The sequence below is a fragment of the Clostridium sp. MCC353 genome (assembly GCF_018785315.1).
GTDB lineage: Bacteria > Bacillota > Clostridia > Lachnospirales > Lachnospiraceae > CHH4-2.
The window spans coordinates 1-57,671 of sequence record NZ_WQPN01000036.1 but is presented as its reverse complement, the minus strand read 5'-3'; the positions used below and the strand labels follow the sequence as shown (position 1 = coordinate 57,671).

The following is a 57,671-nucleotide window of genomic DNA, read 5'->3' as shown; positions in this document are numbered from 1 at the left end:
TTCCATTAACGCGGTCTGCTCTACCGTATTGTCCCTGCGAAATTTGCGGAACGCGCAGGCCATCCTTGATTTGAACAGCGGTTTTGTTATAAAGGCATCCGCGCCTGCCTGCAGAAACTCCTCCTCAATATCAGAGTAATCATATGCTGATATGATGATAATAGGCACGTCAATGCCCAGCTTCTTTCGGATTGCCCTGACTGTATCCAGCCCATCCATGTCCGGCATCTGCCAGTCCAGAATTACAAAATAATAATCTTCTCCTCTATCGCGTGCATCTGCAATCCGGGCTACTGCCTCTCCCCCGGATAATACCCAGTCCCCACGCATCCCAAGATCTTTTAATAACTCGGAAGCGCTTTCGCACACCACCTGATCGTCGTCAACCACCAACACGGGAAGACCAGCCAGCTCATGCCCGCATAAAGATTCATCCTCACATACTTCAAATGAAACCGCAAGGATAAACGTACTTCCCTGTCCCAGGCTGCTCTTCACTTCTATGGTCCCATTCATCATACGAACGATATTCTCTGTTATAGTCATCCCCAAACCTGTGCCCTGTATTTTACTGATACGGGAATCCTCTGCCCGTGTAAATGGCTCAAAAATATGCCGTACAAAATCCTCAGTCATCCCAATCCCATTGTCCGCAACAATGAATTCAAATTGTCCCCTTCCTGGAATAATGGATGGCAGCTCCCTAAGCCGCAGACTAATGGTTCCTTCATCCGGAGTATATTTTACGGCGTTGGACAGCAGATTCATCAGTACCTGCTGCAGGCGGCCGGAATCCGTCACCACTTTTTCATGGCGAACACGGTCTGCGCTGATAAAAAGCTGCTGGCATTTCTGGATGGACAGAGGCCGGCATATTCCAATGACTTCTTCCACCAAATCCGGCAGCGAGACCACTTCATAAGAGAGATCTATCTTTCCGCTCTCAATTCTGGACATATCCAGCACTTCATTAATCAGACCCAAAAGATGTCTGCTGGAGGATCCTATCTTGTTCAGACAGTCTGCCAGTTTCTCCGGATTGCCAAGGTTGGCCTGGGCTATGACTGCCATACCCATAATTGCGTTCATGGGGGTGCGGATATCGTGAGACATGGAGGAAAGAAAGTTTGTCTTGGCGTCATTAGCTATCCGGGCCGCCTGATAGGCATCCTCCAGAGCCTGGCTCTGGCGCGCCTGTTCCTCCCTTTCTCTGGTAATATCAATTCCGGCACTGTAGAAGGAGGCAATGCCGTCCCAGCTGTCCTCTGCGCTGACATAAGTATAGGTCATGGTCAGAATTTTTACAGCCCCGTCTCTGGTAATAATCCGTCCCTCAACCACGGTTTTTTTTCCGGATTCCCGGGAGCTTTCCATAATTTTAGTTGCCCGTTCAATATCATCTGGATGTACATAAGTACATTGGCTGTGCAGTTCCCTCTCAAATTCTTCTTTTGTATATCCAATCATATCCAGGAAACCGCCTCCATACCAGAGAACCGTGCTCATGTCCCTTGCGTCTACCCGCGCGAAGCCACCTGGAATCGCCTGGATAATGGCGTTTTTTTCCTGGTCCTTTTTAGCCAGCTTAAATTCCGTACTCTGTGCGTCATGGGAAAGTTCAATACGTGCCCGGTGGCCGTTCCATTCAATCATCCGGTTTTTTATCATAAAGGTTTTCTGCAAAAGCGGATTGTCAAACTCCCAGTCATAGTCCTCGTCTTCCTTCAGCTTATCATTGGTACAAAAGGGGCAGGGGGTGTTTCTCCCCTGAATCACCTCATAGCATTTACCTCCAAGCAGCTGGCCCGCAGGCCTCCCCAGGGTTTCACAGGAGTTCTGGTTTAAATACAACAGCTCATAGGTATCCATATCGCTGATATACACATTTCCAATGTATGTATCTATCATCCAGTTAAAATACTGCTGTTTCTGCCGGCAAAGCCTCCCCAACTCCTCCTTTTCGGTTACCAGCGCGTCCACGTTTGTGAATTCACACTGAACCACCCGGCATCCTTCCACGCGTTCCTTCATAACTGAACCCAAAAGTCTGGACCAGAAAAAGCCTCCTCCTTTCATAGGCAGCCTCACTGTCATATCAATTTGGATCATTTCCTCTTTTTCCGGCTGTGAAAAGGCCTGACAAATCCTCTGGAAGTCCTCGGGATATCCGGCATAATACTGCCCTAAGTTCTCATAGAGCCCACAATACTCTTCCATAGAATAATGAATTCCACTAAAAAAACTGGTATTTCCCCATAAAAAGGTCAGCCCTTCATCCAACAGGCAGCTGATTACGCCGGTATGAAGCGTATTGATCGCCGCCGGACATGAGAGCACGGTGCTCTCAGACTGTATCCATCCTCTAAATTCCGTTTCCATAATATAACACATCTCCTAATTTCTTTTTCGTGGAACTATATCATCTTTGCTCTCAACGCCTGATACAAGAGCTTCATATCAATGGGCTTCGCGATATGGGAATCCATCCCTGCATTCTTAGCCTCAATTACATCTTCAGCAAAGACATTTGCCGTCATTGCGATAATCGGGATACTTTCGGCCTGTGGATGGCCGCATGCCCGAATCGCCCTGGCGGCTTCATAACCATTCATGACCGGCATCTGGATGTCCATTAATATCGCATCATAATAACCGGATATAGAGGCAGCAAATTTTTCAAGCGCTTCTTTTCCATCGTCAGACGTATGTATTTCGGCACCATATGCGCTCAGTAATTCCACAGCAATTTCCCGGTTCAGCGCATTGTCCTCTGCTAACAAAAACCGTCTTCCAGCAAAGGAGGCTTCATCCATAACAATATCATCAGAGACAGAACCTTCTAAAACCCTGCCTTCTGACAGAGGAAGCTCTAAATATACCGTAAAAGTAGAACCACAGCCCAATGAACTTTTAAGTGTGAGCTGACCGCCCATAACAGCAATCAGGTTTTTTGTGATGGCCAGTCCCAGACCGGTTCCTTCAATCTGGTGAACCTCAGTATTTGATACACGTTCGAAAGGTGTAAATATAGTTTTTTGTGCTTCCCGGGCGATTCCAATTCCACTGTCTGTTACTTTAAAACAGAGGTTTAAAGAATTTGCATTACATTCCTGTTCTAAAGCCGTGAAAGAAACTGCGCCTCCTTCCGGCGTGAATTTTATGGCATTTGACAGAAGATTCATAAAAATTTGGTTTAAGCGCAGTGTATCACCCATCAGCTTCGGATGACTTATATTGGAAGTAAATGTCAGTGTCTGCCGCTTCGATTCGCACTGGGGCCGGAGAATCGCTTCCAGCCCCTGAAGCAATTCCACAAGATCAAAGGGCTCATTGGCCAGTGCCAGTTTACCGCTCTCGATTTTGCTCATGTCCAGCACATCGTTAATCAGGTTAAGCAGATGTCTGGATGAGATGTCAATTTTATTGAGACAGTCCAGCACCCGCTCCCGGTCATCCAGGCTTCGTTTAGCAATGGCCGTCATGCCTACAATGCCGTTCATTGGCGTGCGCATGTCGTGGGACATATTTGAGAAGAAACTACTTTTGGCCGCATTGGCCTGTTCAGCGACGACAACTGCTGCAGCAATTCTCTCCTTATCGTTGTACTCCTGAGTCACATCTGTAATTGCATAAATGCACTTTGCCTCACCGCCCAGGTAAAAAGGACAAACCAGCACCTTCAGCCACATATCGCGCTGCAGACGGTCATTATATGTATGGAGTTCCTTCTGACAGCCTTCCCGGGGCCATGGCTCCTTCAAAAGCGACTGCAGACTGCCCATAAATGTATTCGGCTCCTCTTTATCCCCATTTTCCAAAAACTCTCCTGCCGGGATACCAAGCAGCCTTTTGCTGTTTTCAAATACATAGTCCGGTATGGAACATTTATCATTGAGAATAAAAATCACCGTATCCGTATTTTCAGAAATTGCCTGATAGATATTCAGAAGGAAACGGTCATTCTCCTGCTGTTTGCGCTGCATTGACCAATAAAAATACGAACCAGCGGCCAAAGCCGCAAGGACAACTCCTATGATTACCGCCGCCATAACCATTGCTGTTTTGATTATCTGGGTCCCTTCCTTTTCAATCATATTTAAAGGGACTACGGTAACAAACTGCCACCCCAGCTCCTCACGTACCGGTTCAAAACAAAAAAGCTGTTCCTGATCATCAATATAAAAAACTACAGAACCTGTTTTCCCCGCATCCAGAGCGTCAATAAAGCTCTCAATTTTGTCAGAGGTATTTTTGGTATTGTCCAAAAGATTTCTTATGTTCTCATAAACCTGTTCATATCGGTAGCGGACCGGTGGTATTACAATCTTACCATCCTTTCCCAGTATGTAGCTGTAGCCTTCTCCTAGGTACGTAGTTTCACCACAGGCCGTCTGCATGGAATCGGCAGGCAGGCTGGCATAGAGGAGCCGGCCGCCGGCAAGCACAGTCCCAAAAAGGATTCTCCTGTCACCATCCAAACCAATCAGGGGATCCGACATGGTAAAACCATTTTCCAGTGTCTTCTGGGCGAAACCATCAGGAACACCTTTTAATAAACAGACATCACCTGCGCCATAGACCACATGGCCTTTTTCGTCAATGATTGTCACTCCTCCAAGCGTGTGGTTCGTCTCAAAATGTTCTAACAAAGTGTTAAGAGCCGCTTTATCCCTTACTGCGTCCAGAGAGGTGGCAAGACCGCGTAAATCCAGCTCTGATTCTTCGAGAATTGATGTGAGAATCTGGCTTTTACTGTTTGTAATTTCCCTGATTACCTGAATCGTAGCAATACGGACATTAGAACGGATACTCTGAATAGCTGTAATCCCAATTAGAAAAGCGCCTAAAGAAGAAAACACAATTCCCACAATGAGTATGGTGCCCCAGTGTTTATGTTTAATCCTCTGTTTTTCTTTCAACACGAAACACCTCCTTCTTCCATTACTGCGATCTGGCCGCAACCGCTTCAAGCTGGATTCGGTCGTACTCCGCTGCCGCTTCCTCCGGTGAGGCCCCTCCAATGATGCTCAGGCATAATTTCCGGATCGTTCCCCAATAGTCAAAGCAGAGTGTCATATCCTCAATCGGAATTTGTCCAGGGGAACTGGCATCATCATATACCAGCTTCATCTTGGGATTCAAATCAAATTCTTCATTTGTAAAAACAGGCATAAGACCGTTTTCTCCCTGATTCAGTTCATTTTTTTTATGCGTAGTCAAATACTCCAACACCTCCAGAGCCTCTTCCACATGAGCGCCTTTGGCATTAACACAGATTCGGCTGCTGATAGAGGGAAGACTCACCGTACCTTCAGGGAGAGCCGGAATCCCCTGCATGATAAACTCCATATCCGGAGCCTCCATCTCTATCTCCGAAGCCTTTTCTGCCGGAAATACGACGAAGGCTGCTCTTTTGTCCCTGAAAGCTTCCCAATCCGTAGTGTTTGCCTTGATAGAATCCACCTCTTCTACCGTAAGATTGTCCCCATAGTATCCGTTATCGACCAATTCATTGAAAAAGCGGAAGCCGTCCAGCATGTATTCGCTGATTTTTATACTGCCATCATTCAGTCCCGCAATGATCTCATCCGTATTTTCTGCCTGGTAAATTGGGTAAAGACCTCTGGCCATCGCAAACACTGTCATTGAATACCAACGGTTCAAGCCGATTGGGGTTATGCCGTTTTCCTTGAGGACTTTGCAGCAGTGCAGGAACTCGCCGGCATTTTGGGGCGGTTTAAGTCCATATTCCCTTAAAAGGCCGACATTAACATAAAGGCCGTATGCTGTCATCTTCGTCGGCAGGCAGTAGGCCGTCCCGTTCACCATGGCCTGCTGTCTGGCAGATTCGTTCAGCTCCTGATAAACCGGCTGCTCCGAAAGATCATAAAAGTATCCCTCTGCGTTAAGCGATTTCACACTGTCCGCATTGACAATAAACAGATCCACATCTTTTCCGATATCCAGACGGTTTTTCAACGCTTCATTATAGCCATCTGCGGTTGACAGCCCGCTGACGCGGATTTCAATGGCATCGGCCTGTTTATTATAATCAGCAATCAAATTCCGATAAATACTGGAACTTGATGAATTCCCCAATTCAATGGAGGTAAAAAAATTAATAATCGCCTTATCCCGTCCTTCTTCAGCGGTCTGCAATTCATTCGTTTTTTCCGCACGCCCGCAGCCGAATAACAAAAGCCCTGCCAATAAAATCATAATAAGCGAACTCCTACCGTTCTTTTTCATGTCCTCTCCTATTTCATTTACTTTATTCCTAATTTGCCAGAGCTTCCCTCTATCCCTTCCTCTGGATGATTCGCAGTTTGTGAACCGCCAATCTTAAACCGGCTCACAAGTTCTTTCAGCATACGCGCCTGCCCGCTTAGTTCCTCGCTTGCTGCTGCCGATTCTTCCGAGACCGCCGTGTTATTCTGAACGACTTCGGAAATCTGATCGATTCCCTGTGTGACTTGAGCAATAAAATCAGCCTGATATTGAGCAGCCGCATCAATATTATCTACCGTGTTCAGGACTTCATTTGTACTTTCTACAACATCATGCAGGGATTTTGCTGTGGTATCAGCGATTTTCCTCCCTTTTTCCACGACCTGAACTGTGACGTCAATAAGGGGCAATGTATGTTTGGCTGCTTCTTTTGATTTTCCAGCCAGTCTACGGATCTCATCCGCAACTATGGCAAAGCCTTTTCCGTCTTCACCGGTGCGCGCTGCCTCCACAGCAGCATTGAGAGCCAAAATATTGGTCTGAAACGCAATCTCTTCAACTGTATTATTAATGGCCCTGATTTGTTCCGTTTTCTCGCTGATTTCCCCCATAGCCAGAAGCATCTCTTCCATCTGCAGGTTACTAACCTCCACCTGTTGCCCTGCTTTGCTAGTCAAATGGCGCGCTGCTTCCGTATTGGCAGCTGTCTTCCGTACCTGGAATGATATCTCGTTTATGGAAGCCGCAAGTTCCTCAATGGAACCAGCCTGCTGGGCCGCTCCCTGTGAAAGTGTCTGGGCGGTATCAGATACCTGGGCAGAGCTGCTGAATACCTGATCGGCAGACAGGTTAATCTCATTTATCGTATTTGACAGGCTTTTTTCGATATTTATGAGCGCATTTTTTATAGATATATAATCGCCCGTATATTCTGCCTGAGGGGTAACGGTAAAATCTCCATGGCTCATCGCTCCCAATTGTTGGTCGATATCTTTAATAACCGCATTCATGCTGCTGCTCATCTCCCGGAACGACTCAGCCAAAATCCCCACTTCATCTTTTGAATAATAAGTAATTTCAGTATTTAATATTCCCGCAGCAAGTTTTTTTGCCGCCTCGGTTATCTGTGAAATTGGACTGCAGATGGCTCTGGACAAAGCGGTGGTAATTCCCATGCACAGGACCACCATAACCACCAACAGAACAATCAGCATCATCGTCGCATTTTCTAACGTTGCACCTGCGTCCTCATTAAATTCCAAAGCTTTGTTTAATGCGGTATCCACAATTTCTTGGGAAATTTCTATGCCTGATTTCATAACCGGTCGGAAATCGATATCCGCGCTGCGCTTGGCTTCTTCTATTTTTCCACCGGCAACAAGCTGGTTAATTTCCTCCCCCATCGCCTCTATTTCATCCAAGTTTTGATACATATCCAAAATCAGCTGCTGGTCACCAAGGAACCATTTCTCCACAAGGGCAAGATTGGCTTTGGCCCTTTTACTGGAGGTCAATACAGAATCCAGATAGGAGGGATCTTCGTACAGTACCATTCCGCGTATTTCCCGTCCCATATTTTGTATTTCTTTTTGAAGCATAATACTCTGAGTTGAAACGGTAAAAGGGCTTTGATAAAGCTTGTTAACAAGTCCGCCAATATTATACAGGTTTATAATCGCAGTTAACATCATAGTGGCAGATGCTGCCACCATAATTCCTAATCCCAGGATTAATTTTCCCGACAATTTAAGATTTTTCAGCATGTACCCCGCCCTCCCCTGAACCATTTCATTTTTTTCTAAATCACATCGAACAACATCACGCTTTCTTTGTTCATATACCAATTTATCCAATCAAGTATATCAAAAACCGACAAAGATATCAATCATTTCAGACAATTCATTCCAGCTTTTATTACCACTCGCTTTATTCAAGCTGATACGGGTGGCGTGCGGCATCAACGCGCTGCTGAATATGCATTTGGCTTATCAGGTAAAGGGGATGAAGAGCAGATTGGCAGCCGAATCTGGCTGAAAGATGGAAATCCTGTTAAGATTTTAAAAGATCTGGAACTTGCCGAAAAAAGGCTGACACAAATAAAAGAAATGAGGTTTCCCTTAAATAAGTAAAAAGGGGCTGAAATCAGTGATTTACAGCCCCTTTATGTCTGTTTCCCGCATTTAGATATACAGGAACAGAACGCCAACAATAAACAGATAAATACAATATACAGTCGTATAATACATAGATTTTAAAGGATCAACTTTTTTCTGCAAAATGGAAGCGACCAGTCCCGCGATGATAAACGTATTGAGGTCCGCGGGAGGCAGGCCCTGCCCGGCCGCCGCCAGATGGGCGCTGGCCACCGCCGCATGAACCGGTGTCACCCCGGCTGCGATCCAGGACGGCCCGATGATCGGCGTCAGAAGGGTCTGGGACGTGCTCTGAGATCCCATGATCATGCCTGCCAGCACCAGGGAAAAGCTGCCTCCCATCTTGAGCAGGGTGGCGTTTAAATTACCTGCCCAGGCCGCGATCACCTGAAGCTGTCCGCCAATGCTGAATGCGCCCAGGAAAAATCCCGCCGCAATCTGGATCATAACGCTGCTCTGCACATTTCTGAATGATTTAGACAGCTTGGTAAACGCGTTAACACGGAGCTTCGGATACATCAGATAAGAGATGCCGATTGCGATCAGAAGGGACAGCACAATGTTGTTGGTCAGCGTGCCGAATATCTTCACTTTTTTAAATGCCTGGTAAAAATTTGCCTCTCCAAACGGAATCTGTTTAAGCAGCCAGCCTGGAAGGTCGAAAGCGATGGATGGAATGCTGTTTAACATAATGATCACAATCAACACAGCCAGTGGAATCAAAGTCTTCCATTCCCTCTTGAATATGGTCCCTGCGGATTCCTGGGGAATCAGATGGGCCGGCATGGAATATCTCTTGCCGATATACACTTTGCAGAAGAAAAGGCTGATCAGCACCAGGCCGATTCCCACCGTCACATAACTGATCTGGATGATGGGCATTGGATCGATTCCGATGATTCCGGCCGCCACGTTAACCGCGTTGGAGATAGGCGGCATGATGGCTCCCATGGAACCTCCTGTCACTATGGTCGCGCAGATGAGTTCCGGCGAAAGCCCCATGTCATCCAGGGCGGGAACGATCAGCATACCGACTACGGCGCCCACGGCCGCCACAGTTCCCAGCATAGAACCGCCCATATAGAGGGCCAGCAATACAGCCAGCACCAGCCCCTGGGGAGTATGGCCGAACATGGCTCTCAGAACGTTGAGCACAGTCTGCATGGCGCCCGTTTCGATCTGCAGCATGGAAAAGAAAGAACCGAATATGACGATCCAGATGATAAATGCCACCCTGTTGATACCGTCGATCCATGGATTAATCCACTGGACCGGATTATACACTCCGCCCAAAAGCATGGCTAAGATGCCCGCCCCAAAAAATGCGGCCAGAAGCCGCCCCCCGATCAGGGGGATCTTCTTACATACACTGACTACAATTAAAAATAAAACCGGTATTAATACTATATACATACTCATCCACCTCTTTTGTCTTATCCTCTGTTCACAAACACAGGAGAAGACCATGCGGCATTGCCGTTATCCTGTGTGACCTTAACCCAGTAAGCGTGTTCTCCTGATACCTCTTCCAGTTCGAATTCCAGGGAAACCGATCTCTTATCCGTCTCTTCCTCCCTGGAAGCAATCTCCCGGTTCGCCTTCTCGAATTCCACCAGCAGATTCTCTCCTCCCATGGAAAAGCTCTTCTTTCCTTCATAGATCTCCTTTAAGGATACGCTGAAGCTTCCGCGTTCCGTACAGAAATCCAGGGTTGTGCTCTCATCTCCGTCTATTGTCAGATAGAGGCCGTCGTAATCTCCCGATGTGGAAGAAACCCATTTTACAAATTTGTCCGAACACTGCTTGATACCCTGGTCGTTCCGGTCAAAGGCGTATTCTTCTGCACCTGTGAGACGGCCGTTTCTCACATAGATATCTCCGTTCCAGGAAGCAGATTTATTGCGGCCGCGTCTCATAACGCCGCTCCAGCGCACGCGGATCTTCTTCTCGTCCTTTTCCTGCATGTCCAGATCGGCCACCAGGCGGTCCCAGTCATAGATCTTCACATTGTCAACCGGATAGGTGCCGGATGCATTTAACCGGAGCTTCAGCGCTTCCGTGGTGTCAAATTCCTCTCCCATCCTGTGTCCGTTTACCGATACGTCCATATAAACCCGGTCAAAGGAGGATGCATAGCACCGTCTGGCCCGGATGGCCTCCCATACGCTCTCTTTGGTCAGATCCTTGGCGAATACGCCGGTAAAGCCGGATGCCACATCAAAGGCGCTGGATGCTGATTTGCCGTTTCCGCTCAGGGGATAGGAAAGTCCCGGACGGCAGGTGTGATCATCGCTGGTGGCAATAAATCCCACCTTCAGCCTGCGCTTCATGGCCTCCATGGCGAACCACTCAAAAGTTCCGTGATGGGAATGGATCTCGATCACGCTGGAAAACTCCGGATTGAAGAAATCCAGGTTTCCGTATCTGCCTCCAATATGGGGAATCAGCATCACGTCGTCTCTTCCTTTAAAGATATCCCAGAGTTCGGATACCGGGCTGGCGTTCCTCTCCGGGTCCACATTTTTCATAGCCGTCCAGTTGCTGCTGGGATAGAAATGCTCATTGTCTCCCTTGAAAAAGACATTGTAATCCCCGCCCAGAGGCGTGATGCCGGACCATTCATAACCTAAAAATACCAGGAACTTATTCTCTTCGTTGTACTCCTTCGTTTTCTCACGGACAGAATCCCATTTGATATCGTCCACTTCGAAATCATTTCCCTGCCATCCGGTGAAATCCAGGGCCGCTTTCTGCCTGGCAAAGGAATAATAATCATCCAGGCTGCCTGTTCCTACCGTATAGCTGGTCTGGGCGTGCATGTCCCCCCAATAGAGGCGGTATTCCGGTTCCCGGACCGCACAGGACGCATTGCTGACCGCTGTGTAAACGCCGTCTTCCGTGCTGATTTCCACATGGAAACAGCCTTCCTCATATACTTCCAGTCCGGAGACCCGGATGCTTCCTCCGCATTCACCCGTAAGGCGCACTTCCTCGGGCAGTCTGCTCCCCTTGAACTCAGGTATGCTCAGATATACCCTGCTCTCCAGCAGCGGAGTGGGGTTGCCAAACTCGTCTAAGCTTCTCACCACACAGTCAAAGGGCTCCCCGGTCCGAACAGTACCCGGAATGACCGCCTGGATCTCGTGGGCTCTTCCTGCCACGATTCTCACCACGGGACGTCCCGGAAGTTCCTCATAACGCCCGGTTCCGCAGGGATCGATGAGGAAACGGAACTCGTGCTCCCTTTCACAGAAGGACTGCGCCCTCATGCCGGGTCCGCCCTTGCTTCTGTCGCCTAAAACGATGGTAACCTGATCGCCTTCTTTTAAAAAGCCGTTTCTCACCTGAAACAGGATGCTGTTGCCAAAAGGACGGATATAAGAAGCGTAACTGCAGAATATATCCGCCTCCCCGTCCGTCACCGCCGTCGTATAGGCAAATCCTTTTGGGTTGTCAAACTGAGGCGCTTCCCAGTCGCTGACGCTGCGCCATGCGATCCGGAACGTGCCCCCTTCATCAATTCCGTACTTGCCAGCTGTAAAAGTAAAGGTCCAGCTGGACACTTCTCCGGCCGTAACATCGGTGTCGGGGCTCATCACAACCCGCCCCATAAATTCTTCATTCAGTCTCATATTAATCCTCCATGCCGGAGCGTTTTAATGCGCATATTCTGCGCTGCACATATTCCGCGTTGTGCATATTCCGCGTTGTGCATATTCCGCGTTGTGCATATTCTGCGCTGTGCAGGCACGCACTGAGAATTTCAGATTCCCAGCTGCGATTCAAATTTGTGGCTCCGGCACAAATTTGGGTGTGAAAATAAGCCATCAGGTTTATTTTTCACACTCTCCTGCTGCTGATCTTGTAATTTCTCCGCTTATCCTTTAAAATAAAGTCAATTGACAGAACAGGAGGTTATGACATGGACATTCATACCCTGGAATATTTTAAAGTGGTTGCGGAATTAGAACATATAACAGAAGCTTCTCGGAAGCTTCAGATCGCCCAGCCGGCGCTGACCCGGTCCATCCGCCGTCTGGAAGACGAGCTGGGATATCCCCTTTTTGACCATAGCAAAAACCGGATCATCTTAAATGATAACGGCAAATTATTTCTGCGCGCTGTGGACCAAATCTTAAACCTTCTTCAGAATACAAAAAAGGAGATGGAAGAGATAAACAGGCAGGCGGCGGCACGCATCACAATTGCTATCCGCTCCGCCTCCACCCTTCTCACCCGGCCGGTGGCCGAGTTTAAAAAGAGCCATCCTGACATCAACTTCAATCTGATGAATGAAAATACAGGATCCTTTCCAGCAAACGCTGATTTTCTCCTCTATTCCTCGTTCCGGCCTGACACCGGAAACACCGGGAACCTGCTCACCAGCGAGCAGCTCTATGTAGTCGTCAATGAACAGCATCCTCTGTCCCGCCAGAAGGGTGTTGCCTTAGCCGAGCTGAGCCTCGAGGACTTCATCCTTCTGGACAACCATAACGATTTCTATGATATCGCTGTTGAATGCTGCTCCAGCGCCGGTTTCCGGCCCAGGATCGCCGCCCAGACGGAAAAGTCCACTGTGCTGCAGAATCTCTTGTTTGAAAATGCAGGCATATCCATTCTGCCTCATTTAAACTGGTTTACCAGCCCTGAGCACCCCATGCATTTTCTGGAAATCACGGATGTGCCATGCCGCCGCTATATCTATCTCGTTCCCAACCCAGACCGGTACCAGACCGCTGTAATAAAGGAATTCCACAAGTATATCACCGGCTTTTACCACCAAGACTCCTGACAGCCGTCAGGAAGCAGAAAATGCCCTGACAGCGGGATGCCTGAAAGTCCTCATGCTCAGAGCATAGGGTATTTACGGCAACTCCGCCACCAAGGCATTTTGAATCCGCTCAGCATGCTGCATGCTCTTCGGCACTTTATCAAATTGACTTGTTAAAAGTATATATGAAATTATGCATCAAGTAAAATACCTAAAATCGCATAGTGCGATAACAGTTTTGTTATCGTTAATGCCATTTCAGATAATCATATGGCAAAACATTTTTGGGCCCTTCTAATGTCCGTAAGCTAATCCCCCACATCTAATAATGCAGGACCTTCGGACCAGGCACCTAGATCCATACCAATTGGAACAGTTCTGGCTCTGAACCGAAGTCACTTCTATGTAACTGATCAATCAACAAGTCTCAATACTGAGCCGCCTTGAGATTTATACATTTATTTAAAGATGTCCTCTATAAAATCTACGACGATTTTATGGATTGTCGGTTGCCGTAAACCAAGGGAACCATGCCCTTCACCCTCAACTTCATAGAAATCAGCACGAACGCCTGCCGAAATTAATCGTTCATAAAAAGCTTTGCTGCCGTCAATAGAAATCATCTCATCACATTCTCCATGGATCATCAGAATCGGAGCAGTATCTTTACTTAAATAATTTGCTGCAGATGCCACCCTTTTTTTCTCCGGATGCTTCTCTAGATCACATCCCATTAACAAATCCAATGGGTTGATTTCCCTTCCAGGTACCTGTGTCTCAACATTTTCCAAAAACATATCACCACCTGATATACTGACCGCTCCATTAACAGTACTTGAACAGCCGTTCCATTCAGCTGTCTCAAAAAGTCCGGTGCCGCCTGTCACTGCTGCCATAATGGCCAGATATGCGCCAGCAGAGTGTCCGGCAATTATCACCTTGTCAGGGTCAATCCCATATGTTTCATGATGATATTTTAAAAATCGGATTGCAGTTTTAATGTCCTCAAGAGGAGCCGGAAACACCGATTCGCTACTTGTCCGGTAGCGGATGCACGCTACGACAAACCCTTGTTTTGCATATTCTGTCATTTCAGGGATGTTTCTCATAGGGGTTGAATTTCTGAATGCACCACCAGACATCCAGATTAGAAGCGGACGTTTTTCCCAGCTCCTCAATTGATAAAAAGGACGTATGATATTTACTTCCAGCGGAATAGTGGTTTGTAAAAAATCATTAAATTTGTTACTATATACAATATTGGAATATAGAATCATATCCGGCTGTGTTATTTCTGATTTAATTTTCTTATACATAATATTATCTCCCTGAGTAATTGTAAATCACATAGCGTTTAGTTTTTAAATCATCGCTTAGAAGAACTCCCGAATCTTTTGAATCTGTGATTGATTCACAACAATATTTCGTTTCCTTATTTTTATCAGCCCATCTTCTTTCAGATCATTTAATGCGCGATATAGTGTTCTGACACAAATCCCCATATCTTCCGCGATGTAATCATTCTTTAACTGAACTACACATTCCTGGCTCCCGTCATAATGGTTGTTCCAGTAGATAAGAATATAAAAAATCAGATGTTCTTTCGCATTATGGAATACCATCCTGTCTGATTTCCGCGATATTAATGATAGTTTGTTTAACAGATTTTTAATAATATAAATGGAAAAATCACTGCTCTCTCTGATACATTGGATAAAATATTCACTTTTTATATCCAGAACAATACATTCCTCCAATGTCAGATTATCCGTGGGATTTGCAGTTTCCGGAGTTAGGATTCTGTCAATACCAATCCAATCAGGTTTATCCCTTATTGACAGCAGATTTATCTTCCCTTCTTTTGAACCTCTGTAATGAAAGTATCTCCCTTGAACGACATAATGGACATAACCTTCAAAATCGTCCTGCCTGCAAAGTGTTCTTCCAGAAGGAACTGTTCTGGCTCTCATATAGTCATGTGTATATGTTTTTAACCAATTTGCCGTTACTTTTTCTTTCCAGCCAATTTCATTGGTAATTCGGACTATTTGGTATAAATCAGAACAGTTATAATTTCCCATGATACTTCTCCCCTGTCTATATTTTACTTATCCCACGTGTCTAATAATTGTTCAATCCACATACACAGCTTATCACTTGACTGTTCTGCAATTGCGACTACCTCCTGATGACTGTGATGTCCGGTACGAAGTCCAGTTGCCATATTGGTAATACATGCAATTCCAAGTGTCCGGATTCCCATATGGTTTGCTGCAATGGTCTCGGGTACAGTAGACATTCCAATCGCGTCGCTTCCTGCTGTCTTGAATCTACGGATTTCAGCTGCGGTTTCGTAATAAGGTCCCTGAAAAAATGTATAAACACCATGCTTCGGGTTAATTCCCAATTCATATGCTGTTTTTTCTGCTTTTTCTCTCAGAATTGTATTGTAGGGCTCTGACATATCAGGGAAACGCGGACCAAATCTCTCATCATTTTCTCCGATCAACGGATTCACATCCAGTGAATTAATAAAATCATCAATAATCATCAAATCTCCTGGCGCAAATGTTTCATTAATTCCACCACAGGCATTTGTAACAATCATATTCCTGATTCCAAGAAGCTTCATAACATATACCGGATAGGCTACTTCCTTCATTGTAAAGCCTTCATAATAATGAAATCTTCCCTGAAATGTAATGAGCTTTGTCTCTCCGATTTTACCAAATACCAGATTTCCCGCATGCCCTGATACTGTACTTTGAGGAAAATTCGGTATATCCTGATAGGGTATTATCACTTTTTCTTTCATGGTATCCACAATTTTTCCAAGGCCACTTCCTAATATAACCGCTACGTCTACAGGCATATTGATTCTAGAGAGAATATATTCTGCACTTTCTTTTACTTTATCATAAAACACGTATTTTTTCCCCATCTTTCCACTAAATTTTTCTGACTGCTAAAACAGACTGCGTTCTAATTCCAGACCAATCCTGATATACTGTTCTTCTGGAGCATCATTTTCCATCATTAGCTGAACCATATTGATTTTCATACGCTTTTCTACTTCTTCATCTTTGATTGGATGTTCCTGCATCGGATCTTCTTCCAAATCATAAAGCAATGTGCCAAATTCTAATAGCTTTTTTGGTGGGAATCCCATTGTTTTGATTCCATATCCTCCCTTCATCTTCCATACCGGCATTCCTTTTGTAAAATTAAATCCGGCAAATGCTTCTACAGAATTCATCTCTTCCACACCAATTCCACCTGGATAACTATTGGGCATGATTACATAATTAAACAACTCATTTTCTTTCCCTTTAACAGGTGCTCTCATATATACATATCTTCCATCCGTAATATTTACATGTACCCCATGTTGTCCAAACAAAGCATAATCTCTTATTTTGCTGTCATCCTTCATAACCTTCAAAAGAGCTTTTCCCTGCATATTTTCAGGAATCTCCAGGCCAAAAAAATCAAGGATGGTCGGTGCAAGGTCAATGGTCTGTACCAGTGCCTGCCTTCTTTCTCCTGCTGCTTTTGCACGTGGATCCCATATAAACAGTGGTGTATGGGCAATTTCATTAAAATAAGGCATCATAACTTTTCCCCACCAGTTGTGTTCGCCTAAAAGGAATCCGTGATCGGTATTGACAATTAGCAACGTATCATCCCACATATCATACTGATCCATTAAATCCAGCACTTTTCCAAGATAATAATCGCACATTGTAACAAGTGCCTTGTATTCGTTAATACAATGCTCTACCTGCTCCTGAGTTTCCGTTATTTCATGATACCCAGGCCAATCAAACATCACTCCGTTATAATTATCCTTATAATATTCTTTGTATTTCTGAGGCGTAAAGAATGGTTCATGGGGATCAAAATTTTCCAGTTGTAAAAACCAATGAGTCTCCCCATGATTATTTTCGATGAATTCCAGGCCATTGGCAAAATTTACGGCAATCGACTGATTCTCTTCTGCTTTCATATAATAGCGGTTGATGTATTCTTGCCTTCCACAAGCATCCTTCCGGCCTCCGATATGCGGCGGAACCTCCCACTTCAAGCGTCCCTTCCAACAGTCTCCTTCCTCCCAATAATGCCAATGATCCGTTGTAAGATGCGTGTAAATTCCGTTTCTTTTCAAAATTTCCGGCATGGAATCATCGTACGGTTCTAATGGACCCCAGCTTCTATGTAAAAAATTATACCTGCCTGTATGCAATTCCCTTCTTGCCGGCATACAAGGTAAACTTCCTGCGTAACAGTGATCAAAAGTTATCGTTTTTTTCGCAAGCCGTTGAAAGTTTGGCGCAACAATATCCTTATATCCATACGGTGGAAGCATGTGCCGGTTTAAAGAGTCAAACATAACCATAATTGCCTTCATATGCATGCCTCAATTCTCATTTTATTCATCGTTCTATCTCCTTATGGTACCAAATCAATTTTGATTCAATTCTTTTCTTATTTCCGCACATTTTGCATCTGTCAATTCGTAAGACCACATGGATAGCAAAGAAGCGATGTATCCCAGGATTGGAACCCCAAACCTCAAGACAACAATTGCGGTCAATACTACCGGCGCCTGCTCCTGGTTGGCAACAAAACCGGTTATACTTAATAAAAAGCTGGTTAAAAATCCACCAATAGCACCAGCACACTTTGTCATAAATGAAAATGTAGCAGAAACTACAGCATTTCCTCTCGTACCGGTGATATGCTGCGCATAATCTACACAATCAGGAAGCATCGCCCAAGACAATCCGTTTGTCAAAGTTGAAATTAAGCCAAATACAGTAATTAATATGACTAAAATAGTAGCCGGCATAACTGGTTTTAGAAGCAAAGCAGCTAAAGGAATCATGCAACAAGCCGTTGAAACTAAGTATAACTGTTTTTTACCGAACTTTGCATTTAATAATGGCAGTGCAAGGTTTGAAATAATTCCAGTAGCAGTAAGGGCAAATGCAGTAATTGGAACAAGATCCATTCTGTCCATAACATATTTGAAGTAATAAATATTAATAGCCAGGATAACTGTATTCGCAATTGTATCCGTACCATATGCAATCATAAGGCGAATGAGAGGTGTATTTTTTGTGACTAGCTGGAATTCTGATTTCAAATTTACCTTCTGTTTCTTTGCAGCACAGTCCACTATATCATATTTTTTTGCCCCCCATGCTGCACACCAGTAACACATAGTAACACCAACTCCGACAACCGCTCCAAACCTGCCCCATCCTTCTGTACCGCCGCCCATAATTTCAACAAGCGGCAGAGCGAATGTTGTAATAATCATTCTCCCGATCTGAACAGATACATTTTTCCAGGAAACAAGGATCGAACGCGCTATGGTGTCTTTTCCAATGATTGGGACAAGTGCCTGATGAGGAATTGTCACCATGGTAAAAGCCAATGAATATGCGATATAAACAATATAAAGAAATATCACCTTCTGATTAGCAGTCAGATTCGGTGCACTAAACAGCAGATATACGATTACACCTAAAATTGGTGCACCGACAATCAGGTAAGGCCGATATTTCCCCCATCTTGTTTTCGTATGATCTGCAATTAATCCCATAATTGGATCAGTGATTGCATCAATAATCCGAGATACCAGCAGAAGACCCGCAACTGCAATTGGGCTTACGCCAAAAATATCTGTGCAAAAAAATGTAAGGTACGCGTTAACCATTACATTAGCCAGAGTAAATCCGGTTCCTCCGATTGCAAATTTTGCATAGTTAAAGTAATCTAGCCTGCCCCCTTTGGGTTTTAACATCCCCATGTTTTCAGTACTCATTTTTACCTCCTCCTTTGTTTTTATTAAACATCATATACAATGTATTTGATAAAATCATTATATTTGATAATAGTATAATACAACATGACATTTGTCATGTTTCTATCGTTTTATATATATTTTTTTGAAAAATAACAACATACGCAACGTCTCAATTAAAAGGCATCAGGTGTCAAGAATCACACAAGAGCCTTTATTGGCTCTGTAACCCCCTAAAGAATAACTAGTGTGAAATCCCCCTAGTTTTAAATATTTCACGCAGTGACAGGAATGGCATGAAATACTTTTCAGACATGTCTGGAAAATTAGTTAGAACGCTCCTTACACAAACATTATCTAAGTAAGCTGCTAAAGGAAAGCACTGGACTTTCATTTTCCAAATATCTCCAAAGTGTTCGGATGGAAAACGCCAAAAAACTCTTAGAGGGTAATAATCTGACAGTCGCAGTAGTGGCCCAACTTACCGGCTATAGTTCAGAGTCACATTTTGTGCAGTGTTATAAGAAATACTATGGGTATACTCCTGGAAAAACAGAAAAAAGAAATCATTAATTAATTTTAAGAAATGTCATACTCACTTTCAAAAAAGCAGAGGAAAATGGAAGATAACTCCCAGATACTTCTGGAAGCTATCTTCCATCCTTTTTAATACATTATTCTTGGGTAATTCCCAAAACACAATCAAGTATAATCAGCATTAATGTAAATCGTCCTCATACCTGAGATCAACATTCAGGTATCCATGAATTGTTACCAGATCAAAAATCCCTTTCCCAAAAGCTTTAGGACTGCTTCCATCAGAAAATAATCACCATAAATAATCGGTACATGTCTGTCATACTCCGTCATATAGGAACCCGATCCCATCTGAACAATAGAATCATATTGATCGTCCCAGTTGCAGAATTTCCTATCAGTAGCCTTTAAAATGCGCATTGCACCATTCACATAGAATGATCTTTCCAAATCCTGCACATGGGAAGCGATCTCCAACATGCCGCATGCCGCGCAAACACCCGCTGTAGAATCCCAGTAAACCGGTTCTGCAGGAGCCCTGAAATCAAGCAGCGCCACGCCTTCCGTTGCATCTGTCTGAGCCATAAAATAATGAGCCACCTTCTTTGCCGTGGCCAAATACTCTGGTCTTTCCGTGTGGCGATAACTTAAAGCAAATCCATAAATCGCCCACGCCTGACCTCTTGACCAAGCGGAACCGCACCCATAGCCCTGGCCGCCTGGAGTATCCAGAAGTTCACCATTTTCCGGATTCAAAACAATAATATGATTACAGGAACCATCACCACGGACTGTATATTGCATTACCGTATCGGCATGATCCATAGCAATGTAACGAAACCGTGGATCTCCTGTCACCTCTGCCGCCCAATAGAGTAACGGAATATTCATCATACTGTCCACAATTACCCAACCCGGCCGATCCTTATTCCATGATCGCAAAAATTTACCTCGTGGATTATAACGACCAGCCAGCAAATGCGCAGCATGAAGCCCTCTGGCCAAAGAACGTTCACTCCCAGTCAAACGGTAATCCGCTACTGCCGAATGGAGCCACATAAATCCAACATCATGATGCAAACCCGTATATACATCAAAAGCCTGATCCAGTTTTTTCTCAACCTCTTCTGCTGCCTCTCGATATTGCTCATCCCCTGCAGCGTGATACATCTGCCACATCATACCTGCCCAAAATCCGTTGGTCCACCAAGTGATATCCGTTTCTGATTTATCTTCTTGATAAATACCATTTTTTGCTATATATGGAATTTTACCGCCAATCCGATTACATTCCGCCTTCAGTTTTATGACCAGTTTCTGATATATTTCTTCTGCCCACTTCTGATCCGCTTCACTCATCCACTCTTTCATTTCGCTCTCCTGCTCTTTTAAAAGAAATCCTCTTTGTCCCCTGTTTTCATTTCCAGTACCACCCTGTGATTCATCGAAACAGTCTGGGCAATCGCGTCATCAATCGCCTCATCACTCAAAGCCCCCGGCGACAGTAAAAGTGCTATCACAAGTCCCATATTCATTCCCGCAACCAACTTCATATTCGGATAACCGGTCAGCATTGTCATGCCATTGCAGACACTGCCTCCCAGCAAATCAGCCACTACAAGATATTGTGTATCCGGATGATTGATTAATTCCTGTTCAATTGTATCAACCATTGGCTGGTAATGTTCTCCCGGCAGCATCCCCATAGCGGATAAATCACTGTTCTCCCCAACAATCATCTGCACCGAATGCAGCATTCCCTCTGCCAGCTTTCCATGCGACACTAGTATCATTTTCTTCTTGTCCATATCTAATAATCTCCTTCTTATCACAATACCCACTTATAAAGTCCGTTGGCAACGCCGTTTTCTTCGTTACTCGAAGTAATACGATCCGCCAGCGCTTTTAGTTTCTCAGTTCCATTGCTCATGACAATACCAAGACCGCTGTGTTTTATCATTTCATAATCATTTTCATTGTCACCAAACGCAACACAATCGGCAGCCTTAATGTTTAAATGCCGAAGCAGCGCCTCAATCCCGGTCCATTTTGATTGTTGTTTACCATAGACATCCAAATAATCCACATCAGATTTTGCAATCGATGCCTCCAGGCCAGACAAACAGCTGCGTATCATCTCCAGCCTTTCCCCATCGCTTTCCTGAATGCTGACTTTAATGATTCCTGTTTGTTCAGATTCCAACCAGTGAATCAACTCCTCGTCCGATAAAAATTCCATTGGCTGCGGGTTCGATCCCTTCCACTTTTGAGAACCATTTACTACGATTGTCCGGCTGCCATCATTAAAATATCCACATGCCCCTGTTGCCAAAATAATCCGGGCCGCTGCCCGGACTACTTCTGCCGCCATCGTCTCACGTAGAATTTCCACGTCTCTGTGTACCACCTGGCCTCCATTTAAAGCCACAACACTCCCCTCAATTCCCATTTCCTTTAAATAGGCAGAGGCTGCCCCATACGTTCTTCCGGAAGCAATACAAATTTCCATACCACGTTCATAGGCAAGTCTGACTGCCTGCCGATTTTCCTCCGTTAACTCTTTTTTACAATTTAGAAGAGTACCATCCAGGTCCACGCACAGCAACTTTTTCATTCTTACCACCTCGCTCCTATCATGGTATACGTATCCGGCCGCCGATCCCCCATCCGGAGTTCTTTATACTTTTTCGTTTCCCTTAATTCAATATCGCAAATGATAACTGCATCACCATCAGCGGGGCCTGTAGCCAGAATCCGGCCATCCGGCCCAATGACCTGGCTGGGGGTCCGCACTCCATCAATCGGTTTTTTATACGGAACGCCCATTGCAGCGGCAACAAATATTCCATTTTCATAGGCTCTGGCAGTGGAATAAAGCGATTCCCAGCCCCATGTTGGAACTATGATTAAGTCCGCCCCTCTCAATGCCAGTTCCCTTGCCGTTTCCGGGAACTGAATATCCCAGCAAATGCAGATTCCCACATTACCCTCTGGCATGGCAAACACAAGATAGTGATCTCCACTTTCAATCCCCTCATCCCTGCCAGTGTGAATCTTATCATAGACGGATACAATTTTTCCCTCTGCATCAAAGATTACCGCACTGTTATAGCAGCCATATGTTCCGTCCATTTTCTGACGCTTCAAAAACGCTCCGGCCGCTAGCCAAAAGCTCCCCTTTTTGGCCAGACTACCAAGACGTTCCCATAGCACATCTGACATATCGGGAACCAGATCTTCCAGATCCCCGCCATGAAATCGCTTTAAACCCGGAAAATTAATTGCCTCTGGTGTCACCACCAGATCGCAGCCCTTTTTCCCTGCTGCTTCCACCATAGCAATTGTTTTTTCTACCATTGCGCTTTGGTTTTTCCGGGCTTCTTCCACTGTTTCAAAACAACCCTTTTGGTGAAAGTCATAGTTCTGATTTTGCTTTGTCTGAATCAATCCAATCCTCATCGCTATGCAATCCCAAAGAAAGAAAATACAAATGACACTGCCAGAATTCCGATAATAATATAAATTGGATTCACTTTCTTTTTCAGCATATGATAGCACCCCAGAACACAACTGATGGGAATTAAGCCCAACAAAATCTGATCCAGATAGCCTTGAAGGTTCAAGACCTGACCGCCGATTTGTGGTTCTATTGCAAAGGAAAAATTAACTGATTGAGCAGATAATACACCAATCATAATCAACCCCATAATTGCCGCAGATTTTGTAATCGATATAATCAGCCCGGACTGTGTTGCTTTCGTTATGTAAGAACCTCCTAGCTTATATCCAAGAATACCGCCAAACCACCGGAATGCCATGGCCGGAATATTAAACGCCAGCATAAACAGAATCGGCCCCAGAAAACTCCCCTGCTGACAGAGCCCCAAAGAAAGGCCGGTTGCGATGATACGGAACGTACCAACAAAGAAAGAATCACCAATTCCGGCAAATGGCCCCATCAATCCCACTTTGATACCATTAATGGACTCTACATCAAACCCTTCCGGATTCTTTACATTTTCTTCTTCCATCGAAACAGCCAGCCCCAGAATAAAGGGAGCCATCTGCGGTGTTGTGTTGAAAAATACTGAGTGGCGTTTTAATGCGGCGTAATACTGGTCATCATCTTTATATATTTTCCGCAAAATCGGTTCCAGTACCCATGCTACCACAATGCCTTGCATCCTTACCCAGTTAATGCCAACCAACAGCCACATACTTCGCCAGAACAATGTACTGATCGTCTTCTTTTCCCCTTTTTCTAATTGAAAAATGCCTGTCTTTGTCCCACTCATTGAAAAAAATCCTCCCTTTCATCCGTAATCTGTTCCTTTTGGCTGCCCTGGCCCGCCGCCATACTCTTTCGCCGCTCACTATCCTGGAAAAAGAAAAACACAGCAATACAGCCTGCCAGAATCGCCATAGGCATCGTCATGGAAGAAGCCGAAAAACCAGCTCCGCCTTCTCCAACACTTATATTCATAAATAAGGTAAAATACTTAACTGTAAAAAAGCCAAAAAAGAAAAAGCAGATAATCGTTTTATCCCATAGCATTTTCAACAGCATGGCAAAACCAAGCGCTGGCAGGATACCTGAAGCGACGGCAAAACCATTCATGACCCAAACTGGTAATCCATTGATAAACGACTGGATTCCTTCCGTGCCAAATGCAATCGCCAAAAAAGTGATCAGGCAGTACGGAATTGGATGAATCAAGGCCTCTGTATAATGTAGTATCGCATATTTTTTATAATTCTTCTCTTCCAGAAACCGGTCAAATACGGGTACAAGAGCAGTCCAAACAATCGTTTCCAATTGGAACAGCATTGTTGCAGCCAGAGAAATAGGAACTGCCAGTGTAACTGCAACACTGGAATCCTGGCCCAGCAGGATGGAAAAAGCTGATCCCAAAATTGCTCCTGATATAAAATCCTGCGGTACCGAACCACCAATTTGAATTGCACCGATAAATACCAGTTCCAGACTCGCTCCCAGAATCACACCTTCCACCGGATGTCCCAGCACCAGCCCGACCAAAGCGCTTAACACAAGCGGCCGCACCCCCAGTTGTCCAACCCAATCCGTAAATTTAGCAAAATACATTACCAGTGCAACAAATAATGCCTGTACTATCATAATCTTTCCCCTCTCCTATTTCAGCAAATCCTGCAGCGGTTCCGCCGGTTTTGTTGGAACCAGCTGATAAACCGATTTAACACCTGTGCCGATAACTGCTTTTAAGTTTTCCACGTCCTTTTCATCCACATAAAAGGTATCTCCCAGTTTTCTTTTTGCGGATACATTCTCTCCAATCAGTCCATAATTTCCCACATTGAATACCTCAATCCCCTTAATCCGTTCGGCAATTGTTCTGGCATCTGCAGTATTATTTACCAACATGAGAATTTTAAAATTCTCTGCTCTCTGGTCAGTTGCCACACTAACCGCGTCTTCAACCGAAAGGATACTGCACTTAACACTGGCCGGGGCCGCCATCTTTAGGGAAGCTTTCTGAATGTCATTTTGAGCCACCTTATCATTTGCGACCAGGATATGCGTGACATCAAGTTGTTTCGTCCAAAGAACAGCAATTTGCCCATGAACCATACGGTCATCAATTCGCAACATTTTTATCATGGTTTTTCCTCCTGCTATATTGATTATTTTTCTGCCTCAACATAACATGCATTCCGGAAAGCAGCAATAAAAAATGAGGTGCTGCCAAATTTTGCACCTCATTTTCTAAATTTATCCCTGTTTTTATAATTTTCTATTCTTGTACTGCCGGGGGGACATCTGATATAATTCCCTGAATTTCTCCCGGAACTGCTTGTCATCTTTGTAGCCCACAGCCTCCGCCAGTTCATATGCTTTCATATCTGTACTGTTCATCAAACGGATTGCTTCTTTCATACGCACCTCTGTCAGATAGCTTTTAAAATTCTGACCGGTTTCTTTTTTAAAAAAGACACTCATATAACTGGCATTCATTCCTACCAAACCAGCCACATCCTCAAGCGTGATATTGTTTCGGAAATGTTCCTGAATATATTGCTTGATTTTCTTTATTTCCAAAGATTCCCGCTGCCGATACATCAGACGGATTTTCAAAAACAACTGACTATAATAATCATTGACAGCACTCTTCAAATCACGAAACGAAATCCGCTGTCTGATCCCATTTAGAAATTCCTCTTCACCCGTCCGGTACTCTTCATTCACCAGTCCACATTCGGTAAGTGCACCAAAGACCTCTCCCGCCATCAGGATAACTGCATTAACGACAGAATCACGATTGCCATAATAAATATTGCCAAGCAGATCAACGCATTCTATTATACGCTCTAAAATATGTTCAAAATCATATGTTTTAAGCAATTCCTTTTTCAGATCATCCAAACTGGCCTGATACTCCTCCAGCGAATGAGTATAATCTTTTTGTACTTCCTCATAACAGATATATTTTTTCTCCGTAAAATAATATAGTTCCGATGTGAATCTGGCAGTGGTATATAAATATCTGACATTAGCAATGTCCTTTTGCCATCCCCCTGTTCCAATCGTAACAATCACGCTGTACCGGCTCTGAATCTCATCTACCAGTTCTAAAAGTATCTTTTTTATCTGATTCGGATTTTCCGGCGCCATTAAAAGAAAAAAGCAAGACGTGGAATCTTTTTTTAAAATAATGCCTACATGGTCCTTTTCCAGAGAATGTTCCAGCCAACTATATATTTCAAATTTTAGCAAGCTGAAGTTCTCTTCCTGTTTGTCACTGGTTCTTTTACGAAATAGGCGTAAAAAAACACCATAATAGCCTTCCCCGCTATATCCCCGTTCTTTTAGCGCAACTGCCAGTGCTTCCGGTTCTGCCTTCATCGACAAGATTTTCTGAAACAAAAGTTCTTCCGGACCATCTTCACGCCTTAGCATGTGACATGACTGCTCCTGTCTGATTTGATCAGCCGCTTTCTCCAATGCCCGGATCAACTCCTCACCGGTTACCGGCTTTAATAAATAATCCAGTGCTCCATAGACCAATGCATCCCGAGCATAAGAAAACTCCTGGTATCCACTTAAAAAAATGGTTCTGACCGTCATCCCCCATTCTCTTAGCTGCCTTAACATTTCCAGTCCATCCAGATTCGGCATAGCAATATCAGAGATAACAATATCCGGTTGCTCCCGCTGGATTACCAATAGCGCTTCTTTCCCATCGACAGCCTCACCAACAATGGAAAACCCCAGTTCTTCCCATGGGATCAAGCGGCGCAGCCCCTTTAAAATCAATGTTTCATCATCAATCAGTACTACCCGGTACATTGGTCACTCCTCCTTCCGGAAAGAACAGGCAGGGGAAGCGCAAAATAACAATCGTCCCGGTCTGCTCTGTACTCTTTATTTCAATACCATACTGTGGCCCAAAATTCTTTCTGATTCGTTCCTGAACATTACAAATTCCAACTCCACCAGAAGCCTTTGAGAGCTCGGCTGTACCTTCTACACAATCTATCTGCGACTGAAGTTTGGCAAGCTTTTCCGGCTGAATTCCAACACCATCATCCATAACCGTAAGTTCCAGTATATCTTCATTTTGCCTGGCTGATATCCATACCATGCCTTGCCCCGTCTTAAATTTAAGGCCATGGGCAACTGCATTCTCCACAAAAGGTTGAATCGATAGTTTTAAAATCATCGCCTTCTGCAGTCGTTCCGGAACCGATAGTTTTAAATCAAACCGTTCCTCATAACGAATTTTAATCATAGTGAAATAATTTTTTATATTCTGCAGTTCTTCCTCCAGACACACTTTATCGCTGCTGCTGCCAATTAAGTAGCGCAATTGGCCCGCCAGACTTTCAATCATCCGGGCTGTCTGCATATCCTCATTGGTCAAAGCAGTCATTCTGATGATATCCAGTGTATTATAAAGATAATGTGGTTTGATCTGGGTCTTTAGCGCGTTCAGTTCCGCCTCCCGCTGACGAAGCTCTGCGCCATATACCTGCTCAATATAGGTTTCCAATTGGGCTGCCATCTCATTGAGACCCTCGCCAAGAAGTCCGATTTCATCATTCCTGCCGATCTTTATCCGAGTGTCCAGGTAACCCTTTTGAATTTGTTCCATTCCATCCTTCAGCTTTTGGATCGGAATCGTAATCCATTTGGAAAATCCCACATAGATCAGGACTAAAATCAGGCAGCTGGCTGAAAGCGTAATCATAATATACTGCTTTGTCATCTTGACGCGGTTTAGAACATCTTCTTTATGAACGGAAACCACACTGATCCATCCGCTGTCGCCATGTTTCTGGTAATGGTAATATGATTCCTGATTCTGAAGTGTTCCATATTCTGCATCCGAATAGCCAGCGATCAATGAACTCACCTCCGGGCTCAAAGATTCCACTCGTTTGTTGTGATAGATTTCTTCGCCTGCCTCATTCATAATATAAAATCCACTTTTGTCGCCAATATCAATACTATCCATAATCTGATTGATCGATTCCTGACTAACATCAATGTAAAGTGTGCCCAGACACTGATCTACATTTTTTATACTCCTGACATCATAAAAATTCCGCTCTATCGTAATGACCTGATCCTCAACTGTTTTGAAATACGAATCCGTATGTGCCGGTAGCAAGCGTATTGTTTTTTCCATCCGTCGGCCGCTAAGTTCCTGCTGCTTCCAAACTACTGCTGCCTCAGAATCCAGAATTTTCCCCGGTTTATTGCTGACATAGTAAAGATTACCATTCCTTTCTAGAAAACGAACACTGGTAATCTGGCTATCAGAAGCCATATCCAACAGAAATCGTCGCATTGCCACCGATTTTTCTGATGGCTGGATCGACTCATCCGTCAACACGTCAATCAGATACCCTCGCTCCGCAATGGGCCTTGTGTACATAGAAACCGTTAATTCTCCCCACTTTTCCAGCCAGTCATCAACAAAACTCCCTGCATATTCCAACGTTGTTTTGCCATTCTTTATGGTTTCGGTCTCCATATTGTCTACAAATTCAGAAAAGAAGAAGCGGCTTAAAAACAGAAGCGGTATCAGCCCTGCTGCAAAAAAAATCACTGCCAGCTTTACAAAGATGCTGACATATGGTTTCTTTTTCTTAATTTTCTCCACGTTTCTCCTCCCATGCCATGTCTAACTGTCTGGCCGCTTCGTCCACCGTATAATCACCATCTGCCAACTTCAGCATAACATCATAACAACTAATAGCAAAGCCTTCCGGAGTATTTCCGGTACTGATTGTCGGCCCTTCCATAACACCATGTGCCTGTGCTGCGGCTATAACAGCCTGCTGTGCCGGAATACAATCATAGGAAATGGCCTCCTTCACTGCCGGAATTCCATTCATCGATGCCACGACTTTACCATATTCTTCCTTACTATAATAAAACTTCAGAAAATCAACCGCAGTCTGGTATTTTATCGAATCTTCTTTGCAGGCAGTCGTAATGGACCAGCCGATATTCTCTTCTAACTCGACAACTGGGTTCTGACTGTTATTTGGCAGAAAAAACCAGCCAATTTCAAAATCCGGTGCTGCTTTTAAAATCTGGGCAAACATCCAGGTACCAGAATATAGCATAGCGGCCTTTCCATCAACAAGCACTTCAATGGTCTGACTATCTGTGGTGGTCCGGTATTCACTCTGCACATATCCCTTGCGAAACAATTCTTTAAAGTCCGCCAAAAGGTTTTTAGGATTTTCATCCTGCCAACTCACCGTACCTTCATTCCGGTGGCTGATCCACTCTTCATCCTCCATGCGGATCCGGTTAGAATACAACCCATTCAGCCAAAAATCCATATGCCAAAGTGTTCCACCGCCAATCACAAGAGGGGGCATATTCTTTCGTTTTAGATTTTCACATAATTGTAGAAATTCTTCATATGTTTCCGGAACTGCCAGACCATATTCCTGGAATAGCTTTTTATTATAGATAATTCCCCGGCAAGCATAAAACCGTGGAACAGCATAAACCTGTCCATCAATAACAGTACAAGTCTTTAAGAGGTCAGTCACTTCACTGGGAAGTGGGACGATTTTTTCTGCCTGCTTATAAAGTTCTACATTTCTCATCTCGACAATGCCATCGAACTCGCCAAGGGCATCCATCACTGCAAGACTGCTCTTATAATCCTCACCCTCAATATTAATAACCTGTTTTATCTGTATCTCCTGATCAGGATGAAGCGCCATATAATCTCTGGCAACTTCCTCCATGCAGGATTGCCAGGATGCATCACCTCCTGATATCAACACCTCCAAAGGCACCTGTTTTTCTTCCACTTCCAAAACGTCCAGTTTACCCGTTTGCCCATGTCCACAGGCGGCCAGGATTGCCATAGAGAGTATCAGGCTGACGCTGCATAACGTTCTTCTCATCATATCCGCTCCATATTTTATCATCTATCTCCATTTACCAGTCCATCCGATTCAATTCCATACTTCTTCCTTTTTCCACCTGAAACAAATTCCCTTACCAGGGATATTCCAGTAACCCTTTACTTTTATCAAGTATCCGGTCTCTAAGTTAAAACAAAACCACAAGCTTTTATGCCTGCGGTTTATTGTTTTAAGTGGAGATAGTGGGATTCGAACCCATGACCTCTTGAATGCCATTCAAGCGCTCTCCCAGCATATCGGGTGTGCACTCCAAAATCTCCACAAAACAACTTATTTTTCGCCTTTTCGCCAAAAGGCGAAAAAAGCATAAAATCAAGGTTTTCCACGAAAATGAAAAACCTTGATTTTATGCTGCTTATAGAGCACTTTTATGGTACTAATCTAAAATTAGTCAACGCTTACGATTTCTCTCTTATTGTAAGATCCGCAAGCTTTGCAAACTCTGTGTGGCATCATAAGTTCTCCGCATTTGCTGCATTTAACTAAGTTTGGAGCACTCATCTTCCAGTTTGCTCTACGTTTATCTCTTCTAGCTTTTGAAGATTTATTCTTTGGACAGATAGACATGGTTACACCTCCTTAAACTGATTAAAAATATCCTGGATCAACGACATTCTTGGGTCTAGCGAACTCCTATCACAGTCGCAAGTCTCATGATTGAGATTCGCTCCACATCTATTACAAATCCCTTTGCAATCTTCATCGCACAGGACTTTCATAGGTAAGTTCAGCAGCAGTTCATTACAAACTAACTGGTCTACATCCAGATTATAACCACTTACGTAGGGTTGCTCATCCAGTTCTTCGATCCGCTCTTCTTCAGTCTGTTTCATATCTAAAGAAGCTTCTATTGATAAATCAAAGTCATTCCTCACAGGATCAAGACAGCGTCCACACGGTATCATCAGAGAAAGTTTTGCCTTCCCTTCCAGAAACAATGTACGGTCGCCCAGATTCCTGACCTTTAAAGTCACCGGCTCTGCATCGACAATATCATACACACCATCCGGGGCATGAAACTGCTTCATCTCAATATCTTGTACGTAGATCTTCTCTTTTCCTTCACTGGTAAACAACTCAGACAAGTTAATAAGCATACAACTCTCCTTATAGGTTAATATCAGGAGCTATACGCACCTCTGCTATTATACACACGCGGTTTAAATTTGTCAACAGATTCTTTGATTATTTTACCAATTCCAATGTTTCTCTTGCAATGGCAAGTTCTTCGTTGGTTGGGATCAGCATAACTTTTACTTTGGAATCGGCTGCTGAGATCACTCTCTCTTTTCCGCGGACATCATTGGCTTCGTCATCAATCTTTACGCCAAGATATGCTAAAGAGCTGCAGATGTTCTTTCTTCCGGTTTTATCGTTCTCGCCAACTCCGGCTGTAAACGCGATTGCATCCACACCATTCATCGCTGCCGTATAAGCGCCGATGTATTTAATAACACGATAGATAAATGCGTCCAGGGCCACTTCTGCCAGATGGTTTCCTTCTGCTTTTGCTTTTTCAATATCACGGAAATCGCTGGAAATTCCTCCGCTCATTCCTAAAACACCTGATTTCTTATTCAGGATATTCAAAAGCTCGTTGACGTCTTTTCCCTCTTTGTTGCAGATGAACTGAACAACTGCCGGATCGATATCACCGCTTCTGGTTCCCATAATAAGTCCCTCAAGAGGTGTAAGTCCCATGCTGGTGTCCACACATTTGCCGCCAATGGATGCGGATACGCTGGCTCCGTTTCCGAGGTGGCATACGATAACTCTTGCTGTTTCAGGATCCAGGCCGCCAAACCGGATAGCTTCTTTTGAAACAAAGCTGTGGCTGGTTCCGTGGAAACCATATCTTCTGATGCCGTATTTCTCATAATATTCATGAGGAATTGCGTACATATAAGCTTTCTCAGGCATTGCCATACCGAATGCGGTATCAAATACTGCCACATTAGGAGTTCCCGGCATAGCTTCTTCACATGCTTCAATACCCATTAAGTTTGCAGGATTATGAAGAGGTCCTAAATCGAAGCATTCACGGATCACTCTCTTAACATCGTCGTTAACAATGATGGAATCGCTGTAAACAGTGCCGCCATGAAGAACACGGTGTCCAACGGCTGAAATCTCGCTGGTATCTTTGATAACGCCGTAAACCGGATCCTGAAGGGCGTCCATAACCATCTTAATTGCCGTCGTATGGGTTGGCATGGCGTTTTCCACCACGTATTTATCCTTACCAGCCGGTTCATGAGTTAATTTTGATCCTTCAATACCAATTCTTTCGCATAATCCCTTTGCGATTACGCTTTCATTGTCCATATCAATCAACTGATATTTTAAAGAAGAGCTTCCGCAGTTAAGTACTAAAATCTTCATAATTGATTACTTCTCCTTTTATTCTTATTCGTTTACCTGAGCCTGTACGGCAGTAATCGCCACAACGCCTACGATGTCTTCAGCAGAACATCCTCTGGACAAATCGTTAACAGGTTTTGCGATACCCTGGCACATCGGGCCGTAAGCTTCTGCCTTCGCAAGTCTCTGAACTAACTTATAGCCAATATTACCCGCATCCAGATCCGGGAATACGAGCACGTTAGCCTGTCCGGCAACTTTGCTTTCCGGAGCCTTGGAAGCGCCGATGCTTGGAACGATGGCTGCGTCTAACTGAAGTTCTCCGTCAAGAGCCAGTTCAGGAGCGGCCTCTTTTGCGATTCTGGTAGCTTCCACCACTTTTGTCACATCATCATGCTTAGCGCTTCCCATAGAGGAATGGGACAGCATAGCAACTTTTGGTTCTTTTTCAACTAACATCTTGAAGCTCTCTGCGGAGGAAACTGCGATTGCAGCCAGTTCTTCCGGATTCGGATTCTGGTTTAAGCCACAGTCAGCGAATACAAATGTTCCGTTCTCGCCGTATTCGCAGTTTGGAACTTCCATTAAGAAGAAAGCGGATACTAATTTTGTACCTGGTTTGGTTTTGATAATCTGCAGGCATGGTCTTAATGTATTGGCTGTTGAGTGGCATGCGCCGGATACCATACCATCAGCATCCCCGTTCTTAATCATCAGACAGCCATAGTAAGCGTAGTCCTTCATCATGGTTGCTCTTGCATCTTCCGGTGTAAGGCCTTTGGATTTTCTAAGTTCCACAAATAAATCAACGTATTCCTGTGTTTTTTCATATGTGAATGGGTTTACAATGGTTGCTTTAGAAATATCTAAGCCTTCGCTGTTGGCAGCCACTTCTTCCGGTGTACCGATAATAATCAGGTTTGCCAAATCTTCCTTTAAAATCTGTTCAGCCGCTACAAAAGTTCTTCTGTCCATGGACTCAGGAAGAACGATAGTTTTTTTGTCTTGTTTTGCTCTCGCTTTAATTACATCAATAAATCCCATGATATAATACCCCTTTCATCTTTTCGCATTTATCTATATTATATACCAGTTGTTTTTTGTATACAAGCCATATTTTTCTATTTTCATGTATTTTTTTCCGTCCAAACAATAATCCTTTACCATATAATAATTCTCTCGTATAATAAATTCATAACCGCTTTTCAAACTCACTTTAAGCCATGTTTGAACAACTGCGTTAAGAAAGGGAAAACACATGAAGGTTGTCGGTTTAATTGCAGAATATAATCCGTTTCATAACGGTCATTTATATCATATCCAAAAAGCCCGGGAATTAACCGGAGCTGAATACGTTATCGTCATTATGAGCGGAGATTTTGTCCAGCGCGGCGCTCCTGCCGTCTATGACAAATACACCCGTTCTTTAATGGCCCTTAAATCCGGGGCCGACCTGGTTCTGGAAATGCCGTCTGTTTTCGCCACCAGCAGCGCGGAGGATTTTGCCTCCTGCGGCGTCGCCCTGTTAGACCAGCTTGGGATCGTGGATTCCATCTGCTTTGGAAGCGAATGCGGAGAAGTCCAGCCGCTGTTTAAAATCGCCGCTGTATTGGCTGAGGAACACGGAGATTATCAGGAATTATTAAAAGATTATATCCGTTCCGGCCTGACTTATCCCGATGCACGGGCCAAAGCCCTCTCTTCCTGGCTTTCATTGAGCCCATTGGAAAGCAGTTTACTGCTCTCTCCCAACAATATTCTGGGCATCGAATACATCAAAGCTCTTTTGAGAAGAAAAAGCGGGATCACTCCCGTAACCGTCAAAAGAAACGGCCATGGCTACCACGACCTTTCCTTATCCGGGGAATTTGCATCCGCTACAGCTATCCGGAAACTGCTTGCCAGCCCGGATGGCCTTATTTCCATCGCTTCCCAGGTTCCGGAACAGGTTTTGGAGGCCATTTTACAGGGTATGCCGGTTTTTCCGGACGACCTGACATCCATCCTGAACTACACCCTTTTGACCCTGATCCGGGATGGAGGGGATTTGACCGAATATCTGGACATTTCAGAAGAATTGGCCGGCAGGATCAGGAACCTGTTTTTACAGTTCAAATCTTTTACGGAACGGACAGAGGATTTAAAAACAAAGCAGTACACCTACAGCCGTATCAGCCGATGCCTTCTCCATCTCATTTTGGGAAGCAGACAAGCCGACGCGGCCGCATACCGGGAAAAGGGTTACTGCGGCTATGCCAGGGTTCTCGGTTTTAAAAAGGAATCAGCGGATCTTCTGACCGGTATTAAAAAACACAGTTCTCTTCCGCTGATTACAAAACCCGCTGCAGCCGGCTCTTACATCGACGCTGTTTTCCTGCCCATGTTCAGTCAGGATCTGTATGCCTCTCATGTCTATAACTCCATCGTCTATACCAAATATGGAATCACAGTAAAAAATGAGTATACCAGGCCTTTTGTCATGATTTAGTCCTTCAAAAGCAGCCCGGCAAGTGTCGGTTTCACATGGAGAAAGTCGAGAACTGCCTGAATTTCTTTCCGGTTGTCCTTCCGTTCTCCCTGTTTGACCGCCCTTATCAGAATATTTTTGGGAGTGTGCTCCATATCGATAAACTCCAGTATCTGGGTACGGTAACCCTGGTTTTCCAGAATTTCAGCTCTCAAAGCATCTGTATAAAGAGCGGCCATCCGCTCTTTAATCAGCCCATATTGAAAAACAGGCTTCATCAGTTCATTCTCCATCTGCTTATTCCACTCATGCTGACAACAGGGAACGGAAAGAATGACGGAAGCCCCCCAGTCCACCGCTTTTGCCAGCGCATAATCCGTCGCCGTATCGCAGGCATGAAGGGTTACGACCATATCCACATGATCCACGCCCTCATAGGAAGCGATATCCCCATAATAGAAATTCAAATGATCAAATCCGTATTTTTCACTTAATCTGCTGCACCTGTCTATCACATCCCGTTTTAAATCCAGGCCGATGATGCGCACAGGATATCCCTTTAATTCCTTCAGATAATAATACATGGCAAAGGTCAGATACGATTTTCCACACCCGAAATCGATGATGGTGGTTTCTTTATTCTTGTCCAGACGCGGCAGAATATCTTCGATGAACTCCAAAAAGCGGTTGATCTGGCGGAACTTATCATATCTGGAACGGACCACCATGCCTTCCGGAGTCATAACTCCCAAGTCTTCCAAAAATGGTACAGGACGCCCCTCTTCCAAAACATAACGTTTCTTTCTGTTGTGATCCAAAACCGGCGGATTAGCCGTTATTTTAGGCTGGGCACTTTTTTTGCACTTAACCGTAAGCGTACCTTTTTTACCCACTAAAACCGTTCCGCTGCCCATCTGGGATGAAATCTCCGCCTGACGGAACCTGCCGTCCAGAAGACCGGTTATATAATCTCCCGCTTCCTCCTGAGTAAAATTCTTATGAAATGCCTGCTTTCCAACAAATTCCTCCGCCTGAAACGTCAGCGCTCCCCTCAGCATAAGGGGGCGGATCTTCACCTTCATACAACCATCTCTGTCCACAGGATTGCTGATGATAATCTGAATCAGGCGGTCATTTAAAAAATATTCCAATGCATCTTGTAATTTACGATCTGTTATCAATGTCTTCTTACTCCTGTTATCATTTTTCATCACAGGTGATTGGCCTGTTTTTATAATCTTAACATAAAAACCACCTGACAGCCAGGTGGTTTTCCTTTAGTTTTCTTTCTCTACCCAGCTGCTCCTGAGCAGTTCGGGATAATTTTCAAGATGGGCATAATCATTAAAGCGCTGCAGATTGAACCGTTTTTTACCGGGATGATATTCCAGTTCCGTAATGCTGCAGTTTTCCAGCCCATTTCCCAGCATCCTCATCTTTGCCAGATCCAGGCCGATCAGATAAGAGGTAAGGCTTCGTATCACGCCGCCATGGGTCACAACTGCCGCCCGGTCATATCCGCTCTGTGTGATTTCATAGAGGACGGGAAGGATGCGTTTTACCACATCGGCCCCGCACTCTCCCCCCGGATAGGGCAGGTCTTCTTCCATCCTGTCCTGCCGGAGTTTAAAATCGGCATACTTTATTTCAATATCCTCATCAGCCATGCCTTCCATGTCTCCGAATGAGATTTCCCTCAGCTCCGGCCGTATGAGATGTTCCACATTCCAATAGAGATTAGCCGCCTCAGCCGTCTGAACGGCACGCAAAAGATCACTGGAGTACACAACCTGGGGATTGGCCTTTACAAGACGTTCTCCCAGCAAAGCGGCCTGGCGGTATCCTTCTTCAGCCAAATCCACATTGACGTTGCACAGCTTACTGCATTGTCTTCCGTGACGAATCAAATAAATCTTCATATGCGCAGCTCCTAATTCTTGAAACTATGGATCGGAGCCGGAATCCTTCCGCCTCTTGTTACAAATTTCTCACAGGAATAGGGGTTGACCGGCATAACGGGAGCATAGCCTAAAAGTCCGCCGAATTCTACAGTATCTCCCACCGTCTTGCCGATAACAGGAATTAAACGGACTGCTGTTGTCTTCTGGTTGATCATTCCGATTGCCGCTTCGTCGGCGATGATGCCGGAAATCGTTGAAGCAGGCGTATTTCCAGGGATCGCGATCATATCCAGACCTACGGAGCAGACACAGGTCATGGCTTCCAGCTTTTCCAAAGTCAAAGCTCCCATAGAAACCGCGTCGATCATGCCCTGATCTTCGCTGACCGGGATAAATGCTCCGCTCAAACCGCCTACGTAAGAAGAAGCCATAACGCCGCCCTTCTTCACCTGGTCATTGAGCATCGCAAGGGCTGCCGTCGTACCGGGAGCGCCCACACGTTCCAGGCCGATCTCTTCCAGTATCTCCGCCACGCTGTCGCCCACAGCCGGTGTGGGAGCAAGAGAAAGATCGATGATGCCAAATGGTATGCCCAGCCGTTTGGAGGCTTCCTGGGCTACCAGCTGGCCTACGCGGGTGATCTTAAATGCAGTTCTTTTTATGGTTTCACAGAGGACTTCAAAATTCTCTCCCCTGGCCTTTTCCAAAGCTACTTTCACAACTCCCGGGCCGCTGACACCCACGTTGATAATGGCATCCGCCTCCGTCACACCGTGGAAAGCGCCTGCCATAAATGGGTTGTCATCCGGCGCATTGCAGAACACCACCAGCTTGGCGCAGCCCAGGGAATCATTTTCCCTGGTGGCTTCTGCCGTTTCCAGTACGATCTGCCCCATGAGCTGAACCGCATCCATATTGAGGCCGGTCTTGGTGGAACCCACATTTACAGAACTGCAGACACGTTCCGTAGCCGCAAGTGCTTTTGGAATGGAACGGATCAGGTTCTCTTCCGCAGGCGTCATCCCTTTGCTCACCAGAGCGGAATATCCGCCGATGAAGTTAACTCCCACAGTTTTGGCCGCCCGGTCCAGGGTCTGGGCCAAAGTCACAAAATCATCCGGTGTTTTGCACGCACAGCCGCCGATTAATGCGATAGGCGTAACAGAAATCCGTTTATTCACAATGGGCACGCCGAAGTCGCGGGCAATGGCTTCTCCGGTGGATACCAGGTCCTTGGCGTAAGTGGTGATTTTGTTGTATATCTTTTCATTTAACTTAGCCAGATCGTCATCACAGCAGTCCAACAGGCTGATTCCCATGGTGATCGTTCTCACATCCAGCTTTTCATGATCAATCATGTTGTTGGTTTCAATCACTTCAAACATATTTAACATAAGATTTTTCCATCCTTTTCGGTCGTATTTAATTAGATTCTGTGCATCTTTGTGAAGATTTCTTCTCTCTGGCATTTAATTTTAACGCCGATTTCATCTCCCACTTTTTCTAATTCTTCTGAGACCTGTTCAAATGGTTTCGTCGCCTTATCCATATCAACAATCATCATCATATTAAAATATTCCTGAACGATGGTCTGGGAAATGTCCAGAATATTAATCCGGGTGTCCGCCAGATAGTTACATACTTTTGCGATAATACCGACTGTGTCTTTTCCTACTACCGTAATGATTGTCTTGTTCATAATTTTTTCTCCTCTTAATATGGTTATTAATTTTAACGGTTCAGATCTGTCTGAACTGTTACTATTAATTACAGTGTGATAATCTCGGACATCTGATCCCGCTTTGCAACCGTAATGGAAAAATCAGACGCGTGGAACGGATTGTCCCCCTGGTTTATCTCAAGCTTTACCGTTTCATAGGCCAGTTCTTCATAGTTGTTTTCCTTGCTCAAATGGCCCAGCAGAATTTTCTTAATATTATCATGTAATATGTAGTTCAGAAGCCGTCCGGCATTTTCATTGGACAGATGTCCGTGATCGCTTAAAATCCTGCGTTTCAGATAATAAGGATAAGGACCGGTCTGAAGCATATTCACGTCGTGGTTGGATTCCAGCAAAATGGCGTCCAGCCCCTGAAGGTGCTCAATAATGTACTGGTCGTAATGGCCCATATCGGTAGCCACCGCCACCGACTTCTTGCCGCACTGAATGCGGTAAGCCACCGGATTGGCCGCGTCATGGTCAATGGAAAATGGCTTCAGCTTCAAATCACCGATTTCAAAATCCACATCCGGCTGTATGGGATGAAACAGTTCCGCCGGATATTCCCCAAGGGACTTCATATTGGAAATCTCCTCCAAAGTCTCTCTTGTACTGTAAATAGGCACTCCGTATTTTCTGGCCAGAACACCTAAACCTTTCGTATGGTCGGAATGCTCATGGGTGATTACGATCCCATTGATCTCATTCCCTTTTACACCGATCTCATTCAGCCCCTGTTCGATCCTTTTATTGCTGATTCCCGCATCTACGAGGATGTGGCTGTTATCTGAGCCAACATAGATGCAGTTCCCGCTGCTTCCACTGGCTATGCTCACTAATCTCATCTGCTCAATTCCTTCTATATTATGCTAATATCTCTTTCAACTGCTTTCTGACCTCATCCAGGCTTTTATTATTATCAATCACCTGGCTGGCGCAGGAAAAGAATTCCGTATCATCCGGCTGGTTATCCATAATGCTGATGCTTTTTTCCGCCGAATAGCCCCTGCTTTCAGCCAGCCGCCGGATGCGGTTGTCTCTTGATGTATAAACATACCATAATTCATCGTAAATGTCATCCACATTTTTTGCCAAAAGTGCTGCTTCCACAACAATTAAAGACGCCTCTGAGGATTTGATCTGTTCCTTTATGGACTGCCACACAAGGGGATGGATGATGGAATTAATCGTGTTCAAAGCCGACTTATCCTTAAAAATCAAATGTGACAATTTTCCTCTGTTAATGCTCTTATCCTCATCCAAAAATTCCGTTCCAAGCGCTTCTATAATCTTGTTGTATCCTTCGCAGCCCGGTTCTTCCAACTGCCTGGCCACTTCGTCTGCCTGGATAACTCTGGCCCCGTATTCTTCCCGCAGAATTTCCAAAATCCTGCTTTTTCCAGATCCGATTCCTCCTGTAAGACCGATTACCCGTTTCATATCTGAGATTCTCCTTTTACCTCTATTCCATGCTCTAACAAAAGTTCCGCCGTCATTCCATTTCCATCGGTAAGGCATCGGCTGAATGTTCCGTCATAGATGCGGCCGCAGCCGCAGGAGGGGCTTCTCTCTTTCAAAACCGCGCATCTGCATTGGTAAAGCTCTGCCAGTTTCAGTGTTTCCTCCGCCCCTCTTTTATAATTATCCGTCACATCGGCGCCATTTTGGGTTAAAACTCTGTCTCCTCTTCGTTCCGCAGGATCTCTCGGGGTTGCAAGCCCTCCCATAATTTCAGGGCATACGGGAATCAGAGTATGCTCCTCCATCAGCTTTTTTATTCCTTCTGATAATGCGCCGGTCCCATCATACCGGCACTGAACTCCTAATAAACAGGCACTGACTAAAATATTCATCCACTCACCCTTTTCATTTGTTATTACACACAGCTATTTTCGTAATTCTGTAATATTATTTCGCGTCAAACCAGGTTAATCCGTCATGGGCTTCCACTTCCAATGTCACCTTTAACTCGGCTGCGTGCTTCATTTTGTCTTCTAAAATGGAGATTACCGCATCCTTTTCATCCAAATACGTTTCAACCAACAGTTCATCATGAACCTGGAGCACGATTCTGGATTTCATATTTTGGGACCGAAGTTCTTTATCCACTGCGATCATGGCGATTTTCATAATATCCGCTGCCGTTCCCTGAATCGGGGAATTCATGGCAACCCGTTCTCCAAACGAACGCTGCATGAAGTTGGCGGATTTCAATTCCGGAATCGGGCGCCTTCTTCCAAAGAGGCTGGATACATACCCCTGCTCCTTCCCTTCAGATACCAATTTGTCCAGAAATTCTTTAACACCGGGGTAGGTTTCAAAATATTTATTGATATACTCCACCGCTTCTTTCCTGGAAATGCTCAAATCCTCGCTCAAGCCAAATGCGCTGATTCCATAGACGATTCCGAAGTTCACCGCCTTTGCATTTCTCCTCTGCAGAGGCGTCACTTCTTCAAGCGGAGTATGGAATACTTCCGACGCCGTAATCGCATGGATATCCTGGGCATCCCGGTAGGCGTTTATCAGCCTGTCATCCCCGGACATGTGGGCCAGAATACGAAGTTCAATCTGGGAGTAGTCGGCATCCACAAACACATAGCCCTCTTCCGGCACAAAGACTTTACGAATGGCACGTCCCAGTTCCATGCGGATCGGGATGTTCTGCAGATTGGGTTCCGTACTGCTGATCCGCCCGGTAGCCGTGATGGTCTGGTTAAATGTTCCGTGAATCCGGCCGTCTTCTCCAATATAATTGGCCAGCCCTTCCGCATACGTGGAATTCAGTTTTGTGAGCTGGCGGTAATCCAGGATCATTTGGACAACAGGATAGTCAACCGCCAGTTTTTCCAGCACATCGGCTGCCGTGGAATAACCGGTTTTCGTCTTTTTTCCATGGGGTAGTTTCATGTGGTCAAACAAAACCTCACCCAGTTGTTTGGGCGAATTGATGTTAAACTGCTCCCCTGCCAGATCGTAAATTTCCTGCTCCAATTTGGCAATCTTTACTTTCAGCTTATCCCCGTATTCCTTCAAAGCCTCTTTTTCCACCTTGACTCCGGCGGCTTCCATGTGGTAAAGGCTGTAAATCAACGGCATTTCAATATCTGTAAACAGTTCATACATCCCTGTTTCTTTTAACTTATCGATGAGAACCGGGGCGGCTTTCCATGCGATATATCCCATATAACAACAACAGGTCACCGCGCCTGCCTCCCCATCGGATAAGGCTTTGCCCAAATCATTTTTCCCCAGCAAGTCCATCTTGGAAGGCACCGTCATGCCCAGATAATCCCTTGCCAGATCATCGTAATCATAGGTGTCCTTTAATGGATTCAGCAGATATCCGGCCACACCTGCATCAAAGGCCGGGCTGTCATAATCCAGTTTTAAATACGGCAGTTGTTTTTTCAGATTCAGCACGCTGACAAGGGGGATCCGCCCGCATAACTCCCTGACCTTATCATATAAATAATCCATGCTGATGAAACCGGAAGCAGCGATCACATAACAGTCTTCCTCACCAAAACAAATGGCCAGCCCCGCGTTGCCGGACGCCCCCTGTACTAACTGCAGCCCTGCGCGCTCTGCTTTTACTGCCTTATTCCAAATCTGCTCCGCCTCTGAAAAATCATCGATCATTTTAAAATGATTTTCCTCATCATTGGTTTCTATGGCATCTTCCCCGAACCTGGCAATCATGGATTTAAATTCCAGCCGTTTCATGATCTGATAAGCTTCCGGGGTATACAGATTGCCGATTTTCGCGTCTTCCAATGAAAACTCCACCGGACAGTCAATGCAGATCGTTGCCAGTGTTTTGCTGAGCTGCGCCATATCGTAGTGCTCCTTCAGCGCCTTCTGGGCTCTGGGCGGCTTAATCTCGTCAATATGCTCATACGCATTTTCAATCGATCCATAGGCGGCAATCAGGCTGGTGGCCGTCTTTTCACCGATAGAAGGCACGCCAGGTATGTTGTCGGAACTGTCTCCCATCAGCGCCTTAACATCGATGAATTCCGTCGGCGTCACCAGATATTCCCGCTTCACGTCCTCGGGATAATAATCATGGATCTCTGTACCGGCCCGGTTGGTCTTGGGAATCCGGATTTTGATTCCGGTATCAGCTAGCTGCAGCAGATCCCGGTCTCCGGAAACTACGGAGACTTCCACGCCCATAGCCGCATTTTTCTTCGCCAGGGTTCCCAGAACATCATCCGCTTCATACCCCGGCAGGGATACCGTGGGAACTCCCATAGAAGTTAAAACTTCCTTTAAAACCGGAACCTGCTCCAAAAGCTCTTCCGGCATGGGTTTTCTGGTTCCTTTGTATTCCTCATACATTTCGTGGCGGAACGTGGGCTCTTTCAAATCAAAGGCGACTGCCAGATGGTCTGCCTTTTCTTCTTCCAGTATTTTGAACATGATGTTGAGGAATCCATAAACGGCGTTTGTATGGAGGCCTTCTGAATTCGTCAGCTCCGGAATGCCGTAAAAGGCACGGTTTAAGATGCTGAATCCGTCTATTAAGATCAATTTGCTCATAGGTGTTGTCTCCTGTTTTCTTGTGATTTTTAACATAATGATATATAACATGAGAGGGTGCATGAAGGGGTGTTACGTGAAGGGTGAAGGCATTTTCGAAAATGCCTTCGGGGTTAACATTAAAACGTGAAGGCATTTTTGAAAATGCCTTCACCCTTCATGTTAAATGAAAGCCTAAAATATCCCCTGCTGTATCCATATCCTGAACTGCAGCAAAAATATAACTATCAAGCTCATAACGCACAGCGTATTGACCGCATACTTCATGATCTTCACCAGCATCACACTGTACAGCCGCTGCTTCGATGCCGTAATTGCCGCTTCCAGCGCCCCTTTAATATTATAACTCCCGGTATCGGTGTCTAACTGCCGGATACCGACTTCTACTGTATAATATATCTCCAATTCTTCCCGGCAATTCGCACATTCTTCAATATGTTCCAAAAAGCCTTCCAATTCTTCATCCGTCAGCTGATTACGTATATATGGCATTACCAAAGCTTCCGCTTCCCTACAGGTCATCTGCTGCACCGCCTTTCAAAAGTCTGTACCTATCATACAATAATTTTCATTTTTTTTCAACGAAAAGACTTGCCAAATGGAAAATCCTGTGATAGAATAATGAACGTTGCACGAGAGCAATAAGCCGGCCTGTCGGAATGGCAGACGAGGTGGACTCAAAATCCATTGATGGCAACATCGTGCGGGTTCAAGTCCCGCGGCCGGCATTACACCCTTGGCAGGGAGAAAGTCTTGAAAGCCTTGATTTTACTAGGTTTTTGAGGCTTTTTTCTTTACACAAAGTTTATAATTGCCTTTGAAGCTGTTATCTGTCCAGCATATTTAAAAAGGTGTAAAGCCTTTTATCCCCATAGACTTTACACCTTTATGTATTAGTTATTATGAGATTTTCTTTTCTACGATTTCAAATTGTAATCTGAAATTGTAATCTAAGTTTGTCTCTTAGCTGCCATGCTGAGATTCATTTCCCTTAATCAATAATCAAGTCCACATACCCCATTATGATTCGCTCACACCCTTCCCCTTTAAAAAAATCCAGAATCGTTTCCAGATCCCTGCTTCTCGTACAGGACATGGTTGTCATATAGGCCGGATCAGAACACACTACCCCAACATTAACTTCAAATTTTCCTACTGACTTGATATGTTTAATCTGTACTAAACAGTCATTGCATCCATACTTAAAATCACAAACTAATTCATTAAAGTCCGTTCCCTCCGCCATCTGATCTTCGATCATACTTATTATTTTTTCTTTGTCAAAATTTGTTACCGGCCAGTTTTCTCCATGTTTGTTCATCTTCTCTTCCTCCATTTAATGAAAAGAAAGCCAGAGCCTGAAACAGCCTGAATATTTCAAAATGAGAATCCCACTGTCTTACCTACGGTTTACAAATACCACACGGAGAATATCCCTGGGATATCAGTTCATCCCGATTCCCCGTATAGCTCTCCTTATTCTCCTCTTTCATTTTAACAACACCTGAACAAGAAGGCTGGTGGAATTTATGGGAATTGGTATTCAATATGTAAGTATGCTCTGCGTTGTCAGCCGATCCGTTCCCTTCTTTCTGTTCTGCTGTATCCCCGGCCCCATGATCCGTTCCCTCTGTTCCTGCAGATTTTGTCTGTTCCCCATCAGAATCGGACAGCCGGCTTTCCCCTGTTTTATAGTCAATGGAAACTCCGGGCTGGACATTATAGACGAACACGTTAAAGAGAATCCCTTCCCCATCATCTTCCACCGACCGGGCCTCCATCAGCACGCCGGAAGCAACCAGATTTTCATCGGTAAAAATGGGGGTAACCCGGTAAAGTACATGGTTTTTCGTTTCTTTGATATAGTCGGCAGTCATATTTTCAAATGGCAGCATGCCCTCCACATTCATATAGCGGGTTCCTGTAATCAAATTCTCTTCATTGGCATTTTCTGCGGTTAATTGAAAACCAATTAAATGACATCTGTTATACAGATATTTTCCGTCCACAAAATCATATTTTACGGTCTGCCAGCCGCTGGGTTTCACCTGGCCGATATTCCCCCTTTTTTCAGTGGGCAATAAATCGGTCCCGATATTGGCAAATGCCGGCCCACACCTGCCCAGATCATCTAAATCGCTATATGATTCAAATGATTCCGTAGAAATGTCCTCTTCTGTGAAAAATGGGACATTGTCATGAATAACAACATAGGGCCTGCCTGTGTAAGCAGGAATATCATTCAAAGAAAATGTTTTTGTCTCAGAAGATATCTGATTGGCTGCCGCCATATTCTCTGTCCCGCATCCGGTCAACAGAATTCCTGCTGCCAAAACAATTGAAATAAAATAAGCTTTTAATTTTGTCATAATCATGTCGGTAAAATTTGCCGATCTCCTTTCAACATTTGCCCCGATCATAACCGGGTATAGACCTCTTCCGTAATCATTTCATGGGAATAGCCAGTAAAATCCTTCCGGCCGTTTTGTTTCCATCCCTCCAGCTCCACCGTAAAATAAAAATCAGCCGGATATTTGCGGTTCCACTTGTACAAAATGATCCGCTCTATCCGGTCCAGATACGGAATAATGTTCCTGTCCTCGATAAAACAATAATCATCTTCTCCCGCTTTTTCCAGAAATCCTTCATCTGCGATGATTCCTTCGGAGGAACAATCGGTAAATTGTTTATAAGAATATGCGTTCATCCATAATTTTTGCCCGGCGGCCCGCTCCATCACGCGCGCGCGCACCTCCCTGTCCTGGCTCTGGCGCCGGTGATTGAACATCATTCCATTGTCATCATCTAAACATATGATCGCAGTCATACTTTTATTTTCTCCTTCAATTTGTATTCTTCCCTTTACCCGTGCGACTCCTGGTTGCTGAAAACTACGGGTGGGGATTTTTTCTTCCCCTCCCATAAATTAATTTATTACAAAATCGGCAGAGACTGTCTGGGACCGGCCATTCTGCATATTCGTTATAACTTTTGAAAAACGGTAATATCCCGGTTCAAGAGGGCCATAGACCTGTTCTAAATTCACCTTGACCGCGGCGCTCTTTTTTCCCACCAGCGTATAGGCGATGTCGTTCCATCCGGTTCCTTCAAGAAATGGAATTTCTTTTAATTCAGGCCCCTCAAACCGCTGGAGCATGGGCTGTTCGCCATATGAAAAATCATCGGCGCTGTTGCTGTACATGGTAAAGATGAGCTCCAGCCCCTCACGGCCCTTTTGGGGTTTGCTTTCGGTGAATACATCAATTCCGGTGCCGCACATCAGCATCAAATATGCAGAGGAAGGCTCCATGCCCAGTCCAAAAGCAGCATCCGTCTTAAATGCAATCGCATATGTTTCCGTCCTCCCATCTTCAAACCTGCAGTCCGCCAAAAAACCTCGTATGATTCCGGCAGGCTGATAGGCTTCGGAATAACGGAAGTACATGACATTTAAATTTGTATCGATATAGGCGGAATATCCATCCGTGCCCGCCTGTAAACTGATGACTTTCTCTTCCGCATACGGAAATTGGGAATTTCCGCTTTCATCCAGTATCACATCAGACAGGCTGACAGAAACAGGCGTACTACCATCTGAAAAATCGAAGTTCAGCCAAGATCCTATGGGAATATACTGCAGTTTATCCTGCTGCACCAGCTCCTGAAATGCCCCCTTGCCTTTGCCCGAAGGAACTTTCACCATCGTGCCATCCTTGTCATAGGATACCGTGAGCATTGGAGAACGCCCTTCCGGGATCACTTTAAAGAAATACTGACAGCCGGTTTCCCCGCTTTCAGATTCCCAGGTAATATCCAATTCGACGTAATAGAGCATATCCTGGTGAGGAAAAATGATCTCATCCAGCCGCTCAGCCTCCTGCTTTCCTTCGCCATCCGGTTTAAAATTCTCATCATAAAATCCATATATAATCCGGGATATAGGGCAGTTGGCTTCCAGTTTCATATCCCCTGCATACGGTACCTGGGGCATTCCTATGACTTCCTCCGGCCGCAGCCATCTCCCGCAATCAAAAACCGTCTGCTCGCTGCCGGCTGCATCTGTCTGTATGGTTTCCGAAGAAGTGAAATTCTCTATCGGAATAAACGTTTCTCCGTCCGAATACACCTTAACCATAGGACGTTCTCCGTATTTTACCAGTTCTTTTATGGTTTCCGGTTCCGCGTCTCCCTTTTCTGTTTTTTCCTTCTCCGCGTTTCCCTTCTCTGTTTTTTCCTTCTCTGTTTTTTCCTTCCCTGATTTTTCCTTCCCAGCACTCTCCATCCCATCAGCCAGCTTTTTCGCGGCCCCGTCCGCTTCTGATACGCTATCCCCAGTTGTTTCTCCTCCTGTTTTTAAGCCTTCAAAGCAGCCAGACATAACCAGAATCCCTGCCAATGCCAGAATCATTAATATAAATTTTTTCTTCATAATATTCCTCCCCGCCGGAACAAATCAATGATCAAAGGCAAAGCTTTGTTATTATTTACCTGTTTAAAGATATTATAATAAAGGGGAGTGAATAATAAAAGTAGGCCATTTCTTAAAAATACTTACACTTCACTCAAGTTCACCAACTGTTTTCTGGCTAAAACGGACTGTAACCGCATAAACGGATTCATAGCCATATTCCTGGTATTTTTCAGGTTTAAAAAAATAATCCACATCAAGAGAATAAACAGAGCTATTGGAAGTAAAAATCTGCATGACTAAAGGAATCTCCTGTTCGTAAGTGATTTCCCTCAGATTGTTCAGCATTGACGTTGCGCGCCCCATTTCTGTAATCCCTTCCTTGGGATCTGTGGAATGTTCCATTGATCCGCTGTCATTCTCGCTTTGCACCGCTATTCTCAGCCCTTCTCCGATATTTTCAAAGCTGAGGGCCAGCCTGCCTTTTATGTCGGAAAACTGCCATCCCCCGCCACCTGAAATCAGCTCCCAGGTTCCATCTGATAATTGATACGTATTGACTTGAATACATTTCACCGTATCATCCAATACAAAATCATAAATACCAGCTCCGCTTTCGGCGCCAAGCAATTGAGCAATTTTCTCCTCCTGCTGTGATAACACCGCTTTTTCAATATACATGGCCGGTTTCCCGGGCTCTCTGCTGCATGAAGAAAGGGTAAAAAGCGCTGAGATGACAGCAATTAATGTGATACTGTTTATTATTTTTTTCATATTCTGTCCCCACGCAGTTTATAAAATATCATACCAATTAAATTTCCAATAAAAGCGATCACTCCATATCCGATGATATACACCCAGGCGCTGGAATTATAATATAGGAATATAGACGGTATAAAAAGCAACGCTGTAATAACGCCATACTGCCAATGAAACGAATGGTTTGCACCGTAAAATACGGAGCACAGAAAACACAAAAACGGTATCACCACCAGAAGTATTAAGACAGCAGTTCCCGTATCCCGAATCAATCCCGGAACCAGATAAAAATCCAACGCGATAAACAACAGATACATCCGCATACTCTTCAATATTTTCATAAATCAAGCCCTTTCTGTCTGTCCATAATTCTATTTTTTAATAATGACGCCATTACTCTAACCCCGTCATATATAATGGAATGACATTGATAACCGGTTCTTCATAGGGATGGACCTGTTTTACGGCAGCCATGGTATCCTTCAGGCGCTCAGTCCGGCAGGTGACCTCCACCTTTAATTCAGGTTCCGTACTGATAGAGCCGCAGCTTCCTATATATGGACTGCTGCCTTCTAAAGGCCTCCAGCATCCGGTCACCGGGCTGTAAGACATACAACTGTCATAATTGCCGATGTGGCCGGCATCCACTGTCTGAAGGGCTTTCTGCAGCTCCTTTAAATGAGACTCCGGAATAAAAATTTCTATCTTACAATTGGTAAATGGTTCCATACACAGTTTCACCTTTCTAACTTTCTCTTTGATCAATATTTTAAACCATAAATCCCGTCCTGCATATAGCCGGATCGTAAATATCAGCTTTTTTCAATGCCTCATCTTTTAATGGAACAAAATACTTTTCCTTTTAATTCCAACCGGTTTTTCATAGAAACATCATTTAAAACAGGCTGTCCATGAAATTCATTGTATCATAGACAGCCTGTTCAGTGTAAACACATCAAAACCTTATTTCGTAAAAACTCCGCAGATGGTTTCTCCAGTATCCGAAAATTCCTTTCCAGCCACATCACCATAAAAGCTAAAACTTTTAAAACCAAAAGTTTGAACCTCCGCCAGCAGCTTCTCTCTGGTAAAAAAATGATCCCATATATTGTAGCAGTTTATGGTCTCATCCGTCAGCACAACACATTGGCGGAGTTCAGTAGCATCCTCATCCTCATACTGATAAACCGCTTCAAAACAAATATGCGGCCTTTCACACCAAAAACCCCCCGTTTCACAGCACTGCCAAGAACGGCTTTCTTTTTGTCTCATACGCGGTGTAAATACATCAAAAATAAACCTGCCGTTTGGTTTTAATGCCCGATATACTTTTTTCAGCAAAAGAAGCCTGTCTGTAACCGGCAGCACAGCATAGTCACAATAGATCAATGTTATTACATCAAATTGCTCCGTGTAATCAATGGTCAGATAATTTTGATAATGATATTTAATTGGGTGGTTTTTCATTTTTGCCTGTTCTTTTGCATATTCAATAGAACGCTTGGAAAAATCCACTCCCGTTACCGAATACCCTGCATTATGGAACCGTTCTGCATATAAACCGGGACCGCAGCCCAAATCGAGCAGCATTTTATATTGGGACGGAGGCGCGATTTCAGAAATCCATTTTACTGATTGATCGATAAAATCATATCTGCGGGTCGCCCCATCCAAATCCGGATTCAGATGAGCGGCCAGCATTTCCTGTGATATATGCTCGTCATCCCAGAATTTGCCTGTGCCCGGGGCGTAAAGCTGCGGTTTCTTCAAAAATCTGCTTAATTCACTGATCATTATGTCTTCTCCTTGTTCATGAAGGCTAACTTATAGTCATTTTTTCTTATTATTTAATATTACGTTGTTTTTTATAATTATCATCTCCTGTAAGTTAATATTAAATGTCTATCCATCGTCACTCAGTCATCATCATCGTGGCCGGATTCGTCGTCTTCATCCGAATCTGAATCATCTGAGTCTGAATCATCTGAATCCGAATCGTCCGAATCCGAACCGTCTGACTTGGAATCTTCCCTATCATCGTCCCGGTCCGAATTGTCATATCTGCCGGAACCATTAACTGAGCCGTCAAAATCCCGGCCGTCTGAATCGCTGTCATCCGAATCGCTGTCATCCGAATGATCTGAGCCATTTGAATCATCCGAAGTATCTCCATACGGCTTATCTGATCTGCCGGAACCATCACCACGATTTTTATCATCATCCCAGTCTATATCGTCTTCATCCCAATGCTCATCGTCATCATCCCGGTCATCCTTCCTTCTCCTGGTTTTTCCATCCCAGTCTTCCTCATCCATATCTTCGTCTCCGGTATCTTCGTCCTCGTCATCCTCCCCATTTTTATCCCCATCGTCATCCTCTTCGTCATTTTCGTTATCGTCATCTTCGTCGTCAAACTTATCGTCATCACCCTGTTTCATGCTCGCCGGAGGCACAGTTTCCGGCGCGGCAGCCGGAGGTAAAGCCGTCCATACTTTTTGGCTCCCGGATTCCGTGTCCGGCGTTTTTTCCGTTTCAGATGCCCTAGTCCCCTGTTTAGACAGACCATCTTTCTCTTCCTGCCAAACTTCAATTCCGTCAAGGCGGATTCCATGTACTTCGGCCAATTCAACCAGTTCTTCAACCTTCAAACATGCAAGCTCCTCTTCTTTCAGCGAAGGATCCTGTTTCATCATGAGACTAATGAGCTGCTGCCTTCCCAAGGAGATATGATACTGTTCTGCCTGCTTCTCCATCTCTTTATCCACATCCAGTTTCTGCATAAAAAGTTTGGGAACAATCCCGTAATCAGCCAACACCCCGGAAACTGCTTGGGGCAGCGATGACTGCAGTCCACTGTATGTTCTTTGGCTCTTACTGTTGACCGACAGCAGGATAACATTTTTTGTATCGGTCAAATATCCCTGGAGCGCAAGATCATCCACAAGACTTTCAACCATTTCCGTAATATCCCATCCTCTGTAATTCCGTCCTTCCAAAAGCTCGGCAGCCTCCTTGTTTTTCGCCTTAACAGATAAAACCTTCTCTCTCCGGCTCACCATAATTTCCAGGCTGGGATTTACATCCACATCGACAATACTGTATATCATTCTGAAGTTTGCAAACCATCCGGTTCCAATCAGCAGAAGCAGACAGGCACAGGCCAATGCCAGCCCTCTTGGATACCAATACACCCTGTTTTTATCCTGTCGCGTTATCTCATCATGTTCCTGCATCCTGATAACTGGAATATCCGCAATTTTTTCAAAGGACGGATGGGGCAGCTGTTCCATAGAACGTTTTAATGAATCCTCTATTTCCCTGTTCATTTGCTCCCCTCCTGTCCTGATAAATACTTTCTTAATTTTTTAAGCGACCTCTGGTAGCGGGAAAGCACCGTTGACAGAGGCACTCCCATGCCTTTTGCGATTTCGTGATGCTTCATTCCTGATAAGGCATGAAGCAGGAGAATCTGGCGTTCTTCTTCCGACAACAGTTTAAATGCTGCTTCCAAAATCAGCTTGTCTGTCGGGTCGGTTATATAGGAAAAATCTTTACGGTTTTCCAACTCGCCGTCATCCAGGTATACAGACCTTCCACTTCTTTTCAAATGATTATGCGTCAAATTACGGGCTATCGTGAACATCCATGCCATAGGCTTTCCCTGTGGGCGGTACAGATGGGCAGCAGAGCGTATTTTTAAATAAGTATCCTGCACAATATCCTGGGTATCTTCCGGATTTTTCAGGATGGAAAAAACATAGGCGTAGACTGCCCGTTCCGTCAGGATATAGAGTTCTTCCAGAGCATTTCTATCACCCTGCCCTATCCTTTCAAACAGGCTTTCATCTATTTTTTTCCCATTTCCATATCCTGAAGGCGGTTCTTCCCCCACTACCATGAAGAATATCATACTTTAAAATTCCCCTCTCCTGCCCTTTTGGCTCTATCATAACGGGAAAAGCAGAAGTTTACAATCTTTTTTCAGCTCAATCAGCTATTTCTGCATTTTATAAAATCATTTTAGTTATTCAGATTAATCATCATCTCTATCATGATCGTCGTCGTAGCGGTCATCATCGTGATCGTCATCATCGTGGTCATCATCGCGGTCGTCATCGTAGCGGTCATCATCGTGGTCGTCATCATCGCGGTCATCATCATCGCGGTCATCATCATCGCGGTCGTCATCGTAGCGGTCATCATCATCGCGGTCGTCATCGTAGCGGTCATCATCGTAGCGGTCATCATCATCGCGGTCGTCATCGTAGCGGTCGTCATCGTAGCGGTCATCATCATCGCGGTCATCATCATCGCGGTCATCATCATCGCGGTCATCATCAAACCAGTCATCATCAAAATCATCATAAATATCATCCAACGCATCAAAATCAATGTCATTTTCATCCGCCAACCGCATCAGATCTTTCATATCCATAGATGCCATTTCTTTTTCGCTCAATCTGTCATTCTTATTTCTGATTTCGTGAATAACGTACATCTTCCCCGCAGATATCTTATATTCTTCCGCTTTTCTTTTCAGTTTATCTTCAACCGTAATTCTGTCTGCCGCAATTCTCGCGTCCAAATGGCGTTCATCAAGATAGGTTTCTATTAATTTAGCAGCCCGGTCCTTCTCTTCCTTCGTCAACCTGTCGTCTTTTACCGTAATGCGGATATTATTTCCCTGCTTTTTGCCCAAATAGCCTTCAGCAATCATCTTATCCGCCAGCTCCTCGATTACATCATCCAGATCGTCATCTTTGATCTTATAATCTGATAAAAACTTTTTAGCCGCTTCATTCAAAGGGGTAACCGATAACACATCATCCAGACGTTCGGTTGTAATCTCGATTTTCAGTGTTTCTTTACCCGTACCTTTTGGAGCGCCAAATGCCCCCGTAACCATCATCATTGAACTCATGCCGGCCGCCGCTGCGAATATAACGTATTTTTTCATCATAACAAACACTCCTCTTCTTAAAAATAATATTTTAATTGTTTCCTGGGCCCTTACACCTATATAACAAATGGGCTAACGGTTTTATCGCACCTGAAAATATATTTTTAAAATTTTTTTACGATGAATTTCTGCTTAAACAACCACTATTTCACTAAGAACAGTACCATTTGCCCATATCCCATCATATACTATCAAAAAAAGCCTTCTGAGGTATTAAAATGCCCGGATCATGGAGTTATCAGCCTTATCTTCAGCCTTACGATTACTATATATTTTACAGCGCCATCGGACAGCAGGACTATTATTCCTACCTGCCCATAGCGGCTGCCAGCCAGGTGGTCAATGGAATGAATTATAAATTCATAGCCATAGCCGAACCAATCACTGCCGATGGGAGCCCCCATTTTGCTGTAATAGAGACCAGCCAGAGTTCTGACGGAACCATTTCGCCCGCATCCATAGTTCCTGTCGAATAAAATCTTTCTTTTATTAAATGTATTAAAAAACAGCAGACAGGCAGGAGTTCTAACACTCCAGCATGTCTGCTGTTAATAAATCAATAGGATTATCAGGCGGTTCTCATCTCTTCCGCCGGTATCTCTTCCAATATCGCTTTTAAGTCATTCAAAGAAATTCCTTTTTCCGCCATCATGGCCTGAACCGCCTTAAACTCTTCCTGGCTGATCAGATTTTTCAAATTATTTTCCTTTTCTTTCATTGTCTTTAATGCATCCTGATACTGTCCGATTGCATTTTGAACCTCTGTGAGTTCATCCTGCAGCTTCTCCAGTTCAGATTTTCTAACTCCTCTTGGCATATCCCGTATCTCCTTCAATAAGTATTTTAATGTATCAGACCGTTACATATTAAAGGTAACTATGGTCCACCTGTTATTCTGCTGCATAAGAAAACAAGGGCAGTTGGTTTTTCTCCTATAATAGTATTCCGTGATCTTTTGGTAAAAACGGTATTTTAAAAGATTCGTACACACAGGATAGATGGTCATAGCTATCTCCTTTCAGGTCTTTATAATAAATCTTATGCCATTGAGAAGAAAAATATGACAAGTTTAGATGTCCTTCATTCTGCGCCCGCATTCCGGACAGTATTTTACCGTTCCGGACAATATGGTACCGTCCTTAAAACTCACAAAAATATCACCGTTCTCATTTATCTTAACAGCACATCCGTCCTTTTCCATCCATGCTTTTCTGCCCCCGCAGACCGCGCAGTGGCCGGATTCTTCCTCATCCACTATTTCATATTCCTCTCTGCAGAGGGAAACCGGTATGCCGGACAGGGATCTGACATGGACGCCGCCATACCAGGTATCCTCCACGGTAAATAGATCGCCTTCCTGGTAATCCTCTGAAAAATCATTTAATTTATGAACCACTTTAACGCGGCATCCCTTTCCTTCTTTCAAAACCATCGCCTCCTTATTAATGTACCATCAGTTTACGTGGTTTTCCCTTCAAATGCAATCCGTTCTTTGTAAACATTAAATATTTCGTAAGAAAAACATCAAACGAAATCCATAAATGTAAGCTATAATAAAAACAATCATTACAAATGAAAAGGAGGGGTTCCCTATGAAAAAAGCGGCTTTCATTCTTTTACTGGCCTTATCCTGCACCACCTTGCTGGCCGGCTGCAAAGCAAAACATGAAAAGATCGATCTTTCAACCATACATACAACAGCAGCTCCGGAAACCACCCGGGAAACCATGGCAGAGCCGACGATAGAAACAGAAGCGCCGGGAACAAAAGAATCAAACAGCACTTCAGAATCAGACAAAGAAGCAAAACCGGCCGTCAAAGCCGATATCAGCAAATATACTTCCGGTAAAGTCACCATCGAATATCCGGTGGTATCCAACATCGGGGATGCTGAAAAAGAAAAAAAGATCAATGAACTGCTCAAAACCAACGCAACCGCCCTAGTCAAAGAAAATGACATGGATGAGGCATCCACAGCAGTCAATATCAAATGCAAAATTATTTCTATCGACCGCAAACGCATGACCGCCACTTACACAGGTACTTATGCGGCTGAGAACGCAGCCTATCCGGTCAATGTTTTTTACACAAACACAGTGGATCTGTCCAAAGGTACCAATTTAGGATTCAACGATTATTCCGACGCCTATACCATGGCCGGATATGTGCTTTCCAGCGACTGCACGTTCTATAATGTGAGCGCAGAGCTGGAAAAATCACTGATGGAATACAAAAATACACAGACCATCGACTACTATACAGAACTGTTCAATAAAGCTGATTTTGGTAATTCTGATGCGTTTCCGGAATCCTTCAGCTATGAAAACCAGGGAGTTGTATATTTTTCCATCCCCGTACCTCATGCCCTTGGTGATTATGCTGTAATTAAATTCGTAACTGAGTCGAAATAGATTGATATTTGTCCCTTTTTTTGATAGAATGTCAAAGATGTATGCAAACTATTATTAAAAAGGGGTATTGAATATGAATGACTCAAAGAAATTGACTTCCAGGGACTATTTACTAAGTATTCAACATTTGTTCGCCATGTTCGGCGCAACTGTATTAGTTCCTCTTCTAACCGGTTTAAACCCATCGCTCGCATTATTTTCTGCCGGCGCCGGAACATTAATTTTCCACCTCTGTACTAAATTTAAGGTTCCTGTTTTCCTTGGATCTTCCTTCGCATTTCTGGCTGCAGTCAGTTCAGTGATCCGTCCCGAAGGCACCATCATCCCGGAAAATGTTCCTTTAGCACAGGGTGGAATTATTTTTGCCGGTCTGGTCTATCTGCTCTTCTCAGCCATCGCCTATGGAATCGGCGCTGATAAAATCAAACGGATATTCCCTCCGGTAGTAACTGGACCTGTTATCGTGGTAATCGGTATTAACTTAGCAGGAACCGCCATCGGTGACGCTACAGGAAACTTAGGTTTAGCCGACGGTTTAACCCCTGAAGTCGGCCTGAATCTGGCAATTGCATTATTCACCCTGTTTGTGGTAATCCTCTGCTCGATCTGCGCAAAAGGGTTTTTCAGGCTGGTTCCAATACTGATCGGCATCGCCTGTGGATATCTTCTCTGCATCATTTTATCCTTTGCCGGAATTTTCCACATGGATTTCTCCGCTATCGTCAATGCGGCCTGGATCAACATTCCATTTCAAACTACGGACGTAAATGGGGTTCCGTTTATGAGCCTGCCCAAATTCGATATTGGAGCCATCCTCTCCATTGCGCCCATCGCGCTTGTAACATTTATGGAACACATTGGGGATATAACCACCAACAGCACCGTAGTTGGTAAAGATTTCTTAAAAGATCCGGGACTCCACAGAACTCTTTTAGGGGATGGTATGGCAACTCTTTTTGCAGGCTTCATCGGAGGACCTGCCAATACCACATATTCAGAGAATACCGGCGTTTTGGCAACTACCAAAAACTACAATCCACGTCTGCTGCGGTTGACCGCCGTATTCGCCATCATTCTGGGCTTGTTCGGCAAAGTGGGCGCCATACTTCAAACGATACCAGGGCCTGTTAAAGGCGGCGTTGAAGTCATGCTTTTCGGCATGATCGCTGCAGTGGGCATCCGTTCATTAGCAGAAGCCGACCTGGATTTCACCCACAGCCGTAATCTGACCATTGTCGGTTTAATACTGGTATTCGGCCTTGGATTTGCTCAGCTGGGCGGTCTGACCCTGCAATTTGATTCCTTCAGCCTGAACATTTCCGGTCTCTTTATCGCAGTTGTAATCGGAGTTCTTATGAACCTAATCCTTCCAAAAGGATCGGATAAGATAAAAAATGTATAACATGAAAAACTATTAAAGGAGAAACAGCACTATGGAAAACGTAACAATCATCAATCACCCGCTGATCCAGCACAAAATTTCAATCCTGAGAAATAAGGCAACCGGAACCAATGAATTCCGTTCTTTAACAGAAGAAATTGCCATGTTGATGGGCTATGAAGCATTAAGGGATCTTCCGTTAAAAGATGTAGAGGTGGAAACTCCTCTTGAAACCTGCATGACTCCAATGATTGCAGGCAAAAAACTGGCCGTTGTTCCGATTCTCAGAGCAGGTCTTGGCATGGTAAACGGCATCTTGGCTCTGGTTCCTTCTGCAAAAGTAGGCCATATCGGTCTGTACCGTGACGAAGTAACACATGAACCCCACGAATACTACTGCAAACTTCCAAACCCCATCGAACAACGCACAATCGTAGTCACGGACCCCATGCTGGCAACCGGCGGTTCTGCTGTTTCAGCCGTAGATTTCATAAAGCAGCATGGCGGCAGACATATTAAATTCATGTGTATTATCGCTGCTCCCGAAGGCGTTGCCCGCCTGCAGGAAGCTCATCCCGACATCCAGATTTATATTGGACATGTGGACCGTGAGTTAAATGAAAATGCTTATATCTGCCCGGGACTTGGAGACGCGGGGGATAGGATTTTTGGAACTAAATAGGAAAAATCTTTATTTAACGAATTGACAGAAGTTACGCCATGAAGACGGGGAATCTGGGGCAGGGGGCCGTGGATGAGAGGAATTGGGGGGCGGATTCCGACCCTAAGAAATACTAAGGCCTTCAAGGACGAAAAAAGACAGTGC

Annotated in this window: 54 protein-coding genes and 1 tRNA gene (1 of these 55 running past the window's edge); 8 read left to right on the top strand and 47 right to left on the bottom strand. The window is 44.5% G+C overall.

Annotated elements, in window-relative coordinates; translation table 11 throughout:
- The 4 genes in view from GPL15_RS08835 to GPL15_RS08820 are tightly spaced (at most 35 nt apart) and all read right to left on the bottom strand, a layout consistent with a single transcriptional unit that may run on beyond the window.
- Nucleotides 1–2,379 carry the 5' portion of a PAS domain-containing hybrid sensor histidine kinase/response regulator gene (locus tag GPL15_RS08835; protein WP_215698093.1) on the bottom strand. 399 nt of this gene lie to the left of the window's left edge, so the window shows 2,379 of its 2,778 coding nt (coding positions 1–2,379); it begins with the start codon at nt 2,377–2,379; its stop codon lies off the left edge, out of view.
- A 35-nt stretch (nt 2,380–2,414) separates the two neighbouring features.
- Entirely contained in the window at nt 2,415–4,919 is a 2,505-nt protein-coding gene (locus tag GPL15_RS08830) for an ATP-binding protein (protein ID WP_215698091.1), read from the bottom strand.
- A gap of 22 nt (nt 4,920–4,941) precedes the next feature.
- Nucleotides 4,942–6,249 carry an extracellular solute-binding protein gene (locus tag GPL15_RS08825; RefSeq protein ID WP_215698090.1) on the bottom strand — a complete coding sequence of 436 codons (1,308 nt, stop codon included), beginning with the start codon at nt 6,247–6,249 and terminating at the stop codon, nt 4,942–4,944.
- Between the two features lie 17 nt (nt 6,250–6,266).
- The gene (locus GPL15_RS08820) at nt 6,267–7,991 is read right to left on the bottom strand and encodes a methyl-accepting chemotaxis protein (protein ID WP_215698088.1); all 1,725 of its coding nucleotides are present in this window, start codon (nt 7,989–7,991) and stop codon (nt 6,267–6,269) included.
- Between the two features lie 66 nt (nt 7,992–8,057).
- Between GPL15_RS08820 and GPL15_RS08815 the strand changes: the two genes are divergently transcribed.
- Complete coding sequence (locus GPL15_RS08815; RefSeq protein WP_215698086.1) at nt 8,058–8,357, top strand: hypothetical protein; 300 nt, start codon at nt 8,058–8,060, stop codon at nt 8,355–8,357.
- Between the two features lie 51 nt (nt 8,358–8,408).
- On the opposite strand, the gene GPL15_RS08810 is transcribed toward GPL15_RS08815, so the two are convergent.
- Nucleotides 8,409–9,794: a TRAP transporter large permease subunit gene (locus GPL15_RS08810; RefSeq protein WP_215698084.1), complete on the bottom strand. Its 1,386-nt coding sequence runs from the start codon at nt 9,792–9,794 to the stop codon at nt 8,409–8,411.
- A gap of 20 nt (nt 9,795–9,814) precedes the next feature.
- On the bottom strand, nt 9,815–12,013 hold the full coding sequence (locus GPL15_RS08805; protein ID WP_215698082.1) for a DUF3604 domain-containing protein: 2,199 nt from the start codon (nt 12,011–12,013) through the stop codon (nt 9,815–9,817).
- Nucleotides 12,014–12,303: 290 nt separating this feature from the next.
- On the opposite strand from GPL15_RS08805, the gene GPL15_RS08800 reads away from it, so the two are divergent.
- Complete coding sequence (locus GPL15_RS08800; protein WP_215698080.1) at nt 12,304–13,173, top strand: LysR family transcriptional regulator; 870 nt, start codon at nt 12,304–12,306, stop codon at nt 13,171–13,173.
- 437 nt (nt 13,174–13,610) lie between these two features.
- Here the strand turns inward: GPL15_RS08800 and GPL15_RS08795 are convergent, their stop codons facing one another.
- The 19 genes from GPL15_RS08795 to pta form a co-directional block, all read right to left on the bottom strand.
- On the bottom strand, nt 13,611–14,468 hold the full coding sequence (locus GPL15_RS08795) for an alpha/beta hydrolase (RefSeq protein WP_215698078.1): 858 nt from the start codon (nt 14,466–14,468) through the stop codon (nt 13,611–13,613).
- A gap of 57 nt (nt 14,469–14,525) precedes the next feature.
- Nucleotides 14,526–15,233: a Crp/Fnr family transcriptional regulator gene (locus GPL15_RS08790; RefSeq protein WP_215698076.1), complete on the bottom strand. Its 708-nt coding sequence runs from the start codon at nt 15,231–15,233 to the stop codon at nt 14,526–14,528.
- Between the two features lie 23 nt (nt 15,234–15,256).
- Entirely contained in the window at nt 15,257–16,093 is an 837-nt protein-coding gene (locus GPL15_RS08785) for a purine-nucleoside phosphorylase (protein WP_215698074.1), read from the bottom strand.
- Between the two features lie 24 nt (nt 16,094–16,117).
- On the bottom strand, nt 16,118–17,560 hold the full coding sequence (locus GPL15_RS08780) for a sulfatase (protein WP_215698072.1): 1,443 nt from the start codon (nt 17,558–17,560) through the stop codon (nt 16,118–16,120).
- Between the two features lie 54 nt (nt 17,561–17,614).
- Complete coding sequence (locus GPL15_RS08775) at nt 17,615–18,982, bottom strand: glycoside-pentoside-hexuronide (GPH):cation symporter (protein WP_252198216.1); 1,368 nt, start codon at nt 18,980–18,982, stop codon at nt 17,615–17,617.
- A gap of 750 nt (nt 18,983–19,732) precedes the next feature.
- Nucleotides 19,733–20,869, bottom strand: coding sequence for a glycoside hydrolase family 88 protein (locus tag GPL15_RS08765; RefSeq protein ID WP_215698070.1), 1,137 nt, complete (start codon nt 20,867–20,869; stop codon nt 19,733–19,735).
- Nucleotides 20,870–20,886: 17 nt separating this feature from the next.
- Entirely contained in the window at nt 20,887–21,306 is a 420-nt protein-coding gene (locus GPL15_RS08760; protein WP_215698068.1) for a hypothetical protein, read from the bottom strand.
- Nucleotides 21,307–21,326: 20 nt separating this feature from the next.
- On the bottom strand, nt 21,327–22,112 hold the full coding sequence (locus GPL15_RS08755) for a Cof-type HAD-IIB family hydrolase (RefSeq protein WP_252198222.1): 786 nt from the start codon (nt 22,110–22,112) through the stop codon (nt 21,327–21,329).
- 2 nt (nt 22,113–22,114) lie between these two features.
- Entirely contained in the window at nt 22,115–22,945 is an 831-nt protein-coding gene (locus GPL15_RS08750; protein ID WP_215698064.1) for a carbon-nitrogen hydrolase family protein, read from the bottom strand.
- A 14-nt stretch (nt 22,946–22,959) separates the two neighbouring features.
- Entirely contained in the window at nt 22,960–23,793 is an 834-nt protein-coding gene (locus GPL15_RS08745; RefSeq protein ID WP_215698061.1) for a PTS system mannose/fructose/sorbose family transporter subunit IID, read from the bottom strand.
- Nucleotides 23,790–24,635 carry a PTS sugar transporter subunit IIC gene (locus GPL15_RS08740; RefSeq protein WP_215698059.1) on the bottom strand — a complete coding sequence of 282 codons (846 nt, stop codon included), beginning with the start codon at nt 24,633–24,635 and terminating at the stop codon, nt 23,790–23,792. Before GPL15_RS08740 ends, GPL15_RS08745 begins: the two co-directional genes overlap by 4 nt.
- Before the next feature lie 15 nt (nt 24,636–24,650).
- Nucleotides 24,651–25,136, bottom strand: a complete 486-nt coding sequence (locus GPL15_RS08735; protein ID WP_215698056.1) for a PTS sugar transporter subunit IIB — start codon at nt 25,134–25,136, stop codon at nt 24,651–24,653.
- Between the two features lie 123 nt (nt 25,137–25,259).
- The gene (locus GPL15_RS08730; RefSeq protein ID WP_215698054.1) at nt 25,260–26,822 is read right to left on the bottom strand and encodes a response regulator; all 1,563 of its coding nucleotides are present in this window, start codon (nt 26,820–26,822) and stop codon (nt 25,260–25,262) included.
- Nucleotides 26,800–28,641: a sensor histidine kinase gene (locus GPL15_RS27940; protein ID WP_215698052.1), complete on the bottom strand. Its 1,842-nt coding sequence runs from the start codon at nt 28,639–28,641 to the stop codon at nt 26,800–26,802. The genes GPL15_RS08730 and GPL15_RS27940 overlap by 23 nt, the downstream gene beginning before the upstream one ends.
- Nucleotides 28,628–29,815, bottom strand: a complete 1,188-nt coding sequence (locus GPL15_RS08720; protein WP_215698050.1) for an extracellular solute-binding protein — start codon at nt 29,813–29,815, stop codon at nt 28,628–28,630. Before GPL15_RS08720 ends, GPL15_RS27940 begins: the two co-directional genes overlap by 14 nt.
- A gap of 504 nt (nt 29,816–30,319) precedes the next feature.
- A complete protein-coding gene (rpmF, locus tag GPL15_RS08715; RefSeq protein WP_015528925.1) occupies nt 30,320–30,499 on the bottom strand; it encodes a 50S ribosomal protein L32 in 180 nt (59 codons plus the stop codon).
- 2 nt (nt 30,500–30,501) lie between these two features.
- Nucleotides 30,502–31,029 (bottom strand): DUF177 domain-containing protein, encoded by a 528-nt coding sequence (locus GPL15_RS08710; protein ID WP_215698048.1) that lies wholly within the window; start codon nt 31,027–31,029, stop codon nt 30,502–30,504.
- Nucleotides 31,030–31,117: 88 nt separating this feature from the next.
- Nucleotides 31,118–32,314, bottom strand: a complete 1,197-nt coding sequence (locus GPL15_RS08705) for an acetate kinase (protein ID WP_215698046.1) — start codon at nt 32,312–32,314, stop codon at nt 31,118–31,120.
- A 24-nt stretch (nt 32,315–32,338) separates the two neighbouring features.
- The gene (pta, locus tag GPL15_RS08700; RefSeq protein WP_215698044.1) at nt 32,339–33,337 is read right to left on the bottom strand and encodes a phosphate acetyltransferase; all 999 of its coding nucleotides are present in this window, start codon (nt 33,335–33,337) and stop codon (nt 32,339–32,341) included.
- Nucleotides 33,338–33,551: 214 nt separating this feature from the next.
- Here pta and GPL15_RS08695 point away from each other — a divergent pair, with 214 nt between their 5' ends.
- Nucleotides 33,552–34,781, top strand: coding sequence for a nucleotidyltransferase (locus GPL15_RS08695; RefSeq protein WP_215698042.1), 1,230 nt, complete (start codon nt 33,552–33,554; stop codon nt 34,779–34,781).
- Here the strand turns inward: GPL15_RS08695 and GPL15_RS08690 are convergent.
- From GPL15_RS08690 to GPL15_RS08650, 9 genes are all read right to left on the bottom strand, one after another.
- Nucleotides 34,778–35,941 (bottom strand): SAM-dependent methyltransferase, encoded by a 1,164-nt coding sequence (locus tag GPL15_RS08690; protein ID WP_252198215.1) that lies wholly within the window; start codon nt 35,939–35,941, stop codon nt 34,778–34,780. The genes GPL15_RS08695 and GPL15_RS08690 overlap by 4 nt on opposite strands.
- Nucleotides 35,942–36,037: 96 nt before the next feature.
- Complete coding sequence (locus GPL15_RS08685; RefSeq protein WP_215698040.1) at nt 36,038–36,679, bottom strand: histidine phosphatase family protein; 642 nt, start codon at nt 36,677–36,679, stop codon at nt 36,038–36,040.
- Nucleotides 36,680–36,690: 11 nt separating this feature from the next.
- The gene (locus GPL15_RS08680) at nt 36,691–38,055 is read right to left on the bottom strand and encodes a PFL family protein (protein WP_215698038.1); all 1,365 of its coding nucleotides are present in this window, start codon (nt 38,053–38,055) and stop codon (nt 36,691–36,693) included.
- A gap of 32 nt (nt 38,056–38,087) precedes the next feature.
- Nucleotides 38,088–38,360 (bottom strand): ACT domain-containing protein, encoded by a 273-nt coding sequence (locus tag GPL15_RS08675; protein WP_215698036.1) that lies wholly within the window; start codon nt 38,358–38,360, stop codon nt 38,088–38,090.
- 68 nt (nt 38,361–38,428) lie between these two features.
- A complete protein-coding gene (locus GPL15_RS08670) occupies nt 38,429–39,226 on the bottom strand; it encodes an MBL fold metallo-hydrolase (RefSeq protein ID WP_215698034.1) in 798 nt (265 codons plus the stop codon).
- A gap of 19 nt (nt 39,227–39,245) precedes the next feature.
- Nucleotides 39,246–39,821, bottom strand: a complete 576-nt coding sequence (coaE, locus tag GPL15_RS08665; protein ID WP_215698032.1) for a dephospho-CoA kinase — start codon at nt 39,819–39,821, stop codon at nt 39,246–39,248.
- Complete coding sequence (locus GPL15_RS08660) at nt 39,818–40,234, bottom strand: DUF523 domain-containing protein (RefSeq protein ID WP_215698030.1); 417 nt, start codon at nt 40,232–40,234, stop codon at nt 39,818–39,820. The genes coaE and GPL15_RS08660 overlap by 4 nt, the downstream gene beginning before the upstream one ends.
- A 55-nt stretch (nt 40,235–40,289) precedes the next feature.
- Nucleotides 40,290–42,926 (bottom strand): DNA polymerase I, encoded by a 2,637-nt coding sequence (gene polA / locus GPL15_RS08655; RefSeq protein ID WP_215698028.1) that lies wholly within the window; start codon nt 42,924–42,926, stop codon nt 40,290–40,292.
- 174 nt (nt 42,927–43,100) lie between these two features.
- Nucleotides 43,101–43,448 (bottom strand): zf-HC2 domain-containing protein, encoded by a 348-nt coding sequence (locus tag GPL15_RS08650; RefSeq protein WP_215698026.1) that lies wholly within the window; start codon nt 43,446–43,448, stop codon nt 43,101–43,103.
- Between the two features lie 123 nt (nt 43,449–43,571).
- On the opposite strand from GPL15_RS08650, the gene GPL15_RS08645 reads away from it, so the two are divergent.
- Nucleotides 43,572–43,654 (top strand) — tRNA-Leu (locus tag GPL15_RS08645).
- Between the two features lie 263 nt (nt 43,655–43,917).
- Here GPL15_RS08645 and GPL15_RS08640 read toward each other — a convergent pair.
- The 11 genes from GPL15_RS08640 to GPL15_RS08590 form a co-directional block, all read right to left on the bottom strand.
- Nucleotides 43,918–44,247: a hypothetical protein gene (locus tag GPL15_RS08640; RefSeq protein ID WP_215698024.1), complete on the bottom strand. Its 330-nt coding sequence runs from the start codon at nt 44,245–44,247 to the stop codon at nt 43,918–43,920.
- Between the two features lie 82 nt (nt 44,248–44,329).
- Nucleotides 44,330–45,346, bottom strand: coding sequence for a DNA/RNA non-specific endonuclease (locus GPL15_RS08635; protein WP_346344920.1), 1,017 nt, complete (start codon nt 45,344–45,346; stop codon nt 44,330–44,332).
- Nucleotides 45,343–45,753: a ribonuclease Z gene (locus GPL15_RS08630; protein WP_215698022.1), complete on the bottom strand. Its 411-nt coding sequence runs from the start codon at nt 45,751–45,753 to the stop codon at nt 45,343–45,345. Before GPL15_RS08630 ends, GPL15_RS08635 begins: the two co-directional genes overlap by 4 nt.
- 99 nt (nt 45,754–45,852) lie before the next feature.
- The gene (locus tag GPL15_RS08625; RefSeq protein WP_215698020.1) at nt 45,853–47,355 is read right to left on the bottom strand and encodes an immunoglobulin-like domain-containing protein; all 1,503 of its coding nucleotides are present in this window, start codon (nt 47,353–47,355) and stop codon (nt 45,853–45,855) included.
- Between the two features lie 129 nt (nt 47,356–47,484).
- On the bottom strand, nt 47,485–48,108 hold the full coding sequence (locus GPL15_RS08620) for a hypothetical protein (RefSeq protein WP_215698018.1): 624 nt from the start codon (nt 48,106–48,108) through the stop codon (nt 47,485–47,487).
- On the bottom strand, nt 48,105–48,434 hold the full coding sequence (locus tag GPL15_RS08615) for a hypothetical protein (RefSeq protein WP_215698016.1): 330 nt from the start codon (nt 48,432–48,434) through the stop codon (nt 48,105–48,107). Before GPL15_RS08615 ends, GPL15_RS08620 begins: the two co-directional genes overlap by 4 nt.
- A gap of 52 nt (nt 48,435–48,486) precedes the next feature.
- Entirely contained in the window at nt 48,487–48,822 is a 336-nt protein-coding gene (gene cutA / locus GPL15_RS08610) for a divalent cation tolerance protein CutA (RefSeq protein ID WP_215698014.1), read from the bottom strand.
- A 234-nt stretch (nt 48,823–49,056) separates the two neighbouring features.
- Entirely contained in the window at nt 49,057–49,887 is an 831-nt protein-coding gene (locus GPL15_RS08605; protein WP_215698012.1) for a class I SAM-dependent methyltransferase, read from the bottom strand.
- Between the two features lie 122 nt (nt 49,888–50,009).
- The gene (locus GPL15_RS08600; protein WP_215698010.1) at nt 50,010–51,419 is read right to left on the bottom strand and encodes a hypothetical protein; all 1,410 of its coding nucleotides are present in this window, start codon (nt 51,417–51,419) and stop codon (nt 50,010–50,012) included.
- Nucleotides 51,416–52,003 carry an RNA polymerase sigma factor gene (locus GPL15_RS08595; RefSeq protein WP_215698008.1) on the bottom strand — a complete coding sequence of 196 codons (588 nt, stop codon included), beginning with the start codon at nt 52,001–52,003 and terminating at the stop codon, nt 51,416–51,418. Before GPL15_RS08595 ends, GPL15_RS08600 begins: the two co-directional genes overlap by 4 nt.
- A gap of 123 nt (nt 52,004–52,126) precedes the next feature.
- Nucleotides 52,127–53,053, bottom strand: a complete 927-nt coding sequence (locus tag GPL15_RS08590; RefSeq protein ID WP_215698006.1) for a hypothetical protein — start codon at nt 53,051–53,053, stop codon at nt 52,127–52,129.
- 218 nt (nt 53,054–53,271) lie between these two features.
- Here GPL15_RS08590 and GPL15_RS08585 point away from each other — a divergent pair, with 218 nt between their 5' ends.
- Nucleotides 53,272–53,529 (top strand): hypothetical protein, encoded by a 258-nt coding sequence (locus GPL15_RS08585; protein WP_215698004.1) that lies wholly within the window; start codon nt 53,272–53,274, stop codon nt 53,527–53,529.
- Nucleotides 53,530–53,621: 92 nt separating this feature from the next.
- Here the strand turns inward: GPL15_RS08585 and GPL15_RS08580 are convergent, their stop codons facing one another.
- Nucleotides 53,622–53,870, bottom strand: coding sequence for a hypothetical protein (locus tag GPL15_RS08580; RefSeq protein WP_215698002.1), 249 nt, complete (start codon nt 53,868–53,870; stop codon nt 53,622–53,624).
- 252 nt (nt 53,871–54,122) lie between these two features.
- Entirely contained in the window at nt 54,123–54,479 is a 357-nt protein-coding gene (locus GPL15_RS08575) for a hypothetical protein (protein WP_215698000.1), read from the bottom strand.
- 166 nt (nt 54,480–54,645) lie between these two features.
- Between GPL15_RS08575 and GPL15_RS08570 the strand changes: the two genes are divergently transcribed.
- From GPL15_RS08570 to upp, 3 genes are all read left to right on the top strand, one after another.
- Nucleotides 54,646–55,464, top strand: coding sequence for a DUF4163 domain-containing protein (locus GPL15_RS08570; RefSeq protein WP_215697998.1), 819 nt, complete (start codon nt 54,646–54,648; stop codon nt 55,462–55,464).
- Between the two features lie 73 nt (nt 55,465–55,537).
- Nucleotides 55,538–56,866 carry a uracil-xanthine permease family protein gene (locus GPL15_RS08565; protein WP_215697996.1) on the top strand — a complete coding sequence of 443 codons (1,329 nt, stop codon included), beginning with the start codon at nt 55,538–55,540 and terminating at the stop codon, nt 56,864–56,866.
- Nucleotides 56,867–56,897: 31 nt separating this feature from the next.
- Complete coding sequence (gene upp, locus GPL15_RS08560) at nt 56,898–57,527, top strand: uracil phosphoribosyltransferase (protein WP_215697994.1); 630 nt, start codon at nt 56,898–56,900, stop codon at nt 57,525–57,527.
- Nucleotides 57,528–57,671 lie beyond the last annotated feature (144 nt).

What these genes read in the sequence shown, in the direction of transcription:
- GPL15_RS08825 (WP_215698090.1), bottom strand. Translation starts at nt 6,249, where the DNA reads ATGAAAAAGAACGGTAGGAGTTCGCTTATTATGATTTTATTGGCAGGG.
- GPL15_RS08820 (WP_215698088.1), bottom strand. Translation starts at nt 7,991, where the DNA reads ATGCTGAAAAATCTTAAATTGTCGGGAAAATTAATCCTGGGATTAGGA.
- GPL15_RS08810 (WP_215698084.1), bottom strand. Translation starts at nt 9,794, where the DNA reads ATGTATATAGTATTAATACCGGTTTTATTTTTAATTGTAGTCAGTGTA.
- GPL15_RS08805 (WP_215698082.1), bottom strand. Translation starts at nt 12,013, where the DNA reads ATGAGACTGAATGAAGAATTTATGGGGCGGGTTGTGATGAGCCCCGAC.
- GPL15_RS08800 (WP_215698080.1), top strand. Translation starts at nt 12,304, where the DNA reads ATGGACATTCATACCCTGGAATATTTTAAAGTGGTTGCGGAATTAGAA.
- GPL15_RS08795 (WP_215698078.1), bottom strand. Translation starts at nt 14,468, where the DNA reads ATGTATAAGAAAATTAAATCAGAAATAACACAGCCGGATATGATTCTA.
- GPL15_RS08790 (WP_215698076.1), bottom strand. Translation starts at nt 15,233, where the DNA reads ATGGGAAATTATAACTGTTCTGATTTATACCAAATAGTCCGAATTACC.
- GPL15_RS08785 (WP_215698074.1), bottom strand. Translation starts at nt 16,093, where the DNA reads ATGGGGAAAAAATACGTGTTTTATGATAAAGTAAAAGAAAGTGCAGAA.
- GPL15_RS08780 (WP_215698072.1), bottom strand. Translation starts at nt 17,560, where the DNA reads ATGAAGGCAATTATGGTTATGTTTGACTCTTTAAACCGGCACATGCTT.
- GPL15_RS08775 (WP_252198216.1), bottom strand. Translation starts at nt 18,982, where the DNA reads ATGAGTACTGAAAACATGGGGATGTTAAAACCCAAAGGGGGCAGGCTA.
- GPL15_RS08765 (WP_215698070.1), bottom strand. Translation starts at nt 20,869, where the DNA reads ATGAAAGAGTGGATGAGTGAAGCGGATCAGAAGTGGGCAGAAGAAATA.
- GPL15_RS08760 (WP_215698068.1), bottom strand. Translation starts at nt 21,306, where the DNA reads ATGGACAAGAAGAAAATGATACTAGTGTCGCATGGAAAGCTGGCAGAG.
- GPL15_RS08755 (WP_252198222.1), bottom strand. Translation starts at nt 22,112, where the DNA reads ATGAAAAAGTTGCTGTGCGTGGACCTGGATGGTACTCTTCTAAATTGT.
- GPL15_RS08745 (WP_215698061.1), bottom strand. Translation starts at nt 23,793, where the DNA reads ATGAGTGGGACAAAGACAGGCATTTTTCAATTAGAAAAAGGGGAAAAG.
- GPL15_RS08740 (WP_215698059.1), bottom strand. Translation starts at nt 24,635, where the DNA reads ATGATAGTACAGGCATTATTTGTTGCACTGGTAATGTATTTTGCTAAA.
- GPL15_RS08735 (WP_215698056.1), bottom strand. Translation starts at nt 25,136, where the DNA reads ATGATAAAAATGTTGCGAATTGATGACCGTATGGTTCATGGGCAAATT.
- GPL15_RS08730 (WP_215698054.1), bottom strand. Translation starts at nt 26,822, where the DNA reads ATGTACCGGGTAGTACTGATTGATGATGAAACATTGATTTTAAAGGGG.
- rpmF (WP_015528925.1), bottom strand. Translation starts at nt 30,499, where the DNA reads ATGTCTATCTGTCCAAAGAATAAATCTTCAAAAGCTAGAAGAGATAAA.
- GPL15_RS08710 (WP_215698048.1), bottom strand. Translation starts at nt 31,029, where the DNA reads ATGCTTATTAACTTGTCTGAGTTGTTTACCAGTGAAGGAAAAGAGAAG.
- GPL15_RS08705 (WP_215698046.1), bottom strand. Translation starts at nt 32,314, where the DNA reads ATGAAGATTTTAGTACTTAACTGCGGAAGCTCTTCTTTAAAATATCAG.
- pta (WP_215698044.1), bottom strand. Translation starts at nt 33,337, where the DNA reads ATGGGATTTATTGATGTAATTAAAGCGAGAGCAAAACAAGACAAAAAA.
- GPL15_RS08695 (WP_215698042.1), top strand. Translation starts at nt 33,552, where the DNA reads ATGAAGGTTGTCGGTTTAATTGCAGAATATAATCCGTTTCATAACGGT.
- GPL15_RS08685 (WP_215698040.1), bottom strand. Translation starts at nt 36,679, where the DNA reads ATGAAGATTTATTTGATTCGTCACGGAAGACAATGCAGTAAGCTGTGC.
- GPL15_RS08680 (WP_215698038.1), bottom strand. Translation starts at nt 38,055, where the DNA reads ATGTTAAATATGTTTGAAGTGATTGAAACCAACAACATGATTGATCAT.
- GPL15_RS08675 (WP_215698036.1), bottom strand. Translation starts at nt 38,360, where the DNA reads ATGAACAAGACAATCATTACGGTAGTAGGAAAAGACACAGTCGGTATT.
- GPL15_RS08670 (WP_215698034.1), bottom strand. Translation starts at nt 39,226, where the DNA reads ATGAGATTAGTGAGCATAGCCAGTGGAAGCAGCGGGAACTGCATCTAT.
- coaE (WP_215698032.1), bottom strand. Translation starts at nt 39,821, where the DNA reads ATGAAACGGGTAATCGGTCTTACAGGAGGAATCGGATCTGGAAAAAGC.
- GPL15_RS08660 (WP_215698030.1), bottom strand. Translation starts at nt 40,234, where the DNA reads ATGAATATTTTAGTCAGTGCCTGTTTATTAGGAGTTCAGTGCCGGTAT.
- polA (WP_215698028.1), bottom strand. Translation starts at nt 42,926, where the DNA reads ATGAGCAAATTGATCTTAATAGACGGATTCAGCATCTTAAACCGTGCC.
- GPL15_RS08650 (WP_215698026.1), bottom strand. Translation starts at nt 43,448, where the DNA reads ATGACCTGTAGGGAAGCGGAAGCTTTGGTAATGCCATATATACGTAAT.
- GPL15_RS08640 (WP_215698024.1), bottom strand. Translation starts at nt 44,247, where the DNA reads ATGAACAAACATGGAGAAAACTGGCCGGTAACAAATTTTGACAAAGAA.
- GPL15_RS08635 (WP_346344920.1), bottom strand. Translation starts at nt 45,346, where the DNA reads ATGATCGGGGCAAATGTTGAAAGGAGATCGGCAAATTTTACCGACATG.
- GPL15_RS08630 (WP_215698022.1), bottom strand. Translation starts at nt 45,753, where the DNA reads ATGACTGCGATCATATGTTTAGATGATGACAATGGAATGATGTTCAAT.
- GPL15_RS08625 (WP_215698020.1), bottom strand. Translation starts at nt 47,355, where the DNA reads ATGAAGAAAAAATTTATATTAATGATTCTGGCATTGGCAGGGATTCTG.
- GPL15_RS08620 (WP_215698018.1), bottom strand. Translation starts at nt 48,108, where the DNA reads ATGAAAAAAATAATAAACAGTATCACATTAATTGCTGTCATCTCAGCG.
- GPL15_RS08615 (WP_215698016.1), bottom strand. Translation starts at nt 48,434, where the DNA reads ATGAAAATATTGAAGAGTATGCGGATGTATCTGTTGTTTATCGCGTTG.
- cutA (WP_215698014.1), bottom strand. Translation starts at nt 48,822, where the DNA reads ATGGAACCATTTACCAATTGTAAGATAGAAATTTTTATTCCGGAGTCT.
- GPL15_RS08605 (WP_215698012.1), bottom strand. Translation starts at nt 49,887, where the DNA reads ATGATCAGTGAATTAAGCAGATTTTTGAAGAAACCGCAGCTTTACGCC.
- GPL15_RS08600 (WP_215698010.1), bottom strand. Translation starts at nt 51,419, where the DNA reads ATGAACAGGGAAATAGAGGATTCATTAAAACGTTCTATGGAACAGCTG.
- GPL15_RS08595 (WP_215698008.1), bottom strand. Translation starts at nt 52,003, where the DNA reads ATGATATTCTTCATGGTAGTGGGGGAAGAACCGCCTTCAGGATATGGA.
- GPL15_RS08590 (WP_215698006.1), bottom strand. Translation starts at nt 53,053, where the DNA reads ATGATGAAAAAATACGTTATATTCGCAGCGGCGGCCGGCATGAGTTCA.
- GPL15_RS08585 (WP_215698004.1), top strand. Translation starts at nt 53,272, where the DNA reads ATGCCCGGATCATGGAGTTATCAGCCTTATCTTCAGCCTTACGATTAC.
- GPL15_RS08580 (WP_215698002.1), bottom strand. Translation starts at nt 53,870, where the DNA reads ATGCCAAGAGGAGTTAGAAAATCTGAACTGGAGAAGCTGCAGGATGAA.
- GPL15_RS08570 (WP_215697998.1), top strand. Translation starts at nt 54,646, where the DNA reads ATGAAAAAAGCGGCTTTCATTCTTTTACTGGCCTTATCCTGCACCACC.
- GPL15_RS08565 (WP_215697996.1), top strand. Translation starts at nt 55,538, where the DNA reads ATGAATGACTCAAAGAAATTGACTTCCAGGGACTATTTACTAAGTATT.
- upp (WP_215697994.1), top strand. Translation starts at nt 56,898, where the DNA reads ATGGAAAACGTAACAATCATCAATCACCCGCTGATCCAGCACAAAATT.